Annotated in this window: 56 protein-coding genes, 3 tRNA genes, 3 rRNA genes, 1 other RNA gene and 1 other annotated feature (2 of these 64 only partly in view); of the genes, 56 read left to right on the top strand and 7 right to left on the bottom strand. The window is 42.0% G+C overall.

From position 1 onward, the window contains the following. Positions 1-951, bottom strand: the 5' portion of a protein-coding gene (locus A6755_RS01225; protein ID WP_063589583.1) for a YaaC family protein. 15 nt of this gene lie to the left of the window's left edge; only the first 951 of its 966 coding nucleotides appear in the window; its start codon is at positions 949-951; the stop codon falls past the left edge of the window. Between the two features lie 111 nt (positions 952-1062). Between A6755_RS01225 and guaB the strand changes: the two genes are divergently transcribed. From guaB to A6755_RS01205, 4 genes are all read left to right on the top strand, one after another. Next, positions 1063-2526: an IMP dehydrogenase gene (guaB, locus tag A6755_RS01220; RefSeq protein WP_034316275.1), complete on the top strand. Its 1464-nt coding sequence runs from the start codon at positions 1063-1065 to the stop codon at positions 2524-2526. Between the two features lie 173 nt (positions 2527-2699). Further along, the gene (locus A6755_RS01215; RefSeq protein WP_241638003.1) at positions 2700-4019 is read left to right on the top strand and encodes a D-alanyl-D-alanine carboxypeptidase family protein; all 1320 of its coding nucleotides are present in this window, start codon (positions 2700-2702) and stop codon (positions 4017-4019) included. A gap of 69 nt (positions 4020-4088) precedes the next feature. Continuing rightward, positions 4089-4313 (top strand) — a binding site (T-box leader). A 63-nt stretch (positions 4314-4376) separates the two neighbouring features. After that, positions 4377-5654 carry a serine--tRNA ligase gene (gene serS / locus A6755_RS01210; protein ID WP_034316273.1) on the top strand — a complete coding sequence of 426 codons (1278 nt, stop codon included), beginning with the start codon at positions 4377-4379 and terminating at the stop codon, positions 5652-5654. A 131-nt stretch (positions 5655-5785) separates the two neighbouring features. Then, a tRNA-Ser gene (locus A6755_RS01205) sits at positions 5786-5878 on the top strand. A 121-nt stretch (positions 5879-5999) separates the two neighbouring features. On the opposite strand, the gene A6755_RS01200 is transcribed toward A6755_RS01205, so the two are convergent. The 3 genes from A6755_RS01200 to A6755_RS01190 all read right to left on the bottom strand — a co-directional run bounded on the left by A6755_RS01200 (position 6000) and on the right by A6755_RS01190 (position 8034). Further along, positions 6000-6671, bottom strand: coding sequence for a deoxynucleoside kinase (locus A6755_RS01200; RefSeq protein WP_034316271.1), 672 nt, complete (start codon positions 6669-6671; stop codon positions 6000-6002). Next, on the bottom strand, positions 6649-7308 hold the full coding sequence (locus tag A6755_RS01195) for a deoxynucleoside kinase (protein ID WP_063589582.1): 660 nt from the start codon (positions 7306-7308) through the stop codon (positions 6649-6651). Before A6755_RS01195 ends, A6755_RS01200 begins: the two co-directional genes overlap by 23 nt. Positions 7309-7488: 180 nt before the next feature. Beyond that, positions 7489-8034, bottom strand: coding sequence for a cysteine hydrolase family protein (locus A6755_RS01190; protein WP_063589581.1), 546 nt, complete (start codon positions 8032-8034; stop codon positions 7489-7491). Between the two features lie 139 nt (positions 8035-8173). On the opposite strand from A6755_RS01190, the gene tadA reads away from it, so the two are divergent. From tadA to rsmI, 21 genes are all read left to right on the top strand, one after another. Next, positions 8174-8680: a tRNA adenosine(34) deaminase TadA gene (gene tadA / locus A6755_RS01185; RefSeq protein ID WP_283866896.1), complete on the top strand. Its 507-nt coding sequence runs from the start codon at positions 8174-8176 to the stop codon at positions 8678-8680. A gap of 146 nt (positions 8681-8826) precedes the next feature. After that, an RNA gene (ffs, locus tag A6755_RS01180) (signal recognition particle sRNA large type) lies at positions 8827-9091 on the top strand. Between the two features lie 183 nt (positions 9092-9274). Continuing rightward, positions 9275-10963: a DNA polymerase III subunit gamma/tau gene (gene dnaX / locus A6755_RS01175; RefSeq protein ID WP_063589580.1), complete on the top strand. Its 1689-nt coding sequence runs from the start codon at positions 9275-9277 to the stop codon at positions 10961-10963. Positions 10964-10984: 21 nt separating this feature from the next. Further along, entirely contained in the window at positions 10985-11302 is a 318-nt protein-coding gene (locus tag A6755_RS01170; RefSeq protein ID WP_034316375.1) for a YbaB/EbfC family nucleoid-associated protein, read from the top strand. A gap of 60 nt (positions 11303-11362) precedes the next feature. After that, complete coding sequence (recR, locus tag A6755_RS01165) at positions 11363-11959, top strand: recombination mediator RecR (protein ID WP_034316264.1); 597 nt, start codon at positions 11363-11365, stop codon at positions 11957-11959. Positions 11960-11979: 20 nt separating this feature from the next. After that, positions 11980-12198 carry a YaaL family protein gene (locus tag A6755_RS01160; protein ID WP_034316261.1) on the top strand — a complete coding sequence of 73 codons (219 nt, stop codon included), beginning with the start codon at positions 11980-11982 and terminating at the stop codon, positions 12196-12198. 104 nt (positions 12199-12302) lie between these two features. Beyond that, positions 12303-12572 (top strand): pro-sigmaK processing inhibitor BofA family protein, encoded by a 270-nt coding sequence (locus A6755_RS01155; RefSeq protein WP_370019689.1) that lies wholly within the window; start codon positions 12303-12305, stop codon positions 12570-12572. A gap of 341 nt (positions 12573-12913) precedes the next feature. Continuing rightward, positions 12914-14464: ribosomal RNA gene (locus A6755_RS01150) — 16S ribosomal RNA — on the top strand. A 176-nt stretch (positions 14465-14640) separates the two neighbouring features. Then, positions 14641-17573 (top strand): 23S ribosomal RNA (locus tag A6755_RS01145). A gap of 64 nt (positions 17574-17637) precedes the next feature. After that, positions 17638-17753, top strand: a 5S ribosomal RNA gene (rrf, locus tag A6755_RS01140). The 16S, 23S and 5S rRNA genes sit together here, the layout of an rRNA operon. 210 nt (positions 17754-17963) lie before the next feature. After that, entirely contained in the window at positions 17964-18182 is a 219-nt protein-coding gene (locus A6755_RS01135) for a sigma factor G inhibitor Gin (protein WP_081088802.1), read from the top strand. Between the two features lie 239 nt (positions 18183-18421). After that, positions 18422-19876 (top strand): aminotransferase class I/II-fold pyridoxal phosphate-dependent enzyme, encoded by a 1455-nt coding sequence (locus A6755_RS01130; RefSeq protein WP_063589579.1) that lies wholly within the window; start codon positions 18422-18424, stop codon positions 19874-19876. A 39-nt stretch (positions 19877-19915) separates the two neighbouring features. Next, entirely contained in the window at positions 19916-20557 is a 642-nt protein-coding gene (gene tmk, locus A6755_RS01125; protein WP_034316371.1) for a dTMP kinase, read from the top strand. 85 nt (positions 20558-20642) lie between these two features. Next, positions 20643-20972: a cyclic di-AMP receptor DarA gene (locus tag A6755_RS01120; protein WP_034316369.1), complete on the top strand. Its 330-nt coding sequence runs from the start codon at positions 20643-20645 to the stop codon at positions 20970-20972. A 24-nt stretch (positions 20973-20996) separates the two neighbouring features. Then, positions 20997-21437 carry a YaaR family protein gene (locus tag A6755_RS01115; protein WP_063589578.1) on the top strand — a complete coding sequence of 147 codons (441 nt, stop codon included), beginning with the start codon at positions 20997-20999 and terminating at the stop codon, positions 21435-21437. 8 nt (positions 21438-21445) lie between these two features. Then, entirely contained in the window at positions 21446-22450 is a 1005-nt protein-coding gene (gene holB, locus A6755_RS01110; protein ID WP_152608007.1) for a DNA polymerase III subunit delta', read from the top strand. Between the two features lies 1 nt (position 22451). Next, positions 22452-23282: a PSP1 domain-containing protein gene (locus tag A6755_RS01105; protein ID WP_034316366.1), complete on the top strand. Its 831-nt coding sequence runs from the start codon at positions 22452-22454 to the stop codon at positions 23280-23282. A 14-nt stretch (positions 23283-23296) separates the two neighbouring features. Continuing rightward, a complete protein-coding gene (yabA, locus tag A6755_RS01100; protein WP_034316364.1) occupies positions 23297-23671 on the top strand; it encodes a DNA replication initiation control protein YabA in 375 nt (124 codons plus the stop codon). A gap of 177 nt (positions 23672-23848) precedes the next feature. Beyond that, positions 23849-24592 carry a tRNA1(Val) (adenine(37)-N6)-methyltransferase gene (locus A6755_RS01095; protein WP_063589577.1) on the top strand — a complete coding sequence of 248 codons (744 nt, stop codon included), beginning with the start codon at positions 23849-23851 and terminating at the stop codon, positions 24590-24592. Beyond that, positions 24579-24839: a GIY-YIG nuclease family protein gene (locus A6755_RS01090; protein ID WP_063589576.1), complete on the top strand. Its 261-nt coding sequence runs from the start codon at positions 24579-24581 to the stop codon at positions 24837-24839. Before A6755_RS01095 ends, A6755_RS01090 begins: the two co-directional genes overlap by 14 nt. A 1-nt stretch (position 24840) precedes the next feature. Beyond that, a complete protein-coding gene (gene rsmI, locus A6755_RS01085; protein ID WP_063589575.1) occupies positions 24841-25722 on the top strand; it encodes a 16S rRNA (cytidine(1402)-2'-O)-methyltransferase in 882 nt (293 codons plus the stop codon). Between the two features lie 46 nt (positions 25723-25768). Here rsmI and abrB read toward each other — a convergent pair whose 3' ends face one another. Next, a complete protein-coding gene (gene abrB, locus A6755_RS01080) occupies positions 25769-26053 on the bottom strand; it encodes a transition state genes transcriptional regulator AbrB (protein WP_034316356.1) in 285 nt (94 codons plus the stop codon). A gap of 617 nt (positions 26054-26670) precedes the next feature. On the opposite strand from abrB, the gene metG reads away from it, so the two are divergent. From metG to A6755_RS00925, 30 genes are all read left to right on the top strand, one after another. Beyond that, positions 26671-28632, top strand: coding sequence for a methionine--tRNA ligase (gene metG / locus A6755_RS01075; RefSeq protein ID WP_063589574.1), 1962 nt, complete (start codon positions 26671-26673; stop codon positions 28630-28632). 209 nt (positions 28633-28841) lie between these two features. Next, positions 28842-29609 carry a TatD family hydrolase gene (locus A6755_RS01070; RefSeq protein ID WP_034316352.1) on the top strand — a complete coding sequence of 256 codons (768 nt, stop codon included), beginning with the start codon at positions 28842-28844 and terminating at the stop codon, positions 29607-29609. 278 nt (positions 29610-29887) lie between these two features. After that, positions 29888-31042 (top strand): G5 and 3D domain-containing protein, encoded by a 1155-nt coding sequence (locus A6755_RS01065; protein WP_244889613.1) that lies wholly within the window; start codon positions 29888-29890, stop codon positions 31040-31042. Positions 31043-31286: 244 nt separating this feature from the next. Then, positions 31287-31850 carry a ribonuclease M5 gene (gene rnmV, locus A6755_RS01060; RefSeq protein WP_034316348.1) on the top strand — a complete coding sequence of 188 codons (564 nt, stop codon included), beginning with the start codon at positions 31287-31289 and terminating at the stop codon, positions 31848-31850. Then, positions 31843-32721, top strand: a complete 879-nt coding sequence (gene rsmA, locus A6755_RS01055) for a 16S rRNA (adenine(1518)-N(6)/adenine(1519)-N(6))-dimethyltransferase RsmA (protein WP_034316346.1) — start codon at positions 31843-31845, stop codon at positions 32719-32721. Before rnmV ends, rsmA begins: the two co-directional genes overlap by 8 nt. A 201-nt stretch (positions 32722-32922) precedes the next feature. Then, on the top strand, positions 32923-33801 hold the full coding sequence (gene yabG, locus A6755_RS01050; protein WP_034316344.1) for a sporulation peptidase YabG: 879 nt from the start codon (positions 32923-32925) through the stop codon (positions 33799-33801). A gap of 314 nt (positions 33802-34115) precedes the next feature. Then, positions 34116-34367 (top strand): biofilm formation stimulator Veg, encoded by a 252-nt coding sequence (gene veg, locus A6755_RS01045; RefSeq protein ID WP_034316343.1) that lies wholly within the window; start codon positions 34116-34118, stop codon positions 34365-34367. Between the two features lie 151 nt (positions 34368-34518). Next, positions 34519-34695: a small, acid-soluble spore protein, alpha/beta type gene (locus A6755_RS01040; protein WP_063589572.1), complete on the top strand. Its 177-nt coding sequence runs from the start codon at positions 34519-34521 to the stop codon at positions 34693-34695. A gap of 323 nt (positions 34696-35018) precedes the next feature. After that, a complete protein-coding gene (gene ispE, locus A6755_RS01035) occupies positions 35019-35888 on the top strand; it encodes a 4-(cytidine 5'-diphospho)-2-C-methyl-D-erythritol kinase (protein ID WP_034316338.1) in 870 nt (289 codons plus the stop codon). A gap of 61 nt (positions 35889-35949) precedes the next feature. After that, positions 35950-36774 (top strand): pur operon repressor, encoded by an 825-nt coding sequence (gene purR, locus A6755_RS01030; protein ID WP_048690004.1) that lies wholly within the window; start codon positions 35950-35952, stop codon positions 36772-36774. A gap of 13 nt (positions 36775-36787) precedes the next feature. Beyond that, positions 36788-37162, top strand: a complete 375-nt coding sequence (locus A6755_RS01025) for a RidA family protein (protein ID WP_034316334.1) — start codon at positions 36788-36790, stop codon at positions 37160-37162. Between the two features lie 191 nt (positions 37163-37353). Then, positions 37354-37650, top strand: coding sequence for a septation regulator SpoVG (spoVG, locus tag A6755_RS01020; RefSeq protein WP_034316332.1), 297 nt, complete (start codon positions 37354-37356; stop codon positions 37648-37650). Between the two features lie 579 nt (positions 37651-38229). After that, positions 38230-39603 carry a bifunctional UDP-N-acetylglucosamine diphosphorylase/glucosamine-1-phosphate N-acetyltransferase GlmU gene (gene glmU, locus A6755_RS01015; RefSeq protein ID WP_034316331.1) on the top strand — a complete coding sequence of 458 codons (1374 nt, stop codon included), beginning with the start codon at positions 38230-38232 and terminating at the stop codon, positions 39601-39603. 15 nt (positions 39604-39618) lie between these two features. After that, positions 39619-40572 carry a ribose-phosphate diphosphokinase gene (locus A6755_RS01010; protein ID WP_034316329.1) on the top strand — a complete coding sequence of 318 codons (954 nt, stop codon included), beginning with the start codon at positions 39619-39621 and terminating at the stop codon, positions 40570-40572. A 312-nt stretch (positions 40573-40884) separates the two neighbouring features. Continuing rightward, positions 40885-41865: a sulfonate ABC transporter substrate-binding protein gene (locus tag A6755_RS01005; RefSeq protein WP_063589571.1), complete on the top strand. Its 981-nt coding sequence runs from the start codon at positions 40885-40887 to the stop codon at positions 41863-41865. Between the two features lie 13 nt (positions 41866-41878). Beyond that, on the top strand, positions 41879-43045 hold the full coding sequence (gene ssuD / locus A6755_RS01000; RefSeq protein ID WP_063589570.1) for an FMNH2-dependent alkanesulfonate monooxygenase: 1167 nt from the start codon (positions 41879-41881) through the stop codon (positions 43043-43045). Next, positions 43020-43793, top strand: a complete 774-nt coding sequence (gene ssuC / locus A6755_RS00995; protein ID WP_217349284.1) for an aliphatic sulfonate ABC transporter permease SsuC — start codon at positions 43020-43022, stop codon at positions 43791-43793. Before ssuD ends, ssuC begins: the two co-directional genes overlap by 26 nt. Positions 43794-43806: 13 nt before the next feature. Beyond that, positions 43807-44559 carry an ATP-binding cassette domain-containing protein gene (locus A6755_RS00990; RefSeq protein WP_063589569.1) on the top strand — a complete coding sequence of 251 codons (753 nt, stop codon included), beginning with the start codon at positions 43807-43809 and terminating at the stop codon, positions 44557-44559. 172 nt (positions 44560-44731) lie between these two features. Continuing rightward, a complete protein-coding gene (locus A6755_RS00985) occupies positions 44732-45370 on the top strand; it encodes a 50S ribosomal protein L25/general stress protein Ctc (RefSeq protein ID WP_034316323.1) in 639 nt (212 codons plus the stop codon). 262 nt (positions 45371-45632) lie between these two features. Further along, positions 45633-46193, top strand: coding sequence for an aminoacyl-tRNA hydrolase (pth, locus tag A6755_RS00980; protein WP_034316321.1), 561 nt, complete (start codon positions 45633-45635; stop codon positions 46191-46193). A 105-nt stretch (positions 46194-46298) separates the two neighbouring features. After that, a complete protein-coding gene (fin, locus tag A6755_RS00975) occupies positions 46299-46529 on the top strand; it encodes an anti-sigma-F factor Fin (RefSeq protein WP_034316319.1) in 231 nt (76 codons plus the stop codon). 155 nt (positions 46530-46684) lie between these two features. Beyond that, positions 46685-50221 carry a transcription-repair coupling factor gene (mfd, locus tag A6755_RS00965; RefSeq protein WP_063589567.1) on the top strand — a complete coding sequence of 1179 codons (3537 nt, stop codon included), beginning with the start codon at positions 46685-46687 and terminating at the stop codon, positions 50219-50221. A 187-nt stretch (positions 50222-50408) separates the two neighbouring features. Then, a complete protein-coding gene (spoVT, locus tag A6755_RS00960) occupies positions 50409-50945 on the top strand; it encodes a stage V sporulation protein T (protein WP_034316314.1) in 537 nt (178 codons plus the stop codon). Between the two features lie 178 nt (positions 50946-51123). Continuing rightward, a complete protein-coding gene (locus tag A6755_RS00955) occupies positions 51124-52746 on the top strand; it encodes a putative polysaccharide biosynthesis protein (RefSeq protein WP_063589566.1) in 1623 nt (540 codons plus the stop codon). Continuing rightward, complete coding sequence (gene yabN, locus A6755_RS00950; protein WP_063589565.1) at positions 52739-54211, top strand: bifunctional methyltransferase/pyrophosphohydrolase YabN; 1473 nt, start codon at positions 52739-52741, stop codon at positions 54209-54211. Before A6755_RS00955 ends, yabN begins: the two co-directional genes overlap by 8 nt. Positions 54212-54234: 23 nt before the next feature. Then, on the top strand, positions 54235-54498 hold the full coding sequence (locus A6755_RS00945) for an RNA-binding S4 domain-containing protein (RefSeq protein ID WP_034316386.1): 264 nt from the start codon (positions 54235-54237) through the stop codon (positions 54496-54498). A 76-nt stretch (positions 54499-54574) separates the two neighbouring features. Continuing rightward, positions 54575-54883 (top strand): sporulation protein YabP, encoded by a 309-nt coding sequence (gene yabP, locus A6755_RS00940; RefSeq protein ID WP_034316308.1) that lies wholly within the window; start codon positions 54575-54577, stop codon positions 54881-54883. Then, positions 54880-55512, top strand: coding sequence for a spore cortex biosynthesis protein YabQ (yabQ, locus tag A6755_RS00935; RefSeq protein WP_063589564.1), 633 nt, complete (start codon positions 54880-54882; stop codon positions 55510-55512). The genes yabP and yabQ overlap by 4 nt, the downstream gene beginning before the upstream one ends. Before the next feature lie 13 nt (positions 55513-55525). Then, the gene (locus tag A6755_RS00930; protein WP_034316305.1) at positions 55526-55912 is read left to right on the top strand and encodes an FtsB family cell division protein; all 387 of its coding nucleotides are present in this window, start codon (positions 55526-55528) and stop codon (positions 55910-55912) included. Positions 55913-55993: 81 nt separating this feature from the next. Beyond that, positions 55994-56449 (top strand): S1 domain-containing RNA-binding protein, encoded by a 456-nt coding sequence (locus A6755_RS00925; protein WP_034316303.1) that lies wholly within the window; start codon positions 55994-55996, stop codon positions 56447-56449. Between the two features lie 166 nt (positions 56450-56615). Here the strand turns inward: A6755_RS00925 and A6755_RS00920 are convergent. Then, positions 56616-56687: transfer RNA gene (locus A6755_RS00920), tRNA-Glu, on the bottom strand. Between the two features lie 20 nt (positions 56688-56707). Further along, positions 56708-56781: transfer RNA gene (locus A6755_RS00915), tRNA-Met, on the bottom strand. A gap of 327 nt (positions 56782-57108) precedes the next feature. On the opposite strand from A6755_RS00915, the gene spoIIE reads away from it, so the two are divergent. Then, positions 57109-57671 carry the start of a stage II sporulation protein E gene (spoIIE, locus tag A6755_RS00910; RefSeq protein WP_034316302.1) on the top strand. 1912 nt of this gene lie beyond the right edge of the window, so the window shows 563 of its 2475 coding nt (coding positions 1-563); the start codon lies at positions 57109-57111; the stop codon falls past the right edge of the window.

Here is a 57671-nt window from a genome sequence, read left to right as displayed (position 1 = left end):
TTCCGACTTAATCCATTCAAATATTAAAAATGGCACCTTAGCTTGGCTTATTTTAAGGAATTGCACAATGCAAGGGTAATCGTCATTAGGCATGGTTTTCATCAGCTCTGCCCACCATTCTGTTTCATAACGAGCTATTATGCTAAGGTTATAAGAAATCAAATAGTGAATCAAAAGTTCAGGTAATGAAAATGCGGACGAATCTTTATTTAGAGATAGCATGAATTGTCCTTCTGCTAAATTATACCGTATTGGAGATGTGGCATTATGAATGGGAACACCCTCTGTTTTTAAGTGCAGTGTTCCGGGAGCTTCCAAAATACTGTAAATTTGATTCGTTTTAGCTTTCAAAAATTCTTCCAATCGACTGCTGGACATTTGATAGCTATCCAATATGGTTGAAGGCAATTGAAAACCATTGGGAGAGGGTAGCAGGGCGACGAAATTCTTCTTGGAAATGGACCATGTAAAGTTTTGCATATCCGGGATTTCTTTCATAAGTGTACCCATGGAAAACTTTTCACCTTCCAGATGCTTGATATGAAATAACTTCTCGGCGATGCAGGTGAAAAGTCCATTTTTTTGCGTTTTTACTTCATCCTTCAGAAATTCATATTGTTGCTTTTTCTTTTTCCTCGTAGTTACCCCATGGGCAAGCATCGAAGTCGATTCCGGATAGTTAGGATCAATCGTGAGCAGACAAGCCTTTAATAATTGGGCAAATCCATAAAATGTAAGGATTGGTTGAATGGAAAGTGGTGCAATGGCTGCCTGATTATAGTAAGTTTTAGCATGTTCAAGATGGTAAATAAATGGATAACAATTATCATAACTTTTGATTTCCGCTTCTGCTATTTTTTCTTGTGTGTAACATTTTTGTAAAAAAAGTTGAGAGGAAGATGCGGAAAAAAAAGGTGTATATTTATCGAAATTATCATTGTTTTCAGGCATTGCAGCTGTCCTCCGAATTAATAGAATAATCAAACATTTATTTCTCTTCTTGACAGTAGTATGTCCTATTGATAACCTACAAATAATATTTTTAAGCAGGAGGGGAAAATAATGTGGGAAAATAAATTTGCAAAAGAAGGTTTAACCTTTGATGATGTCCTATTAATTCCAGCGAAATCAGAGGTTTTGCCGAAAGATGTCAACCTTCAAGTCAACTTAGCTGAAAACTTAAAGCTCAACCTTCCTATCATCAGTGCAGGAATGGATACCGTGACGGAAGCAGAGATGGCGATTGCCATGGCTCGTCAAGGCGGATTGGGTATCATTCATAAAAATATGTCCATTGAAGCACAAGCTGAACTGGTGGATAAAGTAAAACGTTCAGAAAGCGGTGTAATTACCGATCCATTTTTCTTGACGCCAGATCACCAGGTATTCGATGCAGAGCATTTAATGGGTAAATATCGCATTTCGGGTGTTCCTGTAGTCAACAATATTGAGGATCAAAAACTTGTGGGTATCATTACAAACCGTGATTTGCGATTTATTTCCGATTTTTCCTTGAAGATTTCCAGTGTCATGACTGTTGAGAATCTCGTCACAGCACCAGTAGGAACTAACTTGGAACAAGCAGAGAAGATTCTTCAAAAGTACAAAATCGAAAAGCTTCCTCTTGTAGACGATAATGGAGTTCTTAAAGGACTTATTACGATCAAGGATATCGAGAAAGTCATTGAGTTCCCGAATTCGGCGAAAGATAAGCAAGGGAGATTGCTTGCAGGTGCTGCAGTCGGAGTCACTAAGGATACAATGAAGCGTGTTGAAATGCTTGTTAAGTCCCATGTCGATGCAATTGTACTTGATACTGCTCATGGTCATTCAGAAGGCGTCCTTGAAATGGTGAAGGAAATCCGCGTGACTTATCCTGAATTGACGATCATTGCCGGTAATGTGGCAACAGCTGAAGGGACGAAAGCATTGATTGAAGCGGGAGCCGATGTAGTGAAAGTGGGAATCGGACCAGGGTCAATCTGTACGACTAGGGTTGTAGCCGGTGTAGGTGTTCCACAAATCACGGCAGTCTTCGATTGTGCAACAGAAGCAAGAAAGCATGGTAAAACGATTATCGCTGATGGCGGAATTAAATATTCAGGTGATATCGTTAAAGCCCTGGCTGCAGGCGGACATGCAGTAATGCTTGGCAGTATGCTTGCAGGTGTAACTGAAAGCCCTGGCGAAACGGAAATTTTCCAAGGTCGCCGTTTTAAAGTATATCGGGGTATGGGATCTGTTGCTGCAATGGAAAAAGGATCTAAAGATCGTTACTTCCAGGAAGATAACAAGAAATTTGTTCCAGAAGGCATCGAAGGGCGCCTTCCGTACAAAGGACCTCTTTCAGATACCATTTTCCAACTGATTGGCGGCATTCGTTCAGGTATGGGATATTGCGGTACAGCCACATTGGAAGAGTTGAGAGAAAACTCTCAATTTGTCAAAATGACCGGTGCCGGATTAAGGGAGAGCCATCCACATGATGTCCAAATCACTAAAGAAGCACCGAACTACTCAATGTAATGAATTTAACATATAATCGTCATTAAAATTTATTGTTAAAATAGACAGAGTCTGCGATTACTCTGTCTATTTTTTTTATTTTTTCTGTGATAAACTAGACAAGGTGTCAAGGGATTTACATAAAGTTTCTTCTTTGTTATAGAGATTAGCTTAAAAGTTGGAGGTATTGGAAATTGAAAAAAATCAGCAAGATGACCCTCATTTTCTCTTTTGTTTTTGTTCTTGTTATGTCGCAATTTGCCTATCAACCGGGGGAAGCTGTTGCTGAATCTGATAATTTAGGTTTAAAAGCAGAGGCAGCCATCATAATCGATGGTGAAACGGGACAAATCGTGTATGAAAAAAATGCCGATAAAGTATTAGGGATTGCATCCATGTCTAAAATGATGACCGAGTACATCATAATGGAGTCAATTGAAAATGGGAAAATCAGTTGGGATCAAAAAGTAAAAATAAATAAATATGTACATGACCTTTCAAAAGCACCCAATTTGTCGAATGTTGGGTTAACGGAAGGTGAAGATTATACAGTTAAGGAACTATATCAAGCTATGGCCGTCTATTCAGGAAATGCGGCAACAGTAGCTTTAGCACAGCTAGTTTCCGGAAGTGAAAAGAGCTTCGTTAAGTTAATGAACGAAAAAGCAAAGGAATTAGGCTTGAAAAATCATAAATTCGTTAACGCCAGCGGTTTGAATAACTCCGATTTATTAGGGCAATATCCTTCAGGTGATGAAGATGATGAAAATATCATGACAGCAAAAGATACTGCACTTCTTGCTTATCGTTTAATAAATGATTATCCGGAAGTTTTAAAAATCGCCAGCATTCCTAAATTGAAGTTCCGTGACGGAAAAGAATATCCGAACTTCAACTGGATGCTGCCTGGCCTGATTTTTGAATATAAAGGCGTAGATGGACTAAAGACGGGATCTACCGACTTTGCCGGTTATGGCCATACAGGGACGGTTATCCAGGACGGTCAGCGCTATATCACGGTGGTCATGAAGTCCACTAATAAAAACGAACGTTTTGCAGATAGCACTAAGCTTATGAACTATGCTTATGCTACATTTAAAAAGGAAAAAGTCCTTCCAGCCAACTACCAGGTGAAAGGCAAAGAAACACTTTCAGTAGTGAAAGGCAAGGAAAAAGACGTTAAGATTCAATCTGAAAAAGCAATCGAGCTACTTGTTGAAAATGGTGGGAAAGACAACTATAAAACAGATTTAGTGATCGATAAAAACAAATTGAATGATGATGGTAAGCTGACTGCACCAATCAAAAAAGGTGAAAAGCTAGGCTACATCACAGTCACTCCTAAAAAAGGAGAAGATTACGGGTACATCAACGGCGATCCAGTTAAGGTTAACGTCGTAGCTGCCGAATCCGTTGAAAAGGCAAACTGGTTCGTATTATCAATGCGGGCGGTTGGCGGATTCTTTGGAGACGTTTGGAGCAGTGTGGCTTCCACTGTTAAAGGCTGGTTTTAAGTTTCGCGTATAAAACGGTTGCTAAATGTATAAAATTATAGTACATTATGGAAAACAATTTGATTATATAAGAAAGCAATGACAGGAAATAGTAACAAGTATTTCTTTCTACAGAGAGCCGATGGCTGGTGGAAATCGGTGTGAGAGTTTTGTGAATCCCTCCTGGAGCAGAGTATGGAAAGCCTTTTGGGTCAGTAAATACTTTCGGTTAAAAGCCGTTATCGTGATAAGTGGTAGGCGTTTTTCATACGCCTTCAACTAGGGTGGCAACGCGGGTTAACTCTCGTCCCTTCTTCAGGGGACGGGAGTTTTTTGCGTTCTTTGATAAATCATCAAAAACATTAAGGAGGAACTGAAATGTTGGATTTGAAATATGTAAGAAATAATTTTGAAGAAGTGAAGCGTGTATTGCAATTCAGAGGGGAAGATTTAACTGATTTAGGAAAATTCGAGGAACTTGATGTAAAGCGCCGGACCCTGATTGCTGAAACGGAAAAGTTAAAAAGCCAAAGAAATGAAGTTTCACAGCAAGTGGCCATATTGAAACGGGAGAAAAAAGATGCAGATCAGTTGATTGCGGAAATGCGTGAAGTCGGTGACCGTATAAAAGGTTTCGATGATGAGCTTCGTGAAGTGGAAGCACAATTAGAAACATTACTTCTTTCCATTCCTAATATACCGCATGAAAGCGTGCCTGTTGGTGAGACGGAAGACGATAATGTCGAAATCCGTAAATGGGGGGAGCTACCTGAATTCAAGTTTGAACCGAAACCACACTGGGATGTAGCTGGAGATCTAGGCATCCTGGATTTTGAACGGGCAGCAAAAGTGACCGGAAGCAGATTTGTATTTTATCGGGGTCTTGGTGCTCGATTAGAGCGTGCACTAATTAGCTTTATGTTAGACCTTCATGTTGAGGAACACGGATATGAAGAAATGCTGCCACCATATATGGTGAACCGTGCAAGCATGACCGGGACAGGTCAATTGCCAAAATTCGAAGAGGATGCTTTCCGTATTGAAAGTGATGATTACTTCTTGATTCCTACAGCTGAAGTGCCGGTGACAAATTTCCATCGTGATGAAATCATGAGCACGGACGATCTGCCGATTAGCTATGCGGCATATAGTGCTTCATTCCGTTCAGAGGCAGGATCTGCGGGTCGTGATACGCGAGGGCTAATACGTCAGCACCAGTTCAATAAAGTTGAACTAGTGAAGTTCGTGAAGCCGGAAGATTCCTATGCAGAGTTGGAAAATCTCACAGGTCATGCCGAAAAGGTCCTCCAATTGCTGGGTCTTCCATACCGAGTGCTAAGCATGTGTACAGGAGATCTTGGTTTCACAGCTGCTAAAAAGTATGATATCGAGGTTTGGATCCCGAGCTATGGAACGTACCGCGAAATTTCTTCTTGCAGTAACTTTGAAGCATTCCAGGCTAGACGGGCCAATATTCGCTTCAGACGTGATGCAAAAGGCAAACCGGAACACGTCCATACCCTAAATGGATCAGGTTTGGCAATCGGCCGTACAGTCGCTGCCCTTTTGGAGAATTACCAGCAGGAAGATGGCAGTGTTATCATTCCTGAAGTATTACGTCCATATATGCGCGGTGCGGAAGTCATTAAACCGTAAGTCAAAGGGAATCAGCTTCTGGTTAAAGAGGCTGATTCCCCTTTTTATCAAAGTTTGAAAATTATTTTAAAAAACTTTATAGAGGGCTTGACTTTGATTTTGATTCCATGTAATATAATAAATGTTGATACGGAGGTATACCCAAGTCCGGCTGAAGGGATCGGTCTTGAAAACCGACAGGGGAGTCAAATCCCGCGGGGGTTCGAATCCCTCTACCTCCTCCATAACTTATTAATAACCACAGCGCATAAATTGGATATCGATGAATTCCGTTACAGTTACGTAACGGAATTTTTGTTTTCTAATATATTAAAAAACCACCGGATAACCGGTGGTTTTTTTGTTTTACACATTTCGCAACAACTTGGTTTGCTCCATATATTCGGCAATCCGTTTTATAAGAGGTTCGATACTTGCTTCATCCTGCATAAGATCATATTCGTTTATATTTAATCGAAGGACAGGGCAGGCGTTGAATTGATCAATCCATTCTTCGTAACGGCCGTGCATTTCCTGCCAATATTCAATTGGGGTATGCTGTTCCATTGGACGGCCGCGCTCTTGGATCCGGTTGAGGATATCATCGAGTGAACCTTCGAGATAGATAAGTAAATCAGGGTGCGGGAAGTATGGCGTCATTACCATGGCATTGAAAAGGCTTGTATACGTTTCGTAGTCCACGTCATTCATCGTGCCTTTTTCATAATGCATTTTTGCAAATATCCCGGTGTCTTCATAAATGGAACGGTCTTGGATAAAACCGCCGCCATATTCAAAGATTTTTTTTTGCTCTTTAAAACGTTCAGCGAGGAAATAGATTTGCAGGTGGAAACTCCAACGATTAAAATCATCGTAAAACTTATCCAGGTAGGGGTTCGTATCAACCTTCTCAAATGATGTCCTGAATTGAAGGGCATCGGCTAACGCATTGGTCATGGTCGATTTTCCTACGCCAACCGTCCCTGCTATCGTAATGACGGCGTTGTTTGGAATATTATATTTCTTTCGTAAGTTCATTTGACTTTACTCCTTTGTGCAGGGCATTCTCTATTTGGCTGATTATCGTTTTCAAATCATCCTTGTTCCCGACAAAATCCAGCTCATCTCCGTTGAATGTAAGAACAGGGATGTCAGGGTGCTGTTTCTCGAATGTTTCCATGAATGTTCGATAATCCGCGGATAACTGCTCTAAATAAATGGAGGATATATTTTCTTCGATTTCACGACCTCTTTTACCGATTCGGGAGAGGAGAGTATCAAGGCTTGCGTTTAAATAAATCACCATATTAGGTTCAGGCATATCACGTGTTAAAATATTGAATATCTCAAGGTATTTATTGTATTGTTCGTTCTTTAACGTTCTTTCAGCAAATATCAAGTTCTTGAATATATGATAATCAGCCACTACGGCTTGGTCATTAGTAAGATACTTTTTTTCGATATCTTCCAATTGTTTATAACGGTTACACAGAAAAAACATTTCTGTTTGAAAGCTCCACTCATCAATATCTTTATAGAATTTCCCGAGAAATGGATTTTCATCGACAATTTCCCTTAATAATGAAATTTGAAAATGATCAGCGATAACTTTTGCGAGTGATGTTTTTCCCACGCCGATTGGACCTTCGACAGTGATAAATGGGGTGGATTTCATCCAATCTGTCCTCCTTCATGAGGTATCAAGCTAAAATTCCCGGTCATAGGATTTTCGCCAAGAGATATTGTATCACAGACTTGGGACTTTAGTGACATTTTTGTCAGGTTGATAAAGAAAGAGAATGAAAGAGTGTTAATTGGGGAGGTATGTAGGTTAATGCCTTGTTCGATTGAATGCTTACATGTCTTCACCTTGTTTTATGGATGCCTTGAGAACATGGTTCATCATTTTTAATGCGTAATGATTATCTTCCTTTGATGCAGAAGCTATGCAATCCTTCGGAATCCATAATTTATATTCCCGCATATAGGCATCATTGGCAGTGAATAGCACGCAGATGTTGCCAGCTATGCCAGTAATGATCAGGGTATCCACGTTTAATCGTTTAAGCAGTGTATTGAGTGCCGTCCCATAAAATGCTGAATGCTTCGGCTTGATGAGAAAAAATTCGTCCTGTTGAGGTTTTATTCTTTCAATTAATGAGGCATTACCTTCATTTTTACATTTATCAATAATTTTATCGAAGTCTGCCTGCCATAAATCATAATGATCATTGATATAAATGATTGGAAAACCTTTTTCTTTCATTTGCTTCTTTAATTTCAAGATCGGATCGACGATAAGTTTCGTATGTGCAAGGAGCATATTCCCGTATTTGAAGTCAAAGTCATTGATCATATCAATGATAAGCAATGCAAAGGAAGGCGATTCAGGTCGATTCATGGTATATCCTCCTGTATTGTGAGAATTTACTTGCAGCACATATGCCGAATGCGTTACTATTCATTAGAACAAGTAGTATGACCTTTATTTTGGCTTATATTTGTCTGTTTACTCCTATTTAATATGAGGGGGTTTTTTTTTGAAGGATGATGTTCATTACATGAATTTAGCCTTAGAGGAAGCAAAAAAGGCGCGGCAATTGAATGAAGTGCCGATTGGCGCTTTAATCGTAATAGATGATCAAGTTATTTCGACGGGGCATAACCTGAGGGAAACGGAACAGAATGCGACAGCACATGCGGAGCTCCTTGCAATCAATGAGGCTTGCCGTGCTACTGGCAGTTGGCGTCTTGAAGATGCGACATTATATGTAACGCTGGAACCTTGCCCGATGTGTGCCGGTGCCATCTTGCAATCAAGGGTGAAAAGGGTTGTTTTTGGAGCGCATGACCCAAAGGCTGGCTGTGCAGGCACATTCATGGATTTACTCCAAGATGAACGCTTCAACCATCAATGTGATGTAACCAGCGGTGTATTGGGGGAAGAGTGCGGCTGGATATTGACTTCTTTTTTTAAAGAGCTAAGGGATAGAAAGAAAACGTTGAAAAGAGAGCAGGCACTCAAGCTTGCCGAAGAAAATAAATAAGTGAAAAACGAACGTTGAAGATAGTATTTGCTTCATTTGGTAAATTTGGAATTGAACTGTCCAAGAACAACACTTGCGTTTTTTTTGTTACCTTAGTATAATGAATTATGCGTCGACATGACGCTATGAAATTGGTATTACTTTTGCCGTGCTAGACGGGGAGGTAGCGGTGCCCTGTACTCGCAATCCGCTCTAGCGAGGTTGAATCCCTTCTCGAGGTTAGCATTCTGTAGGGCCTGCCTTAAGTAAGTGGTGTTGACGCCCGGGTCCTGCGCAATGGGACTCCATGAACCATGTCAGGTCCGGAAGGAAGCAGCATTAAGTGGAAGTTCTCATGTGCCGCAGGGTTGCCTGGGCCGAGCTAACTGCTTAAGTAACGCTTATGGTTGCTAATCGACAGAAGGTGCACGGCAGTTATTTTACATAAACAAAAAACTCATTCATATCGGGTGGGTTTTTTTTTATGCCAAGAAGGTAAAGTGCTTGGTGTTTTTGAAAAAAATGAGGCAATGATGAAATTTCATTTTAGACTTTGATATTAAGGAAATCAGTAATGTATAATAAACAAGATGGAGAAAAGAAGGAGGGATTTCCGTGGGGTATCAAGCATTATACCGGGTATGGCGGCCGCAACAATTCATTGATGTAGTCGGGCAGGAACATGTGACGAAAACGTTGCAGAATGCTTTGGTCGGGCAAAAGGTTTCACATGCCTATTTATTTTCCGGTCCACGTGGAACAGGGAAAACAAGTGCTGCCAAAATTTTAGCAAAAGCAGTGAATTGTGAGCATGCCCCGACAAGTGAGCCCTGTAACGAATGTGCTACCTGCCGCGGAATCACCGATGGCTCCATATCAGATGTTATAGAAATTGATGCAGCATCCAATAATGGTGTCGAGGAAATCCGTGACATTCGTGATAAGGTCAAATATGCACCTAACGCGGTTACATATAAAGTTTACATCATTGATGAAGTACATATGCTTTCACAAGGGGCGTTCAATGCGCTTTTAAAGACATTGGAAGAACCTCCGAAGCATGTGATTTTCATATTGGCGACGACTGAGCCCCATAAGATTCCACTAACGATCATTTCCCGTTGCCAAAGGTTTGATTTTAAACGGATCCAGCCTCAAGATATAGTTGGCCGGATGTCACAAATCATTGCAGAAACAGGTGTTTCTTGTGAGGAACAAGCCCTGCATATCATTGCGAGGGCAGCCGAAGGCGGGATGCGGGATGCACTAAGCCTTCTTGATCAAGCGATATCCTTCAGTTCGGAGACGGTTTCAGTGGAAGATGCATTGACTGTCACCGGATCTGTTTCGCAAGCGTTTTTAAGCCGGCTGGCAAAAGCTATATATGATAAAGAAGTAGCGGTGGCACTTGAAGTCCTTGAAGAATTGCTGGCCATGGGAAAAGACCCGGCTAGGTTCATAGAAGACATGATTTATTACTTCCGTGACATGCTGTTGTTTCAAACGGCACCGGCACTGGCAGAATCCTTCGAGCGTGTTTTGATAGATCCCCAATTCAAGGAATTGGCAGAAGTGATTTCTTCTGAATCGATTTACTCCATAATTGAAAGCTTCAATCAAACACAGCAGGATATGAAATGGACAAATCATCCAAGGATTTTCCTTGAGGTGGCACTTGTGAAGTTATGTAATGAGCAAAGGCCAAATCAAATTGATAACGGGCAGCTTCAACAGCTGCAGCAGAAAATAGAAGATTTAGAGAAGAAATTACTCGAAATGCAGAAAAACGGCATTCCGGCAGCCATGGCAGAAAAACCTGCAGAGCAGGCTAAGGCGCAAAGGGCCGTTAAAAAGTCATATAAAGCACCTGCCGGAAAGATCAATCAAGTTTTGAAACAAGCTACAAAGCCAGGTCTTAATGCTGTGAAAAGTAAGTGGGGGGAAGTGCTTGAACAGTTAGGTCAGCAAAACCAAAAGTCATTGGCAGCTTTATTAACGGAGGCGGAACCTGTTGCTGCCTCAACTGAAGCTTTTGTGGTAAAATTCAAATATGATATTCATTGTCAAATGGCAATGGAAAATAACCGTTTCGTGGAAGTGATAGCCTCGATCATGCAGCAATTGACCGGACACCGAATGGAGATAGCTGGAGTTCCGGAAAGCCAGTGGCAAAGGTTGCGGGAGGACTTCATCTCAACACAGCAGTTCGACGGTCCAGAAGAAACGGAATCAAAAGAAGAAGACCCCTTTATAGCAGAGGCTAGAAAATTAGTCGGCGATGATTTACTTGAAATTAAAGAATAATTGGAGGTAAGGAAAATGGGTATGCGCGGCGGTAATATGCAGAACATGATGAAACAAATGCAAAAGATGCAAAAGAAGATGGCAGAGGCACAAGAAGAATTAGGTGAAAAAAGGGTTGAAGGAACTGCCGGCGGCGGAATGGTAACGGTCATCGTGACTGGACATAAAGAAATAGTCGATGTAGTCATCAAACCGGAAGTTGTCGATCCGGATGATATCGATATGCTTCAGGATTTAGTGTTGGCTGCCACTAACGATGCTTTGAAAAAGGCGGAAGAACTGACAAACCAAACGATGGGACAATTCACTAAGGGAATGAACCTTCCGGGTATGTTTTAAGCAAGTTCAAAAGAAACTTCCTTTCAGGGGGTTTCTTTTGAAATTTTTAGGAGGAATTCGATGCATTATCCAGAACCAATTTCCAAGCTCATTGACAGTTTTATGAAATTGCCGGGGATTGGTCCTAAAACGGCTGCTCGATTAGCCTTTCATGTATTAAGCATGAAGGAAGATACTGTTTTGGATTTTGCAAAAGCACTTGTTAATGCTAAGCGGAATCTCATGTATTGCTCAGTCTGTGGTCATATTACAGATCAAGATCCCTGCTATATTTGCGAAGATCAAAAGAGGGACAGAAGTTTGATCTGTGTGGTTCAGGACCCGAAAGATGTTATAGCTATGGAAAAGATGAGAGAGTTCAATGGTTTATACCATGTACTGCATGGCAGTATTTCCCCGATGGACGGAATCGGTCCGGAAGATATAAATATTCCTGATTTATTAAAGCGCCTGCAAGATGAAACAGTGCTGGAGGTAATTTTGGCTACTAATCCTAACATTGAAGGTGAAGCGACAGCCATGTATATTTCCCGGTTGCTTAGACCATCAGGCATCAAAGTGACCCGAATTGCCCACGGACTTCCTGTTGGCGGAGATTTGGAGTATGCGGATGAAGTGACGCTATCAAAAGCAATAGAAGGAAGAAGAGAAATATAAGATAGCTGGGAGGACTTCACTTGTTCTTTCGTAAAAAAAAGAAACTTCGGAATGAATTCAATGATTCATTAATCGAAGAGCTTGAACAATTGAAATGGAATTGGCATAATCAAAAATCATTACTTGAAAAAAGCGTTGATCCATCTGAGGAAGTAATCGCCCAAACGAGACTGGCGGAAGTGAAATATTTCTACTTATTCAGGGAAGTTAAAAGAAGGAATGTTCGCTTAAAAAGATGATAAGGAAATGGCTGTGAAGGATTGTTTGTTCCTCATGGCCATTTTTTTCGGTTCTTAATCCAGCGTTTCCTTCATATAAGTTTAGTACAAGCTTGCGGGGAGGAATGAGTTTGGAACCAGTTGTCTTTGTTGCCATAGTTGGCGGCTTGATTTTAATGCTCCTCATTATCGGGGCCCCATTAAGACCTGTCCGGTTCATAGGGCAGGGCATTATAAAGGTCATTATCGGTGCAGCATTTTTGTTCTTTTTGAATACACTTGGGAATCAGGCGGGCATTCATGTCCCCATCAACCCTGTTACCTCGGCAGTCGCCGGCCTGCTTGGAATACCGGGAGTTGCCGCATTGGCGGCCATTGGTTATTGGATCATTTAAAGGATAGTGCGTCGAAGTCATCTTATGAAAACCTCATGGATATCTCCTTGGGGTTTTTATCATGCTATAGTTTTTTTAAAAAAACTAATTTAACCATTGACGATTACTAAACAACCTGATAATATATTAGGAGTCGCCAATAACGACATCATACATTGCTTAACCGAAAAACAATATGAAAATAGTTGTTGACATCAGGTTTGGTAAATGATAAGATAATAAAGTCGCTTACGAAGTAACGACGATAAATCGCTCTTTGAAAACTGAACAGAACAAAGCGCCAACGTTAAATTTTAAGTGAGCACACACTATCAAAAAAGCAAATGAGCAAGTCAAACATTTCTTCGGAGAGTTTGATCCTGGCTCAGGACGAACGCTGGCGGCGTGCCTAATACATGCAAGTCGAGCGAATCGATGGGAGCTTGCTCCCTGAGATTAGCGGCGGACGGGTGAGTAACACGTGGGCAACCTGCCTATAAGACTGGGATAACTTCGGGAAACCGGAGCTAATACCGGATACGTTCTTTTCTCGCATGAGAGAAGATGGAAAGACGGTTTACGCTGTCACTTATAGATGGGCCCGCGGCGCATTAGCTAGTTGGTGAGGTAATGGCTCACCAAGGCGACGATGCGTAGCCGACCTGAGAGGGTGATCGGCCACACTGGGACTGAGACACGGCCCAGACTCCTACGGGAGGCAGCAGTAGGGAATCTTCCGCAATGGACGAAAGTCTGACGGAGCAACGCCGCGTGAACGAAGAAGGCCTTCGGGTCGTAAAGTTCTGTTGTTAGGGAAGAACAAGTACCAGAGTAACTGCTGGTACCTTGACGGTACCTAACCAGAAAGCCACGGCTAACTACGTGCCAGCAGCCGCGGTAATACGTAGGTGGCAAGCGTTGTCCGGAATTATTGGGCGTAAAGCGCGCGCAGGTGGTTCCTTAAGTCTGATGTGAAAGCCCACGGCTCAACCGTGGAGGGTCATTGGAAACTGGGGAACTTGAGTGCAGAAGAGGAAAGTGGAATTCCAAGTGTAGCGGTGAAATGCGTAGAGATTTGGAGGAACACCAGTGGCGAAGGCGACTTTCTGGTCTGTAACTGACACTGAGGCGCGAAAGCGTGGGGAGCAAACAGGATTAGATACCCTGGTAGTCCACGCCGTAAACGATGAGTGCTAAGTGTTAGAGGGTTTCCGCCCTTTAGTGCTGCAGCTAACGCATTAAGCACTCCGCCTGGGGAGTACGGCCGCAAGGCTGAAACTCAAAGGAATTGACGGGGGCCCGCACAAGCGGTGGAGCATGTGGTTTAATTCGAAGCAACGCGAAGAACCTTACCAGGTCTTGACATCCTCTGACAACCCTAGAGATAGGGCTTTCCCCTTCGGGGGACAGAGTGACAGGTGGTGCATGGTTGTCGTCAGCTCGTGTCGTGAGATGTTGGGTTAAGTCCCGCAACGAGCGCAACCCTTGATCTTAGTTGCCAGCATTCAGTTGGGCACTCTAAGGTGACTGCCGGTGACAAACCGGAGGAAGGTGGGGATGACGTCAAATCATCATGCCCCTTATGACCTGGGCTACACACGTGCTACAATGGATGGTACAAAGGGCTGCAAACCTGCGAAGGTAAGCGAATCCCATAAAGCCATTCTCAGTTCGGATTGCAGGCTGCAACTCGCCTGCATGAAGCCGGAATCGCTAGTAATCGCGGATCAGCATGCCGCGGTGAATACGTTCCCGGGCCTTGTACACACCGCCCGTCACACCACGAGAGTTTGTAACACCCGAAGTCGGTGAGGTAACCTTCATGGAGCCAGCCGCCTAAGGTGGGACAGATGATTGGGGTGAAGTCGTAACAAGGTAGCCGTATCGGAAGGTGCGGCTGGATCACCTCCTTTCTAAGGATAATTACGAGAGCGCTTTTGTTTTGTTCAGTTTTGAATGAGTAATTCATTCAAATAGGAAAGACGAACATCACGATGTGATGGATTCTTTCTGCTTTGTTCCTTGAAAACTAGATAATAGATAGAAGGCAATTAATTTTTTTCAAAGCATCTGTAAGATCTTTTTTAACGGTTAAGTTAGAAAGGGCGCACGGTGGATGCCTTGGCACTAGGAGCCGATGAAGGACGGGACTAACACCGATATGCTTCGGGGAGCTGTAAGTAAGCTTTGATCCGGAGATTTCCGAATGGGGAAACCCACTGTTCGTAATGGAACAGTATCTTTACCTGAATACATAGGGTACTGAAGGCAGACCCGGGGAACTGAAACATCTAAGTACCCGGAGGAAGAGAAAGCAAACGCGATTTCCTGAGTAGCGGCGAGCGAAACGGAATTAGCCCAAACCAAGAGGCTTGCCTCTTGGGGTTGTAGGACACTCAACATGGAGTTACAAAGGAACGGGGTAAATGAAGCGACCTGGAAAGGTCCGTCGAAGAAGGTAAAAACCCTGTAGTTGAAACTTCGTTCCCTCCTGAGTGGATCCTGAGTACGGCGGGACACGAGAAATCCCGTCGGAAGCAGGGAGGACCATCTCCCAAGGCTAAATACTCCCTAGTGACCGATAGTGAACCAGTACCGTGAGGGAAAGGTGAAAAGCACCCCGGAAGGGGAGTGAAATAGATCCTGAAACCGTGTGCCTACAAGTAGTCAAAGCCCGTTAATGGGTAATGGCGTGCCTTTTGTAGAATGAACCGGCGAGTTACGATTTCATGCGAGGTTAAGTTGATGAGACGGAGCCGCAGCGAAAGCGAGTCTGAATAGGGCGAATGAGTATGAGGTCGTAGACCCGAAACCAGGTGATCTACCCATGTCCAGGGTGAAGTTCAGGTAACACTGAATGGAGGCCCGAACCCACGCACGTTGAAAAGTGCGGGGATGAGGTGTGGGTAGCGGAGAAATTCCAATCGAACCTGGAGATAGCTGGTTCTCTCCGAAATAGCTTTAGGGCTAGCCTCAAGATGAGAGTATTGGAGGTAGAGCACTGATTGGACTAGGGGCCCCCAACGGGTTACCGAATTCAGTCAAACTCCGAATGCCAAATACTTATTCTTGGGAGTCAGACTGCGAGTGATAAGATCCGTAGTCGAAAGGGAAACAGCCCAGACCACCAGCTAAGGTCCCAAAGTATACGTTAAGTGGAAAAGGATGTGGAGTTGCTTAGACAACCAGGATGTTGGCTTAGAAGCAGCCACCATTTAAAGAGTGCGTAATAGCTCACTGGTCGAGTGACTCCGCGCCGAAAATGTACCGGGGCTAAACGTATCACCGAAGCTGTGGATTGACACCGTATGGTGTCGATGGTAGGAGAGCGTTCTAAGGGCGTTGAAGTCAGACCGGAAGGACTGGTGGAGCGCTTAGAAGTGAGAATGCCGGTATGAGTAGCGAAAGAAGGGTGAGAATCCCTTCCACCGAATGCCTAAGGTTTCCTGAGGAAGGCTCGTCCGCTCAGGGTTAGTCGGGACCTAAGCCGAGGCCGAAAGGCGTAGGCGATGGACAACAGGTTGATATTCCTGTACCACCTATACATCGTTTGAACGATGGGGGGACGCAGAAGGATAGGGTAAGCGCGCTGTTGGATATGCGCGTCCAAGCAGTTAGGCCGGAAACGAGGCAAATCCCGTTTCCATTAAGGCGGAGCTGTGATGGCGAGGGAAATATAGTACCGAAGTTCCTGATTCCACGCTGCCAAGAAAAGCCTCTAGTGAGATGTAAGGTGCCCGTACCGCAAACCGACACAGGTAGGCGAGGAGAGAATCCTAAGGTGTGCGAGAGAACTCTCGTTAAGGAACTCGGCAAAATGACCCCGTAACTTCGGGAGAAGGGGTGCTTTTTAGGGTGAATAGCCCAGAAAAGCCGCAGTGAATAGGCCCAGGCGACTGTTTAGCAAAAACACAGGTCTCTGCGAAGCCGCAAGGCGAAGTATAGGGGCTGACACCTGCCCGGTGCTGGAAGGTTAAGGGGAGAGGTTAGCGCAAGCGAAGCTTTGAACCGAAGCCCCAGTAAACGGCGGCCGTAACTATAACGGTCCTAAGGTAGCGAAATTCCTTGTCGGGTAAGTTCCGACCCGCACGAAAGGTGTAACGATCTGGGCACTGTCTCAACGAGAGACTCGGTGAAATTATAGTACCTGTGAAGATGCAGGTTACCCGCGACAGGACGGAAAGACCCCGTGGAGCTTTACTGCAGCCTGATATTGAATTTTGGTACAGCTTGTACAGGATAGGTAGGAGCCTGAGAAGCCGGAGCGCCAGCTTCGGTGGAGGCGTTGGTGGGATACTACCCTGGCTGTATTGAAATTCTAACCCGCGCCCCTTATCGGGGTGGGAGACAGTGTCAGGTGGGCAGTTTGACTGGGGCGGTCGCCTCCTAAAGAGTAACGGAGGCGCCCAAAGGTTCCCTCAGAATGGTTGGAAATCATTCGTAGAGTGTAAAGGCACAAGGGAGCTTGACTGCGAGACCTACAAGTCGAGCAGGGACGAAAGTCGGGCTTAGTGATCCGGTGGTTCCGCATGGAAGGGCCATCGCTCAACGGATAAAAGCTACCCCGGGGATAACAGGCTTATCTCCCCCAAGAGTCCACATCGACGGGGAGGTTTGGCACCTCGATGTCGGCTCATCGCATCCTGGGGCTGTAGTCGGTCCCAAGGGTTGGGCTGTTCGCCCATTAAAGCGGTACGCGAGCTGGGTTCAGAACGTCGTGAGACAGTTCGGTCCCTATCCGTCGCGGGCGCAGGAAATTTGAGAGGAGCTGTCCTTAGTACGAGAGGACCGGGATGGACGCACCGCTGGTGTACCAGTTGTCTTGCCAAAGGCATAGCTGGGTAGCTACGTGCGGACGGGATAAGTGCTGAAAGCATCTAAGCATGAAGCCCCCCTCAAGATGAGATTTCCCATGGCGCAAGCTAGTAAGATCCCTGAAAGATGATCAGGTTGATAGGTCAGAGGTGGAAGCATGGTGACATGTGGAGCTGACTGATACTAATAGATCGAGGACTTAACCAACGCTTTTTAAAAAATGAAATACCTTCTTATTATCTAGTTTTGAAGGAACAACGTTCCTTTTATGTTTGGTGGCGATAGCGAAGAGGTCACACCCGTTCCCATTCCGAACACGGCAGTTAAGCTCTTCAGCGCCGATGGTAGTTGGGGGTTTCCCCCTGTGAGAGTAGGACGCCGCCAAGCCATTTAAAAAGATCAGCCATCCGGCTGGTCTTTTTTTGCTTAATGCAAAGAAAAATCATTGGATATAAAGGGATTATCAATTATGGAAACTTTTATGAAGACATACACGTATTGAAATTCTTCATCATACATTGTTAAAAGCATCCCCGGGTTCTCTTAAACTATTTAAATCAATGTATGCGAACAATGGTTTTTGGGGAGAATGCAGGTATGGAGGTGGAGATGTTGGGGACAACAACAACCAAAACAACGGCAGGGGAAACGTGCGCGGTTTGTGAACAAGTAAAAGGGATGGGTATACATCTATATACGACATTTATTTGTGAGGAATGCGAAAGGGATATGATCGGGACGGATACGAACGATCCCAAGTACCAATATTACTTAAAGAAATTAAGAAAAATCACTAATCCTGAAATATTATCATGAAAAAATAGTTTGTGGAAAGTTAAAGAATCAGAGATAAAAGAAATGTGTGTTTCTTTAGTCTCTGATTCTTTTTTTGGTACTTTAGAAGAATGCTTGGCAACATGCTCCCATGTTTCTGTATGTTCCCTCCAAACAGGCTGTTCAGAGACGCATAATTGCCGTTCTGTCGGCGCAATATGAGATAAAATTGTACTTATTTGATAAAATGAAAAAATACTATGATATGAGGGAAGAGAAAAATGAATCAATCACAGACACCATTGTTCGATGCAATGAGTGCTTTTCATAAAAAAAGTTCCATATCCCTGCATGTCCCAGGGCATAAAAATGGATGGGTGTTTAATAAAAAGGGCCAAGCCTTATACAACCCCCTGCTTGGTATTGATGTCACGGAAATAAGCGGCTTAGATGACCTGCATGCTCCAGAGGGGCCCATTCTAATGTCCGAGCAACTACTCGCTGATCTATATGGGGTAAAGCGGAGTTATTTTCTCGTTAATGGGTCAACAGTAGGCAACATTGCGATGATTCTTGCTGCCTGCCGGGAAGGTGATAAAGTCCTTGTTCAAAGAAACTGCCATAAATCAATTTTACATGGATTGATGTTAGCGAATGTACAACCGATTTTTTTGCAACCGGATTATTATGGGAAATGGGGCATTGCCGGCGGTGTGGGATCAAATTTAATTAAAGAAGCCTTGAGTGTACATCCAGATGTAAAAGCCATCATTGTTACCTATCCTAATTATTATGGAATTGGTGAAGACTTGACGGAAATGGTAAGGCTCGCACATCAAAAGGGGATCCCTGTGCTGGTGGACGAGGCACATGGCGCTCATTTTCAGTTAGGAAGCCCGTTTCCAAAGTCGGCCATTTCGGCAGGGGCAGACGCCGTTGTCCATTCAGCGCATAAAACACTGCCGGCCATGACGATGGGGTCATTTCTTCATGTGAATTCATCCTTAATTGATGTCGATCAAGCATCATACTATTTACAAATGCTTCAGTCCAGCAGTCCATCTTACCCAATTATGGGTTCGCTCGACTTGGCAAGGGCCTACTTAGCCGCTTTTACATCAGAAGATAAAAAATTCCTTATTGAAAAGATATCGGATTTCAGAGGAGAATTAGGTGCCCTGCAAACAGTAAGGGTGCTGGAGTCGCCGCCAGGCACCTTGGCAGACCCGCTAAAAGTAGTCATTCAATCAACAAATGGTTTAAGCGGATTTGAGTTACAGCAGCTATGTGAAGCCGAAGGCATATTTACGGAGTTGGCTGATCCTAATAATTTATTAATGATTTTACCCTTATTAAAAATGGGTACCGATTTTCCTTTTCATGAAATCATACAAACTATAAAAAGTGCCACTCAAGACAGAACTGGAAACAAGGAAGCAGATCTTCGGGTCCTCTGGCCTGATGGAAGGCCAATGGCAGGGCTTGAAATGCCCTACTCTGTCATGAAGCATAGCAAAGCAAGACCTGTCGCATTACGGAAAGCAGTCGGAGAGGTATCCGCCGAGATGGTCATTCCTTATCCGCCGGGCATCCCTTTAATTATGTCCGGGGAAATGATTACTCCTGAACATATATTCAATTTGCGGAGACTGCTGGAAATGGGATCAAGGTTCCATGGTGGTTCCGCCCTTTCAAATGGAGAATTAATCGTTTATGAAAGCGGGCGGACTGGTTAAAATGATATACTACATACAAAGAACCTTGGAGGTACATCGATGAAACGTGGTATTTTTATAACAATGGAAGGGCCAGAGGGTGCCGGGAAAACAACCATTACCCAAATGCTTGGCAAGGCTCTGCAACAAGAAGGCTATCAAGTTCTATTAACCCGTGAGCCAGGGGGAGTTCCCATTTCGGAGCAAATTAGGGAAGTGATCCTTAATAAAGATAATACAGCCATGGACTCGAGGACAGAGGCTTTATTATACGCAGCAGCAAGGCGTCAGCATTTAGTGGAAGTGGTCATGCCTGAGCTGGAACGAGGGGGAATTGTCCTCTGTGACCGATTTATAGATAGTTCGTTAGCCTATCAGGGGCATGCAAGGGGTTTGGATATAGAAGAAGTTTACAATATCAATAAATTTGCAATTGGAGATATGATGCCAGATGCCACGCTCTTTTTTGATATCGACCCAGAAGAGGGATTGAGACGCATCCAGTCCAATGGGGAACGGGAAGTGAACCGGCTGGATCTTGAAGCCCTCGACTTTCATAAAAAAGTTTGTGAAGGGTATCAGTTCATTATAAATAGATGGAAAGAACGTTTCATTATCGTGGATGCAGGCCGGTCAATAGATGAAGTCTTTGAGGAAACGAAAGCCGGCCTATTGGATTTTTTAGCGAAAGCGGGAAACTGATTATATAGGTTTCCATATTATTCAACCAATACTATTTGATATAATGTAGTTAGTAAAAATTCAGAGTAACCGGAGGATGATGAGAATGAAAATGATCATTGCTGTCGTTCAAGACAAGGATAGTCATCGCCTGCTGAATCAATTAGTGGAAAATAATTTCGGAACGACCAAGCTTGCCAGCACTGGCGGGTTTTTAAAATCAGGTAATACTACTTTTATGATTGGAACAGAGGATGAACGTGTTGACCAAGCCATCCAGATCATCAAACAGAATTGTCAGTCACGATCCCAATTAGTTTCACCGGTTTCACCGATGGGCGGGAATGCCGAGTCATATGTACCATACCCAGTGGAGATTCAAGTGGGCGGTGCGACCATTTTTGTTCTGCCGGTTGAAAACTTTTTACAATTTTAACGGTTAGTTTCAGGGAGGTTCATTATGAAAATCAACCATGAAATCCCTATTAAGCCGGATAAATCGCGTCAGGATGCCAAACAATTTCAAACCGGAAATGGAAGGTTTCAACAAATGGTCCAGACACAGGATCAAAAGATGCAAATCCAAACATTAAACCGTTTGATAGGCGATATTGAAGGGGCGGGTCAGCGTTTAGTAAGGTCACGTACTTTTAGTGAATTGGCAAAATATAAAGCATTGGTGAAACGATTTGTTAAAGAAGCGGTTGAATATGGACTGGAACTGAAGCAATCAACGAGCTGGAATGAATATGGACAGAGCCGGCCATTGAAAACCGTGGAAACGATAGATGCAAAATTAGTTGAGTTAAGCGAGGAAATTCTTAATAAAGAGAAAAGTTCCCTTGAAATATTGGAAATGATTGGCGAGATTAAAGGTCTTCTGATTAATTTATATACTTAAGTGAGTTGATGGTTTTGGATAAAACATGGCAGGACATGAGTGAAATTCAGCCGCAGGTAATGACGATGCTGCAAAATAGCATAACGAAGAAAAGGGTGGCTCATGCATATTTATTTGAAGGGGAAAAAGGGACAGGCAAGCAAGAGATAAGCTATGCCTTTGCCAAAAGCTTACTATGTGAAGCCCCGACAGCAGGTTATGAGCCATGCGAACTTTGTCGGAATTGCAAACGGATTTCAAGTGGGAATCATCCAGATGTCCATTTGATAGAAAAAGACGGTCTCTCAATAAAGAAAGAGCAAATCAAGGGACTTCAGGAAGAATTTTCGAAAAAGAGCGTAGAGGCAGATCGGAAGGTTTATATGATTGCCGATGCTGACAAAATGTCGGTGGGGGCAGCCAACAGTCTATTGAAATTTTTAGAAGAACCTTCGGCTGATACTGTAGCAATATTGATGACCGAACAGCTTCAGAGGATTCTACCGACTATATTATCAAGGTGCCAAGTGATTTCGTTCAAGCCATTATCTCCGGAGAATGTGAAACGGAAGCTGATAGAACAGGAGTTAGAACCACAGCTGGCCTCAGTTATTGCCCACATCACACAGAATGTGGAAGCTGGAATCGAGCTTAGCCATGATGAATGGTTTGTACAAGCTCAAAAAATAGTGGTAAAATTATATGAAGTGTTAAAACTTAATTCCTTGAAGGCAATGCTGTACCTTCAGACGGATTGGTTCACACACTTTAAAGAAAGAGAACAGGTTGACAGAGGTCTTGATTTGTTACTTCTTATATATAAGGATTTATTATACATTCAGTTGGACAAAAAGGACTTCGTTGTGTTCCAAAATAAACTGAAGGAATTTGAAACTCACGCTCTTCATCTTTCCCCAAGACGCCTTGCTGAACATATGGGTTGCATTTTGGAAGCAAAAAGGAAGCTGATGTCCAACACGAATCCACAGCTGTTGATGGAACAGCTTGTGCTGAATTTGCAGGAGGGATCATGATTTGTATGATGTTGTAGGTGTCCGTTTTAAAAAGGCGGGCAAAATATACTACTTCGATCCGGGTGAATTCGCAATTCCTAAGGACGATTTTGTAATAGTGGAGACTGTCCGCGGTGTTGAATTCGGTAAAGTCGTTACAGCCCGTAAACAAGTAGATGAAAACGATGTTGTCCTGCCATTGAAAAAAGTACTTCGGGTCGCTGATGCAAAAGATAAGCTGATTGTAGACGAGAATAAGGCGGCTGCAGAAGAGGCTTACACTATATGTTGTCAAAAGGTTGTGGAACATAAGCTGGATATGAAGCTGGTTGATGTGTCATATACTTTCGACAGAAATAAAGTCGTGTTTTATTTTACAGCGGATGGTCGCGTGGATTTCCGTGATTTAGTCAAAGATTTAGCTGCCATATTCAGAACTCGCATAGAACTGCGCCAAATCGGGGTAAGGGATGAGGCAAAGATGCTTGGTGGCATTGGACCTTGTGGCAGAATGCTTTGTTGCTCCACATTTCTTGGAGATTTTGAACCGGTTTCCATCAAAATGGCGAAGGATCAGAATTTATCATTAAACCCTACAAAAATCTCAGGTTTATGCGGTCGATTGATGTGCTGTCTGAAATATGAAAATGATGAGTATGAAAGTGCGAAGGAAATGCTTCCTGATTTAGGTGAAATGATTAATACGCCTGGTGGCAAAGGCAAGGTAGTGGGGCTTAATATTCTAGAACGCGTACTTCAGATTGAACTAATCGAGCAAGAAAGAGTATTAGAGTATACTCTAGATGAGATTCTAAAAGAGGGAGCCGTTTCTATTCAAGCCACAGATTATTAAGGTGGTGGGAGAGCGTGGATAAGAAAAATATTTTTGATTCGGTGACCAATATGGAAACCCAGATAGGCCAATTATATAAGCAGCTTGGAGAATTGAAGCAGAACTTAGCTGAAATCCTTGAGGAAAATCAGTCGGTCAAGCTGGAAAATGAGCATTTGCGCCATCGGTTGGGCCTTGTGGAAGTCGAAAGTGCGCCTGCTGCAGTTAAGGTCAAACAAAAAGTGAAAAACCGTACTCCAAGTGCGGAAAAGGTTATGGATATCGGGGAAGGCTATGATAACTTAGCCCGTATCTATCAAGAAGGCTTTCATATTTGCAATCTGCATTTTGGCAGTTTACGAAAAGAAGGGGATTGCCTGTTCTGTTTATCTTTTTTAAACAAGAAGTGATAATGGATAATATAAAAGATGTTCCATCTCTTTTACGTGATAGATAGACCGTTTACAATATATAGTGATTCGGGGTCTGACGCATACTATGAGTCAGGCCCCTTTTTGTACGACAGTAACTTAGAAGCATGGTCCCTAAACATGCTTTTTCCATACATGATTAGGAGGGTAACAGCAATGGTAGAACTTAATGGAGATGAGCGCCTGGATTATCTTTTGGCTGAGAATTTAAGGATCATCCAGAGCCCATCGGTGTTCTCTTTTTCATTAGATGCCGTTTTATTATCAAGGTTTGTGAATGTACCGATCCAAAAAGGGAAAATCGTCGATCTTTGCTCAGGCAATGGGGTCATACCTTTGCTGCTGAGTACAAGAACAAAAGGGACAATTACCGGTGTAGAAATTCAAGAGCGGTTATATGACATGGCCCAGAGGAGCATGGACTATAATGGCGTGACCTCCCAAATCGAGATGATTCATGGAGATATAAAAGAAATTCCAAAGCAGATAGGGTATAGCAAATATGATGTCGTTACTTGCAATCCACCCTATTTCCCGACGCCATCCATCGAGGAAATTAACAAAAATGAGCACTTTGCAATTGCCCGACATGAAATCATGTGTAATCTTGAGGATGTCATGCGTGTTTCAAGCCAATTGCTGCGTCAAGGTGGGAAAGCCGCATTCGTTCATAGACCGGGCCGTCTGATGGATATCCTGCATTTCATGAGGATGTACAGAATTGAACCGAAGCGACTGCAATTCGTTTATCCTAAGAGTTCAAAAGAAGCGAATACGATTCTTATAGAAGGGATAAAGGACGGCAACCCTGATTTGAAGATTCTTCCCCCGCTTGTTGTATATAATGATCAAAATGAGTATAATCCCGAAATCAGAAAGATTCTATATGGAGAGGAATAAGCATTATTTTTATGTTTTAAAGTGCAGGGACGGCAGTTATTATGCTGGGTATACCAATGATTTGCACCGCAGGATTGATGTTCATAATCAAGGCAGGGGCGCTAAGTATACACGTGGCCGGATACCGGTTGAACTGATTTATCATGAAATATTCGAAACACGGACATTGGCCATGCAGGCTGAATATAAATTTAAGCAATTAACAAGAAAACAAAAGGAAAAGTGGATGGCAAAGGAGGATACATGATATGTGGCAGCAAAAGAGTTTTGAAAAAGAAGGATTGGAGCCGGCTCTATATCTGGTTCCTACACCGATAGGAAACCTTGAGGATATGAGTTTCCGGGCTTTAAGGATCTTAAAGGAAGCGGATGTCATTGCTGCTGAGGACACGCGAAATACGAAGAAATTATGCAACTACTTTGAAATTTCGACACCTATCGTCAGCTACCATGAACATAATAAGGAATATAGCGGGAAGCAAATGCTTGAGAGGCTTCGATCTGGAGAGGTCATCGCATTGGTAAGTGATGCTGGCTTGCCGACGATATCCGACCCGGGATATGAACTGGTCAAAGATGCCATTGCCGAACAGTTTAAAGTCATTCCGTTGCCGGGGGCAAATGCTGCATTAACTGCATTGATCGCTTCTGGACTGGTTCCCCAGCCTTTTTACTTCTATGGTTTTTTACAAAGGGGAGCAAAAGAAAAAAAGCAGGAACTGGAAAAATTAAAAAAAATGGAATCAACTTGGATCATTTATGAATCGCCACATCGATTGAAAGAAACATTGAAACATATGCATGAAATTTTAGGTGACCGTCGTATAGTATTATGCCGGGAATTAACCAAGAAATTTGAAGAGTTCATTCGAGGGACTGTGAGTGAGGCCTTGACATGGGCGGTGGAATCCGAAATTCGCGGCGAGTTCTGTCTAATAATAGAAGGCGGGCAATGGTCGGAGGATGAATCGGAAGAAGCTTGGTGGATGGCCCTAGATATCGTCGGTCATGTTAATCATTATATAGAATCCAAGCAGTTCACTTCAAAGGACGCAATCAAGCAGGTCGCAAAAGATCGCAATATGCAAAAACGCGATGTATATCAAGCGTTTCACATTGATATACAATAATAATAAGCATAAAAAAACTTCCGAAGAACGGAAGTTTTTTTATCATTTATTTAGAAGCAGTGAAGCTTTGTTGAATTTCTTGAATAAGTAATTCTGCACCTTCACGACTAAGAATCAATTTACCATTGGCAAGTGTAAGGTTGTTGTCGGAAACTTCACCTGTAACTTGGCAAGTCATGTTTGGTTTGTATTTTTTCAAGATGATGCGCTCATCATCCACATAGATTTCAAGAGCGTCTTTCTCAGCGATACCCAATGTACGACGAAGTTCGATTGGAATAACCACCCGGCCTAACTCATCAACTTTACGAACAATACCTGTAGATTTCATTTAAAAAATTCTCCTCTCAGTTACAATCTAGTACCCTATTTCTATTTTTTTCGTCATTATTCGACAAATTTTTTTATAAATTTATAATACCAGCCATTCCCAAATTCGTCAATGATTTATTTTCATTTTTTTGTAAGAAATAGCAGGCGCCATTTCGTGTGACAAAATGGCTTTTAAAGAGAAAAAATCGGTTATGCCTTTAAAGTAAAGAAATGCAGGATACAAAGAACTGCTCACTTCACCACATTTCGACAAAGTATGCATATGAAAACATACTTCCCTATTATATGATTAAATATATTTTAGTTTCAAAACAAAAGTTCTGAATTAAGGATAATTTTCTGAAAAAGTTTGCGAATATGTGAGTTGTTGCACAAAAAAAGAAATTTAGGTATATTTTGTTGAGGTAAGAGGTAATGCTGACAGAAGGGAAGTACCCTTATTTTTAAGTTGAGTCTATTTATTATTTTTTTATTCTATTAACATGATGATTAGATTAGTGATTATTGTCGCACAGAATTGTATATAGCGTTAAAATAGAGATAATAGCTTAAATATATTCTTATGGCTTGGGCCAGTCCCATAGCCGGTTTTTCAAATGATGAGGAGGGAACGAAGTGCAAGATAAATTAAAAACATTCTATATCACGACACCCATATATTATCCGAGTGGCAATTTACATATAGGGCACGCGTATACGACAGTGGCTGGGGATGCCATGGCTCGTTATAAAAGGATGCGTGGCTTCGATGTCATGTATTTAACAGGAACTGATGAACATGGTCAAAAAATCCAGCGTAAAGCGGCTGAGGAAGGAATCACTCCACAGCAATATGTAGATAATATCGTATCAGGGATCAAAGAACTCTGGGAAAAGCTTGATATTTCATATGATGATTTCATCAGGACGACGGAAGATCGCCATAAAGAGGTCGTAGCCAAGATTTTCAAAAGGTTATTGGACCAGGGTGATATATATTTAGACCAATATGAAGGATTATATTGTACACCTTGCGAATCTTTCTTCACGGAACGTCAAGTCGAAGAGAGCAATGGAAACTGTCCTGATTGCGGCAGGCCTGTTGAAAAGGTGAAAGAGGAATCTTATTTCTTTAAGATGAGTAAATATGCGGATCGGTTACTTAAGTTTTATGAGGAAAACCCGGATTTCATTCAGCCGGAATCCCGCAAAAACGAAATGATCAATAACTTCATCAAGCCTGGATTGGAAGATCTGGCCGTTTCACGTACTACTTTCGATTGGGGCATCAAGGTGCCGGGAGATCCAAAGCATGTCATTTATGTATGGATTGATGCTTTGACCAATTATATAACGGCATTAGGGTATGGAACGGACAATGATTCTAAATACTTGAATTATTGGCCGGCCGATGTACACCTGGTCGGAAAGGAAATCGTTCGTTTCCATACAATTTATTGGCCGATCATGTTAATGGCTCTTGACGTGCCGCTTCCAAAGAAAGTCTTCGCACACGGATGGCTTCTCATGAAAGATGGTAAAATGTCCAAATCAAAAGGAAATGTAGTGGATCCCGTTACATTGATCGATCGTTACGGTTTGGATTCTTTACGCTACTATTTATTGCGTGAAGTACCATTTGGTTCCGATGGGGTATTTACACCGGAAGGGTTTGTGGAACGGATCAATTTTGATCTGGCCAATGATTTAGGGAATTTATTAAATCGAACAGTTGCAATGGTCAATAAATATTTTGATGGTGTGATTCCAAATTACGAAGGATCCAATGGCGAATTCGAAAAAGCTTTGCTTGAAATGAACCAAGAAACGGTTGGCAAGTATGAGGAAGCAATGGAAAATATGGAATTTTCAGTTGCACTGACATCCATTTGGCAACTCGTGAGCAGAACTAATAAATTCATTGATGAGACCCAGCCATGGACTCTTGCTAAAGATGAATCAAAGAAACAAGACCTTGCCAGTGTCATGGTTCATTTGGCGGAATCATTACGCAGGACGGCAATCCTTTTGAAACCGTTCTTGACGCAAACACCGGAAAAGATCTTTGCTCAGCTTAGCATCAAAGATGATGTGTTGAAATCCTGGGACAGTTTAGCGGAGTTCGGTCAAATTCCTGCTGAAACAAAAGTCTTGAAGGGAGACCCGATCTTCCCTCGTTTGGATATGGAAGAGGAAGTTTTATATATTAAAGAACAAATGCAGGGGGATGTCCCTAAGGCCGAGGAAAAAGTGGAAGAGACGATTCCCGAGGTTGATGAAATCACTATTGATGACTTTACAAAAGTGGAGCTGCGTGTTGCTGAGGTAATGGCAGTTGAGCCTGTAAAGAAGGCGGATAAGCTTCTTAAACTTCAGCTTGATTTGGGTTATGAGAAACGGCAAGTCGTATCAGGCATTGCACAGCACTATAAACCAGAAGATTTAGTAGGCAAAAAAGTGATATGTGTCACGAATTTGAAACCAGTTAAACTTCGTGGCGAGCTCTCTCAAGGAATGATTTTGGCGGGAAGCCAGGATGATGTGCTCTCAGTCGCTACAATAGATTCATCGATTCCAAATGGTTCAAAGGTGAAATAAACGGATGAAAACATAAAGGTGTTTCATATGAAACATTTTTATGTTTTTTTCTTTATGCTTTTGGAAAAAGTAACGTAATATAGGTTTAGTTTTTGGTTCTACATTTATTAATTGGGCATACAGCCTCATTTGTAATCTGTTTGTTACCTAAATGTGAAACATAAAACTTTCATTTTTTTATAAAATAGTGCTAGAAAGGAAGAAAAATAATGCTATTTGACACACATGTACATGTTAATGCGGAACAATTCAACGAGGATCTCGAAGACGTAATAGAAAGAGCTAAGGAAGCAGGGGTCGATAATATGGTAGTCGTTGGTTTTGACCGGCCTACCATTATAAGGGCAATGGAATTAATAGAAACTTATGATTTCATGTATGCCGCAGTCGGATGGCATCCTGTGGATGCTATAGATATGACAGAAGACGACTTACAATGGATCGAGGAATTATCCAATCATCCAAAGGTTGTGGCCATTGGGGAGATGGGCCTGGATTATCATTGGGATAAATCTCCGAAAGATGTTCAAATGGAGGTGTTCAGGAAGCAGATTCGATTGGCCAAAAAGGTGGGGCTGCCCATTATCATCCATAATCGGGAAGCGACTGCGGATATCGTGAACATACTGAAGGAAGAAGAGGCATCAAGGGTTGGGGGCATCATGCATTGCTTTAGCGGAAGTGCGGAAACGGCTTTGGAGTGCATCAATATGAATTTTTATATTTCATTGGGAGGCCCTGTGACCTTCAAGAATGCAAAAAAACCTAAGGAAGTGGCAGCAGCCGTACCTTTAGACCGTTTACTGATTGAGACCGATTGTCCATATTTGGCTCCACATCCATATAGAGGGAAGCGTAATGAACCTTCATATGTGAAACTTGTCGCTGAACAAATTGCAGAAATCAAACAACTTACAATAGAGGAAGTTTCCCAGGCAACAACGGAAAATGCCAAGAAATTATTCGGCATTAACTGACATTTTTTTTTACAATATCTCCCGGGGTTTGCTAGCTAAAATCGATTTTTTTGAGGTTTCTACAAATTTCACTCCAACTATAGGCTTATTATGTCGAGAATTCGACCTTTCCTTTTTAATATGGAATATGCATAATAGGTAGTAATTTCCTGAATGAGAAGTGAATGGGTTGACAGCTTGATAACTAAGTCTATATAATCACCGGGAGGAAGGAGGAGTTTTTCATTCTATTAAAAACTATGAAAAACCTTATTCCCAAACCTTTTGGGAAGAAGAGAATGGCAATGGCCATTTGCAGTGCTATTCTTGTTTCTACAGCATTGGGAATACTTATATATCAAGGAACAAAGGATACAGTAACAATCATGCTAGATGGAAAAAAAGAGGTAGTGCGTACACACGCGGCTACTGTAAATGATATGTTGGAAGATTTAGAGATTAAGGTTCAAGCCGCAGATTATGTCCACCCATCAAGAGCCACAAAGGTTGATGATGATTTGGAGGTGGTTTGGAAGCCTGCACAAAAAATCGTCATGGTACAGGATGGTAAGAAGAAGGAAGTCTGGTCCACCGCAGATACGGTAGATGAACTTTTAAAAGACCAAAATCTAAGGGTGAAGGAACAGGATAAGATCACCCCTTCAAAAAGTACGAAGCTGAAAGCGAATATGGAAGTTGCCATAGACAAAGCCTTTTCACTGAAATTAGTGGTGGGTGGAGACGAAAAGCAGGTATGGTCAACTTCGACTACTGTCGCTGACTTTTTAAAGCAACAAGGAGTAAAACTCAATGATTTGGATCGAGTTGAGCCAGAATTAACGGAAAAAGTTAAAGCTGAGAATACGGTAAACGTAGTTCGAATTGAAAAAGTCACCGATGTAGTGGAAGAACCAGTTGACTTTGCTGTCATAACTAAAAAAGATGACTCCTTATCAAAAGGGAAAGAGAAAATTGTCAAAGAAGGAAAAGATGGACTCGTTTCCAAGAAATATGAAGTTGTTAAAGAAAATGGCAAAGAGGTCAAAAGAGAATTACTTTCAGAAAAAGTAGTTAATAAAAAGCAGGATAAAGTTGTAACGGTCGGAACTCGAACGACGGTTGCGCAGGCATCACGGGGAGTAACTAACGTTAGTTCCTCAAGTGGAAAGGAAATATACGTATCTTCAACAGCTTATACTGCCAGTTGTAAGGGCTGTTCCGGAGTCACGTCCACAGGAGTAGATCTAAAGAGTAATCCGGGTGCGAAAATCATTGCTGTCGATCCAAGCGTAATTCCCATGGGGTCGAAAGTATATGTAGAGGGATATGGCTATGCTGTAGCAGCTGATAAAGGCGGAGCAATAAAGGGAAATAGGATTGACGTCTTCTTTTCTTCAAAAAATGATGCCTATCGCTGGGGTGTAAAGAGAGTAAAGATTCGCGTATTGGACTAATAAGGTTTCTCTCGCAGGAGATGAATTCGTCTCCTGTTTTTTGCGTTTTATTTTCCATTTGTTGAAAAACCCCATGTAAAACTGTTTTAATAAGATAGACGTCTCACCATTTCATAAGATTTGAATTATGCGTGTAAACTTTCATAAATGATCTTCTCTACCTAAAAAAGTTTTTTACGGGGGACCGGTTACGTTTATCCAAGAGCTAATCAAAGCGCTTGCGCTTTTCTGTATGGAGGAAACCATGAAAAAGATTAAAGAAATTATTATTGTAGAAGGAAAAGACGATACGGTGGCGATAAAAAGGGCTGTTAATGCTGATACAATAGAAACCAACGGATCAGCGGTGAATGAGTCCTGTATTGAACAGGTGAGGCTTGCACAAAAGACACGTGGAGCCATCATTTTCACTGACCCTGATTTTCCTGGTCAAAAAATCAGGAATATCATTTCAGAACAAGTAAAAGGGTGTAAACACGCCTTTTTAACGAAGAAGGAAGCCCTTCCTAAGTCAGGTAGAGGAATTGGTGTGGAACATGCTTCTCCTGAGGCAATTCGTAATGCTTTAAAGGATGCCCAAATAATGGATGAAGAGGCTTCAGAAGAGATTTCACAGCAGGATTTAATAGATGCAGGTTTAATCGGGGGATCCGGTGCCAAGGAACGAAGGGAAAAACTTGGATCTATATTAAAAATCGGGTTTACTAATGGTAAACAGTTATATAAGAGACTAAAAATGTTCCAAATATCAACTGAGGCTTTTGAAAAAGCGATGGTACAGATAATTCAGGAGGAAAAAAATGAATAAGGATATTGCAACCCCTGTCAGAACGAAAGAAATATTAAAGAAGTACGGATTCTCCTTTAAAAAAAGCTTAGGCCAAAACTTTTTAATCGATACGAATATCTTGAAACGTATTGTCGAACATGCCAATTTGACAGAGGAAAGCGGCGCCATCGAAATTGGGCCGGGAATCGGGGCATTGACGGAACAACTGGCGAAAAGCAGCAAAAAGGTTGCGGCCTTTGAGATTGATCAGCGTCTACTGCCCATTTTATCGGATACACTGTCTCCCTATAACAATGTAAACATCATTCACGGGGATGTTCTTAAGGCTGATGTCAAGAAGGTCATCGAGGATGAATTTGCCGGATTCTCGGACTTGATGGTTGTTGCAAACCTGCCATACTATGTCACGACACCGATCATTTTAAAGCTATTGTCCGAGGACTTGCCCATTAGAGGCATCGTGTGCATGCTGCAAAAAGAAGTGGCTGACCGAATTGCCGCAAAACCTGGGACAAAGGAATATGGTTCTTTATCCATTGCCATTCAATATTATACAGAAGCCGAAACAGTGATGATCGTACCAAAAACGGTATTCATGCCTCAGCCTAATGTTGATTCAGCTGTAATCCGCCTTACTAGGCGTGTGAAGCCAATCGTCGAGGTCCTGGATGAGGATTTCTTATTCACTGTGACCCGGGCATGCTTTGCACAGCGTCGGAAAACGATTTTAAATAACTTAACCAGTCAGATGCCAGATGGTAAATCAAAAAAGGAACACATACTTGCCGCTCTCGAAGCCGCGGAAGTGGATCCTTCCAGACGCGGCGAAACATTGAGCATCAAAGAATTTGGCCGCTTAAGTGATGCGTTATTGCCGAACTTCAAATAAAGAAAATGTGAAAGATTCAAGTCGGAATGGGGTTACGCCCAGCTTCCGGCTTTTTTTGTTTTGAAATTGGTCCATCATGATGGAACATACCCGAAAATGTAACCAATCTCCACCTTTCACCATTCAAGATTGATTCGCATAACTTAAGAATGAAAATAAACTAGGGCGGGCTGAAAATAAGTCTTCTCATGGGGTGGGGCCATGAATATTCAAATAAACGATATTGTTGGTCGGGTATCTTATAAATGCGACGTGTTGTTCCGGGTAATTGATATCCGTGATATTGACGGAAGGCGTGAAGCTATTCTTTATGGGGAAGATATCCGACTGATTGCAGATGCACCTTTTCAAGATTTAATGCTTATTAATGATAATGAAAGAAATGATCGACAAAGGTCGAATGAGGTACTACAAGAACAATCTGACCGCTTATTAACGCAAGATCTGGAGCTGCAACAACAAAAAAACGGCTATCAATCCAGTAATGGCTATCGGTATAGCGGTGAATATTTCCAAATACCAGGGAGGGTGCTCCATGTTGATGGGGATGCATCTTACTTAAGGAAATGCATGGATCTATATCAGAAATTCGGTATTCCGGTCAATGGCATCTATTGCAATGAAAAGGAAATGCCCCAAAGGATCGGGGGGTTGCTGGATCATTATCGGCCGGACATTCTTGTTGTCACCGGTCATGATGCCTATTCAAAATCAAAAGGACCGATGTCCGATATTAATGCCTACCGTCACTCAAAGGATTTTGTACAGACAGTTAGAGAAGCGAGAAGGAGGGTTTCTCATTTAGACCAACTGATTATATTTGCCGGGGCTTGTCAGTCGCATTTTGAATCGCTGATCCAAGCGGGTGCAAATTTCGCAAGTTCTCCTTCCCGTGTTAATATACATGCTCTTGATCCGGTATATATCGTCGGAAAGATAAGCTTTACGCCTTTTTCCGATCATATTCATGTATGGGATGTCCTTCGGAATACATTAACGGGAGAGAAGGGGCTTGGGGGAATTGAGACAAAAGGGGTGTTACGGACCGGGTTGCCTTTCAAGCCATTTCAGGAAGAATGAACGAGCTGCATTTTGAAAGAATGCAGCTTGCTTTTAGTAGGGGGAGAATTCGGATATCCTCACAAAAAAATGGGTTATTTGTGGAGCAATGTTCGTTGGCAATGATTTAATTACGAAAATTCGGCTTAATAAATAATGGAATAGTTCGTTTACATAATTTTTCATTTCCCAGGATATAATAAAATTGTTCGCGATTTTGCCGAATTTCAGATAAAAATATATTGACTACATTTTTAAGTGCTGATATAATTTATTATTTTGTTTGCGTATATTTCTAAATTGTGATATACTTAACTTAGTGAGGTGGACCGAAAATGCCAAAAACTCTAGCTGATATTAAAACTGCACTTGATTCAAACCTGGGTAAAAGATTGCTCTTAAAAGCAAACGGTGGAAGAAGAAAGACTGTAGAACGATTTGGAACTTTGGCGGAAACTTATCCGGCTGTTTTTGTAATTGAGCTCGACCAAGATGAAAATGCGTTTGAAAGAGTATCTTACAGCTATGCGGATGTTTTAACGGAAACCGTGGAACTAACATTTTTAAACAAACAACAAGAGATGTAACTTAAACGAGGCAGCTAACAATTTTGTTTGCTGCTTTTTGTTTTGCATAAAATATCCTGTGAGTCCCAATAAAGGCTTAAAAAGGATGTAATGAAATAGCGTATGTTGCAAACACTAGGCATGTGACGGCATGTGAAAGGGGTTGCTTCGCTTGAGCAGGAAAAAAGGGATTATGTCAAATGATCTTAAAGAGGAATTGGCTAAGGAACTTGGATTTTACGATGTTATCCAGAAAGAAGGCTGGGGAGGAATCCGGGCCAGGGATGCAGGGAACATGGTAAAACTTGCTATCGAAAAAGCACAACGTCAATTGGTGAACAAAGAGTAAGATAAAACACTTAATTGTATCATGCCGTCATGTTGATGGAAGCCGGACTCTTTATACAATGTATAGCTCTATTCATTTTTGCTTACATTGTAGTTAAGGAGTCTGGTTTTTTTATGTATCGGTGAATGCTATATGGATATGTAGCAAGTCTTTTGGGATGCAGGAAGTGGTTGCTCCCCAATGTGCCTACATGTGTCTATTCTCCTCTAAGGGCCAATCTTAGTTTCATTACATTGAAATTACGATGAAAAAACCTTTAGAATATAAACAAATATGATAGAATAGGACAAGAACTTTTAAGAACGTTAAAGTAGGTGGACATATTGAAGCTTATGGAAAAAGCCCCGGCTAAAATTAATTTGGCTTTGGATGTGCTTTTCAAACGGCCTGATGGGTATCATGAGGTGGAAATGATCATGACGACAGTCGACCTTGCCGATAGAATTGAACTAAAGGAAATAACGGGAAATCATATTCAAATTCTATCCCATAATCGATTTGTTCCGGATGATCATCGGAATTTGGCTTATCAAGCTGCATTTATTCTAAAGGAACGTTTTGGAATCAATAAAGGTGTTTCCATAACTATAGAGAAAAATATACCTGTAGCCGCAGGACTTGCTGGTGGCAGCAGTGATGCCGCAGCAACCTTAAGAGGCTTAAATAGACTGTGGAAGCTTGGTCTTTCCATGGATGAACTTGCGGAAATCGGAGCTGAAATTGGCTCTGATGTTTCATTTTGTGTATATGGAGGTACGGCATTGGCCAGAGGGCGCGGGGAAAAAATCACGCATCTTCCTGCACCGCCAAAGTGCTGGGTCATCTTGGCCAAACCGACGATCGGCGTTTCGACTGCCGATATATACAAAAGGCTCCAAACTTCAAAAATGGAGCATCCGGATGTACCTGGAATGATTTCGGCTATTATGGAAAACAATTATCACGATGTATGTGAAGGGTTGGGGAATGTTCTTGAACAAGTGACATTGCAGTTATACCCGGAGGTCGCGAACATTAAAGATCAAATGAAGACATTTGGAGCAGATTCGGTCTTGATGAGCGGAAGCGGTCCGACCGTTTTTGGTTTGGTGGAACATGATTCGCGCATGCAGAGGATTTACAATGGTCTTCGCGGATTTTGTGATCAAGTCTATGCGGTCCGTTTACTGGGTGATCGAAACAATCTTGAATAGAAACGTACATTAGTGGTATAGTTGCTATATAATATTCGGAATTCACAAAGGGGGTGTCTCAATGAAATTTCGTCGCAGCGAGAGGCTAGTCGATATGACCAATTATTTATTAGAACATCCAGGGGAACTTGTTTCGCTGACTTATTTTGCTGAAAGATATAGTTCGGCAAAGTCCTCGATCAGTGAAGATTTGACAATCATCAAAGATACCTTTGAACAACGCGGGATAGGTTCTTTGACAACCGTTCCAGGTGCGGCCGGTGGAGTGAAATATATTGTTTCCATCAAGGAAGAAGAAGTCAATGCCTTCATTGACGGCTTATGCGATACGATCGCTAGTCCCGAAAGGCTACTTCCTGGGGGTTATCTATATATGACAGACATCTTAGGGCATCCGCAAACCGTGAATAAGGTTGGAAGGATAATCGCCTCAATGTATGCCAAGAAAAATGTCTCTGTCATCATGACGATGGCAACCAAAGGGATATCATTAGCATACGCCGTGGCAAATTATTTGAATGTTCCAGTTGTCATTGTAAGTAGGAATAATAAAGTAACGGAAGGTTCTACAGTGAGCATCAATTATGTTTCAGGCTCTTCAAAGAGGATCCAGACTATGGTACTCTCTAAGAGAAGCTTGGTTGAGGGTTCGAATGTATTGATTGTAGACGATTTCATGAAGGCTGGAGGTACCATTAACGGTATGGTCAGTCTATTGGATGAATTCAAGGCAACAGTTGCCGGAATTGCGGTGCTGGTCGAATCTGAACATACGGAGGAGTGCCTTGTCGAGGACTATGTTTCTTTGATCAAGTTGACACAGGTGGTCGAAAGAGACAAGAAAATCAAGGTCAGCCGTGGGAATTATTTTACGAAAAAGGAATAGGGGGAATCATTTCATGAAAACGATACATACGGATGAAGCACCGGCAGCGATCGGGCCATATTCACAAGGCGTGATCGTGGATACGTTATTTTTCAGTTCAGGACAGATCCCGCTTACTGCTTCTGGTGAGATGGTGACAGGGGATGTCAAGGAACAAACACACCAGGTCTTTAAGAATCTCCAAGCTGTATTGAAAGAAGCTGGGGCTTCATTGGAAACTGTCATTAAGGCTACAGTTTTCATTAAAAGTATGGACGATTTCGGTTCGATTAATGAAATATACGGAGAATACTTTTCTGCTCACAAACCTGCCCGCTCTTGTGTAGAGGTTGCTCGCCTTCCTAAAGATGCACTAGTGGAAATAGAAGTGGTAGCGCTCGTTAAATAAACGGGCGTTTTTTTTATTTTTCAGGGCATTCGTAATGGGTAATTTTCCTGTAATATATGGGTGATTTTTAATATTTTTAAAAACTAGGCTGAATTTTCTAAAAAAATTACAGATAATAGAAGGAGTTCACGTTTTTTTGTTGAATATGTACTTTAAGTTTTAACAACAACAAAAAGGGATGGTGAGCTTAAATGGAAGTAACTGACGTAAGATTACGCCGTGTGAATACGGATGGTCGTATGAGAGCTATCGCATCAATTACACTGGATAATGAATTTGTGGTTCATGATATTCGTGTGATCGACGGAAACAATGGTTTATTTGTAGCAATGCCAAGTAAACGAACTCCAGATGGAGAATTCCGGGATATCGCTCATCCAATCAATTCCTCGACACGCGGGAAAATTCAAGAAGCTGTCTTGACAGAATATCATCGATTGGGAGAACTTGAAACTGAATTAGAGGAAGCTGGAGCAGGTGCTTCTTAAAATAACCTTACTTTTAAACTTTAAATTAATAATTCGTGCATCTAGAGCCTACTTCATAAGTAGTGCTCTTTTTTATTTATTCAAAAACAGATAAGTTTAGAACTTATCCGCTCATCATACAGACATTTGCTTAAATGAATTGTAAAACTTACGGTATTATCTAAAGTTTAAGTACCCATCCTTTTTATTTTTAAAACCTTTTTGTTCAACCGGAAATTGAAATTCCTGTAAGGGGATCTCTCTAATGACATGAATCGGTAACCTGATCTCGGAATGAGAGTTAACAACGGGTGCAGTGCTGCCAGGTGGCTTGTACATAGGGCATGACGCGGTCGTGGCGGTGTTTTGGGATAAAGGGGAGGAAACATGTTACTGTGCATTGACCGGGCATATATCATTCATTTCATGATGCCAAATAATGCTACAGGGTCCAATGCTGACATTTGTAAGCTCTCGGATAACGGAAATTTTTCACCCGATTGGTTGACAATTATATGTACTTTTAATTGTTACCTTGAAAAGAATCACTATTTGAGATAATATTTTTAGTGGATAAAAAGGTGAAAATGGAGGCCTGTTATGAGTAATCGCTATGCAATAATATTGGCCGCTGGGCAAGGTACTAGGATGAAATCTAAGCTTTATAAGGTTTTGCACCCTGTTTGCGGGAAACCAATGGTACAACATGTTATCGATCAAGTCAATCAACTTCAAATAGAAGATATTGTAACAGTCATCGGCCATGGTGCTGAAAAGGTTCAAGAGCAACTTGGTGATTCATGCAAGTATGCATTACAAGAACAGCAATTAGGTACGGCACATGCTGTAATGCAAGCGGAAAGCGTTTTATCCGCAAAAAGTGGCACGACCCTTGTTATTTGCGGTGACACGCCTCTGATTAAAGCGGAAACAATGAAAGAGCTTATAGCTTTGCATGAGCAAAGTCAGGCGAAAGCAACAATCTTAACAGCTTATGCAGATAACCCTGCTGGCTATGGAAGGGTCCTTCGCGGTGAAGGCGGACTTGTAGAAAAAATCGTCGAGCATAAGGATGCTTCGGAAGAAGAAAGATATGTTAAGGAAATAAATACCGGTACATATTGCTTCGACAACCAAGCATTATTCAGCGCGCTGAAAAAGGTTTCAAATGAAAATGTCCAGGGAGAATATTACTTACCGGATGTTATTGAAATCTTAAAAGAAGAAGGCGAAGTGGTGACGGCTTTCCAATCCAGTGAATTCGAGGAGACATTGGGTGTGAATGACCGCGTGGCTTTATCGCAGGCTGAGCAAATTTTACGGAAACGCATCAATGAAAAGCATATGAGGAACGGTGTAACGATCATCGACCCGCTTACAACTTTCATTGAAGCGGATGTGCAAATCGGACAGGATACAGTCATTAACCCTGGGTCATTCATTAAAGGAAAAAGTATCATCGGGCAGGACTGCTTGATTGGCCCGAATACGGAAATCAGTAATTGTGAAATTGGTGATGGAACGGAAGTCCTCCAATCGGTTGTGCACGAAAGCAGTATTGGAAGTTTTGTTAAAATCGGTCCATTCGCACATGTTAGACCTCAATCAGATATTAAGGATTCCGTTAAGATCGGTAATTTTGTCGAAATCAAAAAAACCGTTTTTGGCAAAGGAAGCAAGGCCTCACATTTGAGTTATATTGGTGATGCAGAGGTTGGGGAGAATGTTAATATAGGCTGTGGATCTATTACCGTGAATTACGACGGGAAAAATAAATATTTGACGAAGATTGAAGACAATGTCTTCATAGGCTGCAATTCTAATCTGGTTGCACCTGTGACAGTAGGAGAAGGGGCATATGTAGCTGCTGGTTCAACCATCACGCAAGATGTACCGCAGCAAGCCCTATCCGTTGCCCGGGCTCGTCAAGTTAACAAAGAAGATTATGTCAAGAATTTGAAATTTAATAAATAACCGACGGAGGTCATCATGTCAAATCAGTATTTAGATCCTAATTTAAAAGTATTCTCTTTAAATTCAAACTTCGATTTAGCTCAGGAAATTGCTGCAGCAATCGGTGTTGAACTTGGAAAATGTAGCGTAACAAGTTTCAGTGACGGTGAAGTTCAAATTAATATTGAAGAAAGTATCCGTGGCTGTGATGTATTCGTAATCCAATCAACAAGCCAACCAGTCAATGAAAATTTAATGGAACTTTTAATTATGATCGATGCTCTTAAACGTGCTTCAGCTAAAACGATCAATATTGTAATGCCATATTACGGTTATGCCCGCCAAGATCGCAAAGCGCGTGCGCGTGAACCAATTACAGCTAAACTTGTCGCAAATCTTTTGGAAACGGCTGGTGCCCACCGTGTAATCACATTAGATCTTCACGCACCTCAAATTCAAGGTTTCTTCGATATTCTTATCGATCACCTTGTTGCCGTTCCGATTTTAGCTGATTTCTTCAAGGAAAAAGATTTAAGTGATATCGTCATCGTTTCCCCAGATCATGGTGGTGTAACACGTGCCCGTAAAATGGCCGATCGCCTAAAAGCACCGATCGCCATTATCGATAAGCGCCGCCCAAGACCGAACGTGGCTGAAGTCATGAACATCATTGGTAATATTGAAGGGAAGACAGCAATACTGATTGATGACATCATCGATACTGCAGGAACTATTACATTAGCGGCCAATGCCCTTGTGGAGAATGGTGCTAAAGCAGTGTACGCTTGTTGTACACACCCAGTCCTTTCAGGTCCTGCCATCGAAAGGATTCAAAATTCAACGATCAAGGAATTGGTCGTGACTAACTCGATTGCCCTATCTGAAGATAAGAAAATCGATAAAATTGTTGGTCTTTCTGTAGCACCTTTGATTGCAGAGGCAATCATTCGTGTGCATGAGGAACAATCAGTCAGTACATTATTTGATTGATAACAAAATAAAACGTAACACGGCGGGCCTTTCGGGCTCGCCGTGTTTTCGTTTAAAAGTTTCAGAAAATATTTAATTCTTAGTTGACAGATGAGAATAGTAATAATAAAATAACCATACAAAATACAATTCATATTCATGGAATGAAAAACTGTACTATGCAAGTGCATACTGGTTAATGCCGATCGGACTACCGAAGGCTCCTTTTCACTTACCATTGAACATTAGGCATCATTTTGCCCTATTGTCCAATTGGTGAAGGAAAGGAGCCTTTTATTTTTATATAAAAAGTTTAAGAAGGGTGTGCAGAATATGAAGAAAAAACGAAAGATATGGCTGCTGTCCATCTTCAGCATCATCATGCTGATAGTAAGTGCATGCGGGCAGGAAAAGAACAGTTCCACAAGTGCTGACGCAAAAGAATCAGATAAAACCATCCGTATCGGTTATCAAAAATTCGGGACATTAAATATTTTGAAATCAAAAGGGGAGCTGGAAACACATTTAAAGGAAGTGGGATATACAGTCGATTGGACTGAATTCCCTGCAGGACCACAGCTGCTTGAAGCCTTGAATGTCGGCAGTATTGATTTTGGGCACACAGGGGAGGCACCGCCGATATTTGCACAGGCAGCCAATGCTCCGCTTGTCTATATTGCCAATCAGCCGGCAAACCCATCAGGAGAGGCTATAGTTGTACAAAAGGATTCGCCCATTAAAAATGTGAAAGATTTAAAGGGCAAGAAGATTGGCTTGAATAAAGGTTCCAATGTTCATTACTTATTGGTCAAAGCGTTAGAGGAAGCAGGTCTTACTCTTGATGACATTCAGCCCGTCTACTTGCCACCGGCTGATGCGAGGGCCGCTTTTGAAGGAAACCAAATCGATGCCTGGGTAATATGGGATCCATTTTTATCAGCGGCGGAATTGGAACTTGAAACGAAAACGATTCAGGATGGAGAAGGACTGGTGGCGAATCGGGAATTCTTTTTGGCAACTGATTCATTTGCCGGGAATGAAGAGGCTTTGAAGATTATCAAAGAAGAACTGATAAAAGTTGATAAATGGATTGAAGAAAACCCAAGCGACGTCGCTGAGTTTCTATCTCCGGAAATTGGAATGAGTGTGGAGGCATTGGAAAAAACATTAAATAGAAAAGAATATGGACTTGAGGAGATTTCCAATACCGTTTTGGATGATCAACAAAAAATTGCCGATACTTTTTACCATCTTAAATTAATCCCAAGCAAGATTAATATTCTGGATGCTTCAGCAGATCTTAAAAAAAATTAAGGGGGAAATGAAAATGAAAGTATTTTGGTTTTTACCATCGCATGGGGAAAGTCGCTATTTAGGATCGACAAAGGGAGGGAGGGCAATCACGCTTCCTTATTTAAAACAAATAGCACAGGCGGTTGATCATTTAGGTTTTGAAGGGGCTTTGCTTCCGACAGGACGGTCTTGTGAGGATGCATGGGTAGTGGGCTCTTCATTGATTTCTGCAACGGAAAGAATGAAATTTTTAGTTGCTATCCGTCCAGGTTTAATGTCGCCAACCTTGGCTGCGCGTATGGCTTCAAGCTTCGACAGGTTGTCGAATGGCCGTCTTTTGATCAATGTTGTAACTGGGGGGGACCCAGTCGAATTGGCAGGAGATGGCGTGTTTCTAAATCATAAGGAACGCTATGAGCAAACAAATGAATTTCTCGATATCTGGAGAAAGGAAATGTCTGGTGAGAGTGTGGACTATGAAGGGGAGCATCTAAATGTTGAAGGTGGAAATATTCTGTTGTCACCTGTACAAAAACCGTACCCACCGCTCTATTTCGGAGGTTCATCCGACCCGGCCATCGATATATCGGGAAAGCATATTGATGTGTACTTGACTTGGGGTGAGCCCGTGGTGCAAGTGGCTGAGAAAATTGAAAAGGTGCGTAAAAAGGCAGCAGAATATGGACGTGAGGTCAGATTTGGCATACGGATGCATGTCATTGTAAGAGAAACGGAAGAAGAAGCTTGGCAGGCAGCGGACGAACTCATTAAATATGTGGATGATGAAATGATTGAAAATTCACAAAAGATTTTTGAACGATTTGATTCAGTGGGTCAGAAGAGGATGTCGCAACTTCATAAAGGAAGCAGGGATTCACTCGAAATCAGTCCAAACTTATGGGCGGGTGTTGGTCTAGTGCGCGGGGGCGCCGGTACGGCACTAGTAGGGAGTGCAGAAAATGTTGCTGCCAGAATGAAGGAATATGAAGAAATCGGAATAGAATCCTTTGTTTTATCTGGATATCCTCATCTTGAAGAAGCGTATAGAGTTGCGGAATTATTATTCCCTTTACTCCCTGTTGAAAGGCTGCAAGGACCCGTTTCAAAAGCTACGAGCCCATTCGGGGAAATATTGGCTAATGACCACTACCCTACAAAAGGAAGTGAAATTGAAGATGAAGTTAAACAAAAAGTTCAATAAGTTCCACCTTATATCATGGCTTGTGCCCATTCTCCTTTTGGTAACTTGGCAGCTGCTGTCCTTGTGGGGGATTCTGTCGGAACGGATATTGCCTGCCCCGACTGAAGTGTTTCAAGCAGGTGTTGCATTACTGGGGACGGGTGAACTTATTGATTATATCGGTATCAGTGCTCAGCGTGCCTTCATCGGCTTTTTAATAGGCGGAATCATTGGTTTTGTACTTGGTTTATTAAATGGATTATCATCCATTGCTGAAACCTTATTCGATACCTCGCTTCAGATGTTGCGTAATATTCCGCATTTAGCTTTAATACCGCTGGTGATTCTATGGTTTGGTATAGATGAAGAAGCGAAAATCTTCCTTGTCGCTTTAGGGGTTCTATTTCCTATCTATTTAAATACATTTCATGGTGTTAAATCGGTGGATAAGGGATTAATCGAAGCGGCGAGGGTTTATGGGTTGAGTGGTTTTTCTTTATTCTGGAATGTGCTTCTCCCTGCAGCCTTTCCATCCATTTTGGTGGGAATCCGCTTCTCCCTTGGAATCATGTGGGTCACATTAATTGTCGCAGAAACAATATCCGCTAATTCCGGAATTGGATATATGGCTATGAATGCCCGTGAATTCATGAGGATGGATATTGTTGTTCTTAGTATTCTCTTATATGCCTTATTAGGGAAAATATCGGACGTTGCAGCCAAAATAATTGAAAAAAGATGCTTAAAGTGGCATCCGTCATACCAATGAGGAGGTCATTAACATGAAAAATGGAAATTCGTTGGAGTTGCAGGGTGTAAGAAAGGATTTTGGGGAGTTTGAAGTATTAAAGGGGATGGACCTGACATTTAAAAAGGGAGAATTCGTAGCCATTGTCGGTAAGAGCGGATGTGGAAAGAGCACCTTGCTTCGTCTTGTGGCAGGACTGGAAAAGCCGACGGGCGGGCAGATACTGGTGAATGGAAAACCATTGAATGGATTAAATAAATCATCACGGACGATGTTTCAGGATGGCAGGCTTTTTCCTTGGAAAAAAATCCTTCAAAATATTGGCGTAGGCTTGAAAGGGGATTGGAAGTCAAACGCTATGGAATTACTGGAGCAAGTGGGCCTTGCAGATCGAGCAAATGATTGGCCGTCCGTTTTATCTGGGGGGCAAAAACAAAGGGTTGCATTAGCGAGGGCATTGGTGAACCAACCTGACATTCTCCTCTTGGATGAGCCGCTAGGGGCATTGGATGCTTTAACGAGGATTGGAATGCAAAGGCTGATTGAAGAACTATGGAGGAAAAGGGACTTTACTGCCTTACTCGTTACACATGACGTTGAAGAAGCCGTAATGCTTGCCGACCGTGTCATATTAATCGAAGAAGGCAAAGTCGTCATGAATAAGGAAATCAATCTGCCGAGACCACGGAAAAAGGATAGTATTCAATACTCATCACTAGCAGCCCAAATCCTTGACCGAGTGATGCAAGTTGAGGGAAAAATGGAAAAAAAAGCGATTCACGCGTGAATTAGAAAAAAAGAATGAAAAAAAGATTTTGCAGGGAATTCCTATGTTTACCATATGTTTACCGCCTTCTTGCTCCCAGCGGATTTTACCTTTCATGTTTAATGATTCACCATTTAGGGAAATGTTAAATATAGAGAAACTTGTAATTCATATTTAGGAAGGCGGAGGATGTATGAGTAATATATTAGCTGCAAAAGAACGTACGGATTCAAAACACTCTAATTTAAGGAATTTGAGGGAAAGCGGCGAAATCCCTGCGATAGTATATGGCAATAAAAATGACAGTACGGCCATTTCCGTCAATAATATCGAGCTTCAAAAGACAATCAAGGAAATAGGCCGTAATGGGATCATTTCTTTGGACTTGGAAGGTAAGAGTTATAAAGTCATGCTCTCTGATTATCAAAAGGATCCACTAAAAAACTCCATTTATCATGCAGACTTTTTAATTGTGGATATGTCCGCTCAATTACAGGCACAAGTTCGCATCAACCTTGTCGGTGTTTGTAAAGGCGTGAAAGACGGAGGGGTCCTTCAGCAGTCTCTTCATGAAGTGACGGTCACGGCTAAACCTAATGACATTCCTGACTCCATCGATGTTGACGTTACCGAACTTCAGGTAGGGGATACAATCTACATATCCGATATCCAAACGAATAAGCAAGTTACAATCGGCCACGATGGTGAAGAAGTTGTTGCATCTGTTTTGGCTCCTCGCCAGGAAGAGGAAATAAGTACAGGTGAACAGCAGGATGGCGGTATCCCTGAAAATGAAGAAGGCAGGGAAACCAAGGCATCACCAGAGTCATGATGCCGGGATTAAACAAGTGAATCGTGATATAATAGGCGTAGCTCTTAACGAGTTACGTCTTTTCAATCTCTGGATGCATCCATTTAAATCCGACAGATTTTTTTCGTAATGGAATCCTTTAATTGGATTTTACCTAATTAGTTCTCCGGTCGCTTGCAGTCCAGCTTGAAATTAGGGTACTATTTTTCTAAGGTCAATGGATCTTGGAAAAACTTCGTCCCATTGTAACTCCCTAAATAACCGTAATGACGGAGTGTGAATCATGAAAATTATTGTAGGGTTAGGGAACCCCGGTAAACAATATGAAAAAACCCGGCATAACGTCGGATTTGAAGTAATAGATGAGTTATCCAGGAGATGGTCGATCCCTCTTGATCAAGCAAAACATAAGGGGATATATGGTTCAGGAATGGTAAAGGGAGAAAAAGTTTTATTGCTTAAACCTTTAACCTATATGAATTTGTCAGGAGAATCCATTTCGGCTGTCATGCATTTCTTTAAGGTGGATATCGCGGATGTGGTCATAATATATGATGACCTTGATTTGCCTCCAGGAAAGCTTCGCCTTCGTCAAAAAGGAAGTGCAGGCGGTCATAACGGGATAAAATCTTCAATTGCCCATTTGGGTACACAGGAATTCAATCGAATCAGAATAGGCATTGGCCGCCCGATTGGCCGCATTCCGGTATCTGACTATGTATTAGGGCGTTTTTCGCCTGAAGAATGGGATCATGTCGGAGCAACGATCGAAAAAAGCGCAGCTTCATGTGAAGCCTGGTTGGAAAAACCATTTATACAGGTCATGAACGAATATAACCAATAAGCAGAGAGTAGATATAAGTAAAGAATAATATCTTCCTGTTTCGCTGAATAAAAACCCTCTACTTTTGTACATACTAACACTATTACAAAAATAGGGGGTTACCAAATGGCTCTCCATTATCGATGCCGACATTGCGGAACTAAGCTGGGCTCAATCGAGGCACACTCACTGAGTACGGAGCAGTTAGGTTTTAATCAACTTACCGATGAAGAGCGACAAGAGATGATCGTTTATGATTCTGAAGGGGATATGCATGTAAGGGCGATATGTGAAGATTGCCATGAATCGCTGCAAAGAAACCCTGATTTATATGAAAACGATTATATTATTCATTAGCGGGAGAGGGCTTTGGACAAAATCCAAAGCATTTTTCCGTTTGTCTGGAATACCAGGGCACATAAAAGTTGCCGTTAATAAAGAGGATCTTGGTGATGGCCAAGTTCAAATACAGCAAATGGTTTTTCGCACGTTAAAGAGAGGGGGGAAAGATAATGAATGGATTGCAGAACTTGTTCTCCAAACAAGATGATGTTCATTCGTTAATAGCCGGCATCGATGAAGGGCTTAAGGAGCAAATCGTCTCAGGTCTCACAGGTTCCTCGAGATCGCTATTGCTGGCTTCCGTATATGAAAAGACGAATAGGCCTATTTTATTGGTTACCCATAATTTATTGCAAGCACAAAAATTCCATGAGGACTTATCAAGTTTCATTCCTGAGGAAGAGTTATATATATATCCAGCCAATGAATTGATTGCGGCTGATTTGAGTGTTGCAAGCCCGGAATTAAGGGCCCAACGTGTTGAGGCATTGAATTTTTGGGCAGAGGGAAAGAAAGGGATTGTCATTGCCCCGATTCCTGGGGTGCGTCGTGTGCTTCCTCCAAAGGATATTTGGAAGAGGCATCAGCTAGCGTTTAATCTAGGGGAAGACATCGAGCTTGAACCTACGCTTAATAAATTCATTGCCATGGGTTATAACCGGTCTGAAATGGTTGCTTCTCCAGGTGAATTCAGTATCAGGGGCGGTATCATCGATATTTACCCGATCACCGAACCTAATCCAATACGAATTGAATTATTCGATACCGAAATAGATTCAATAAGGACTTTTTCAAGTGAAGATCAGCGATCCATCGAAAAACTCAAGAAAGTGACGATCGGTCCCGTCAGTGAGGCTTTGCTAGAGACGGAGCATATCGAAAGAATCATAACTAGGCTCGAGAGCGGATTAAGTAAAAGCTTGAAGAAACTTAAGGACGAGAAAACCAAGGAACAGCTGGTCCAAACGATCAGTTATGAACTTGAACAGCTGAAAATGGGGAATATACCCGACAAAATTTTTAAATACTTAAGTTTAGCGTATGAAGATCCAGCTAGTTTAATAGATTATTTACCGGTAAATGGTTTGGTTTTCTTAGATGAAATCAGTAGAATCCAGGAAATCAATGATTCTTTGGAAAAGGAAGAGGCTGGTTGGTACACGGACCTTTTAAGTCAGGGACAAATTATCCATGACATTAAATTGGCTCATCCCATGCAGGAATTAATAATGAAATCCAGCAGGCCGTTTGTATACCTTTCATTGTTTTTACGGCATGTACCGCATACGAATCCTCAGAATATCCTGAATTTTGCCAGTAAACAAATGCAAAATTTCCATGGACAGATGAATGTGTTCAAAGCTGAACTGGAACGTTGGAAAAAAGGGAAATATACAGTCGTCATACTTGGACAGGATGAAGAACGGGTAAAAAAGCTGCATTCGGTTTTAGCCGACTATGATATAGAGGCAGCAGAACTGTTTAATGCTGACAGCATCCTTCCAGGTAAAGTACAGATTTTACGCGGCAGTCTGAATAGCGGCTTTGAATTGCCTATGCAAAAATTCAGTATCATCACGGAAACGGAATTGTTTAATAAGAAGTCAAAGAAATCGGTACGGAGACAGAAACTATCGAATGCAGAACGAATCAAGAGTTATTCCGAACTGAAGATCGGTGACTATGTCGTTCATGTTAACCACGGTATCGGTAAATACTTGGGTATTGAAACCCTTACAATAAATGGGGTCCATAAAGATTACCTGAATATTCGTTATCAAGCGGATGACAAATTGTATGTTCCTGTCGACCAAATTGATCTTGTCCAAAAATATGTCGGTTCTGAAGGAAAAGAGCCGAAGCTTTATAAGCTAGGCGGTACGGAATGGAAACGTGTCAAAAGCAAGGTTCAATCATCCGTTGAGAACATTGCCGATGATTTAATCAAGTTATACGCAGAAAGAGAAGCGGCAAAGGGCTATGCCTTTTCACCTGATGGTGATATGCAGAGGGAATTCGAAACATCATTCGCTTATAACGAAACGGAAGATCAATTACGTTCCATAGTCGAAATCAAAAAGGATATGGAACGGGAACGGCCGATGGATCGTTTATTATGCGGCGATGTTGGTTATGGGAAGACAGAGGTGGCGATCCGGGCCGCTTTTAAAGCCATAATGGATGGGAAGCAGGTTGCGTTTCTAGTTCCGACCACAATCCTTGCCCAGCAGCATTATGAAACATTAAGGGAGCGTTTTCAGGATTATCCGATTTCGATTGGCCATATGAGCCGCTTCCGGACTAAAAAGCAGCAAACGGAGACGATAAAAGGATTGAAGGCCGGCACGGTGGATATTGTGGTTGGCACGCATAGGATTTTATCCAAAGATATCGTGTACCGCGATTTGGGATTGCTTATCATTGATGAAGAACAGCGCTTTGGCGTTACACATAAGGAAAAGATCAAACGGTTAAAAACTAATGTGGATGTACTGACTTTGACTGCGACACCGATTCCGAGGACCCTTCATATGTCGATGTTGGGCGTGAGGGATCTGTCCGTCATCGAAACTCCGCCTGAGAACCGGTTTCCGATCCAAACTTATGTCATGGAGTATAATGGCTCATTGGTAACGGAAGCGATAGAACGGGAATTGGCCAGGGGCGGTCAGGTTTATTTCCTTTACAATCGGGTAGAGGATATAGCAAGAAAAGCAGAAGAAATTTCCATGCTTGTTCCCGATGCCCGCGTCACCTATGCTCATGGGCAAATGACAGAGCAAGAACTGGAAGCCGTCATGTTCGGCTTTTTGGAAGGCGAATATGATGTTTTGGTAAGTACAACCATTATAGAGACGGGTGTTGATATCCCGAATGTCAATACGCTTATCGTGAATGAAGCGGATAGAATGGGACTTTCACAGCTCTATCAGCTGCGTGGCCGTGTAGGTCGATCCAATCGGGTGGCATATGCATTCTTCACTTATAGGAAAGATAAAGTGTTGACGGAAGTGGCAGAAAAGCGTCTTCAATCCATTAAGGAATTTACAGAATTGGGTTCAGGATTCAAAATCGCGATGCGTGATTTATCCATCAGGGGAGCTGGAAACATTCTAGGGGCTCAACAACATGGCTTCATCGATTCTGTTGGTTTTGATCTGTATTCACAAATGCTGAAAGAAGCGGTGGATGCGAAACGCAATGACCAACAAGTCGAAGAGAAGAACACACTGGAAATTGACGTTGAAGTGGATGCTTATATCCCTGATGCCTACATAATGGATGGACATCAGAAAATAGAAATGTATAAAAGGTTCAGAGGTATCGCTTCACTTGAAGAAGTGGAAGAATTACAGGATGAAATGATCGATCGTTTCGGAGAGTATCCAGAAGAGGTTTCCTATTTATTCATGATTGCCGAAATGAAGGTATATGCTGAAAAGGCCGGAATTGAAAGCATTAAACAATTAAAGCAGGAAATCAGCATTCTCCTTAGGGAAAAGGTCAGCAGCGATGTGGATGGACAAAAAGTGTTCGAGCTGGGATCGAAGTATGGCCGTATGGTGGGCTTCGGCATGGACGGCAATCGAATGAAGCTGGTCCTGCACATAAAAGGCGTGGAACAAAGCAAATGGCTCAATATCTTATTTGAGATGGCCAAGGGTTTACAGTATGTAAAAAAAGAGACGCAAGCCACTAAAAACTAGAATTGATGATTGTCCTCTTGAAGAAATTTTTTTAGGTACCATGGTAAAAAAATGCAACAAAAAGAAAAATTTTTTCAAAGTGCATAGAACTTACCATTAGAAAAATACTAAGTACAATAGCTGGTGATGATTTTGCTACAAAATGAGGATTTATCAAATCAATTAGATGAAAGTGAGGCAACATTAGATGAAAGCAACTGGTATCGTTCGCCGAATTGATGATTTAGGAAGAGTCGTCATCCCGAAGGAAATTCGCAGGACACTCCGTATTCGTGAAGGAGATCCACTGGAAATATTTGTGGATAGAGATGGTGAAGTCATCCTAAAGAAATACTCTCCAATTAGTGAATTAGGCGATTTTGCAAGGGAATATGCAGAAGCACTATATGATAGCCTTGGAAACCCAGTTATGATTTGTGACAGGGATACTTACATTGCGGTGGCAGGCGGCTCCAAAAAAGAATACTTAAACAAAAGTGTTAGTGACCTAGTGGAAAAGATCATGGAAGAAAGAAATCCTGTTTTGGAGTCTCCGAACGGACAAGTCTCATTCGTTGATTCCAATGATGAAGAGGTCCAATCTTATACTGCAGCTCCGATCATTGCGAGTGGCGACCCGATTGGTGCCGTCTTGATTTTCTCTAAAGACAGCACCATTGGTGAAGTGGAACAGAAATCGGTTGAAACAGCAGCAAGCTTCCTAGCTAGACAAATGGAACAGTAACCTTGGACATGCATTTATATCTTAAAAGATGGAAAGGGCAGCATTCGCGCTGTCCTTTTTGCACTTTCTAAAAAAGAAACGGATATGGAAAATGATTTACAGTATTGCTGGGATTGAAAAATAACCATTAGAATTATGCTATAATAACTACCACATATGAGTGAAAAGGGGAAAGAGAATGGCTGAAAAGCCTAATAAAACATCAAATGAACTTTTTCGAGGTGCGCTGATTTTGAGCGCTGCAGCGATTATCGTAAAAGTTTTGAGCGCGGCCTATCGTATACCTTATCAGAACATTGCGGGTGACATCGGGTTTTATATCTATCAACAGGTTTATCCCTTCTACGGGGTTGCTTTTACATTATCGACAATCGGCTTTCCGGTAGTCATATCCAAACTTATTGCAGAACGGGAGTCTTCCAAAAATAACTTTGCGGTCAAGGACATATTAGTGACATCATTCGTCGTCTTAAGTTCGATAAGTGTCATGATGTTTGCTGCACTATTCCTTGGCGCCGATTGGATTGCAGGATGGATGAAGGATCCGCATTTAGCCGGTCTGCTGAGGATCGTTGCCTATTCCTATTTATTAATGCCGATTTCTTCTGTATTAAGAGGCTATTTTCAAGGAATAAACGACATGTTACCGACGGCAAGTTCGCAGGTCGCTGAACAGTGCATCCGGGTATTGACGATTCTGGTCCTTTCCACAATATTCGTGCATCAGGGCTACTCTGAATATGTTGTTGGCAAGGGGGCGGTCCTCGGTTCGATAACAGGCGGCATTACTGGCCTGGTACTGCTTATTGCTTTCGTTATTTTAAGAGAAGAATGGAAGCTTTTTTTACGAATGAGAATCAAACCGGTGAATTTCATCAAAATTTCCAAAGCCCTGGTTTTCCAAGGGTTGGCCTTTTGCATTACTGGTTTGATCCTTATCTTGTTTCAGTTTGTCGATTCACTGCACCTGTATTCCCTGCTAAGGGAAACGGGGATGGGGGAAAGGGAAGCCAAAGAATGGAAAGGGGTATATGATCGAGGACAGCCTTTGCTTCAGCTAGGTACAGTCGTGGCTAATTCTTTTGCATTGGCGCTAGTACCTGTCATATCCGGATTCGTTCAGAGTAAAAGTCAACTTGAATTATTGAATAAGATCAAATTGGCGCTTCGTGTAAGTGCGACGATCGGAGTCGCTGCTGCGATCGGGCTGGTGGTGACGATGAAGCCTGTCAATCATATGCTGTTCACTGATGTTAAAGGGACGATTACTTTAGCAATATTCTCTTTATCGATTTTATTCACATCCCTCATAATGGCGGAAGCGGCAGTGATTCAAAGTTTAGGTCATTCGTTCGTGCCGGTGATCATCACGATTGTGGGGGTGGGCAGCAAGTGGGCTTTGAACCTTGTTCTGGTGCCCCATTACAAAATCGCGGGAGCAGCCTCGGCAACAGTACTTGCGTATATGATCATGACGGTATTATTTTATGTGGTATTGAAAGTACATATCAAAAAGACATTAATTGAAAAGCGGCATGTGCTAATAATCCTGAAGAGTACGGTTTACATGGGTGCGGCGGTTGTTTTATTCAATTGTTTATTCGAATGGATGTCCTCAGGCGATAGCCGGTTGTTAGCTACGGTCCAAGCTTTGATCGGTGTAGGGATCGGTGCAGCCGTGTTTGTGATGACCGCCCTTCGTGCAGGCTTATTTGGTGAAGAAGAACTTTCACTTATACCTGCAGGTTCAAAGCTTAAACGATTTATAATAACGAATAGGAGTATACGAAATCATGAATGAGATTACGATAATAGGCCTTGGTGCCGGGGATTTAGAGCAGCTTCCACTAGGGATTTATAAAAAATTGGTTCAAACGGAACAATGCTACGTCAGAACGGCTGATCATCCGGTAATCGGGGATTTGAAAAGAGAAGGAATAAATTTCACGGCGTTTGACGGGATATATGAAAAGCATGACCAATTTGAAGACGTATATGAAGAAATTGCCGAAACATTATTACACGAGGCCTCGAACCGTTCCGTTTTATACGCAGTTCCGGGGCATCCCATGGTTGCGGAAAAAACGGTACAGCTTTTGCTTGAAAAGGGTCCGGCTCTTGGAATAGCCATTAAGCTCGAAGGCGGGCAAAGTTTCCTTGACCCATTGTTTCAGGCTGTTAGGATCGATCCAATTGAAGGGTTTCAGCTATTGGATGGAACGGATCTTTCACCGGATGATTTACACATTACCCAGCATATGATAATCGGACAGGTGTATGACGCATTCAGTGCATCCGATGTGAAGCTGACTTTGATGGAAAAGCTACCGGATGACTACGAGGTATATATCGTAACTGCGGCAGGCAGCAGTCAGGAAAAAGTGACAAAATGCGCCCTCTTCGAACTCGACCGCCAGATGGAGTTAAGTAACTTGACGAGTGTTTATGTACCGCCCGTTAAAGATGAAGCTTTACGATATAGGGAGTTTTCTAAGCTGCGGCGGGTCATCGCAGAACTTAGAGGTCCTGACGGATGTCCGTGGGATAAGAAACAAACTCATGAAAGCTTGAAGAAGTATCTAATAGAAGAAGCATATGAGCTGATTGATTCCATCGATGAAGGTGACGATGAGGGTATGGTTGGTGAACTTGGGGATGTCCTGCTTCAGGTGATGCTTCATTCACAAATCGGTGAAGATGAGGGCATGTTCACGATAGATGATGTGATTGAAGGCATTACGGCAAAAATGATTCGGCGCCACCCACACGTATTCGGAGATGTTGAAGTGAACGGTGAGGAAGATGTATTGGTGAACTGGCAGAAAATCAAAGAAGATGAAAAGGGGGGCGAAACAAAAGCTCTGAAATCCATACTGGATGGTATTGAGAAATCGCTGCCCAACTTACTTCGGGCCGAAGAGTATCAAAAAAGGGCTGCGAAGGTTGGATTTGATTGGGATGAGGTTTCCGAAGCCTGGAAGAAGGTCCGGGAAGAAGTGCAGGAATTGGAAGAGGAAATATTAAGTCCGAACAGGGATGTCCAAAGAATAAAATCAGAGCTGGGCGACCTCTTTTTTGCGCTTGTCAACATTTCACGTTATTATGACATACAAGCGGAAGAAGCCGTCTACAAAGCAAACCAGAAATTCCACCAGCGTTTTACATATATAGAAGAGTGCATTCAAAGGGCAGATAAAAAATTTGAGGATTATACATTGGAAGAATTGGATTCATATTGGGATGAAGCAAAAGCTAAAGGACTTTAATTAAGGGAGAGATTTGAATGTCGATGAGATTGGATAAATTCCTAAAGGTTTCAAGGTTGATCAAGCGCCGCACACTTGCGAAAGAAGTTGCGGATAAAGGGAGAATCACGATTAACGGACAACAGGCCAAAGCAAGTTCGAATGTAAAAGATGGCGATGAGCTGACAGTAAGATTCGGTCAAAAGCTTGTTACGGTACGTGTCGATAAAATTCAAGAAACGACGAAAAAAGAAGCGGCTGCAGATATGTATACCATCGTAAAGGAAGAAAAGCTAGCGGAGGAGTAAGGACAGGCTTGGTTCTAATTCCACTCTTACGGACATACACTTGTACAAAATCAGTGGTACTGTGAGGGATGATAAAATGAGCCAATATATTGATCCGAATGCTGGTTACACAAAGGGAACGACCCAAGAGCATGATGTAACGATGAAAGGCCGCCGTTTACTTGATATTACCGGTGTCAAACAAGTCGAAAGCTTTGATAATGAAGAGTTTCTGCTCGAAACGTCAATGGGATTCTTATCTATCCGGGGCCAAAACTTGCAAATGAAGAATTTGGATGTTGATAAAGGCATCGTTTCCATTAAGGGAAAGATTTTCGACCTTGTTTATTTAGATGAGCAATCAGGGGAGAAAGCTAAAGGATTCTTTGGCAAGTTGTTCAAATGACCTTAACGATCCAATTTTATACGTTGCTTGCGATGATAGGCATGGGCAGTGGCTTTGGAGCTGCCCTGGATACGTATAGCCGGTTCCTGAATCGTTCAGAAAGGAAAAGGTGGATTGTATTCATCCATGACCTCCTTTTCTGGATCATTCAGGGTCTCCTTATTTTTTATGTTTTGTTTTTAGTGAATGAGGGAGAGTTTCGCCTCTATTTATTTTTGGCCTTATTATGCGGTTTTTCAGCTTATCAAGCACTTTTCAAAGGATTCTATCAACGTTTTTTGGAGTTTTTGATAATACTTGTGATAAAGTTGGCGAGATTTATAGCGAATTCGGTTCACATGCTGATATTTCTACCGATAAAATGGGTAATAGTATCCATATTAGCCATCATCATCGGGATAGGTAAGTTCATTTTGGCCTTATTAAAATGGGCGGGGAAAATACTTCTCTTTATTTTGAATGTATTCTGGAGACCATTAAAATGGATTCTGACTTATATATGGAATTTATTGCCGGTTTTTGTTACGAAAAACGTCGGGAAGTTTTATAATAAAGGAAAAGGGATTTTATTGAAAATAAAGAATTCTATATTTAGAACGCTAAATGGATGGAGAAATAAAAAGAAATGAGGAGCGATAAAAAATGAGTAGCCTGCGTAAACGGAAAGTGGCAAAAATAGAAAATCCCTACGTCGCTCAACAAGAGAAAAAAGTACAAACCGTAGAAAAAAAGAAGCGTGGTCTAATGCGTAGATTAACCCTTTACTCAGTTTTCGCCGCTGTCTTTTTGATTTTTGCCGTTTCCACCCTCATAACGCAAAATGTTGCACTGGATGAGAAAGTTCAGCAAAAGCAAGAATTGAAGGGAAAGTTAGCTGAATTGAAAAAAGACGAGACCCTTCTTAAAGAAGAAATCGTAAAGCTTAATGATGACGACTATATAGCAAAAATAGCAAGGCGGGATTATTTCTTGTCTGAAAAAGGTGAAATCATTTTTACCCTTCCAAAAGGGAAGGAAGATAGTGACTAATATTGACACTGTTTTTTTACTTTCGTTATAATATAGGGTGAAGAGATTTTTTTAACATTTCTAAGGAGGAACATTTTTTTTATGTCAATCGAAGTAGGCAGCAAGTTACAAGGTAAAGTAACAGGCATAACTAATTTTGGTGCATTTGTAGAGCTACCTCAAGGTTCAACCGGTCTTGTCCATATCAGTGAAGTGGCTGATAACTATGTCAAGGATATCAATGATCATTTAAAAGTGGGCGATACAGTTGAGGTGAAAGTCATCAACGTTAAAGATGGCAAGATTGGCTTGTCCATAAAAAAAGCGATAGACCGTCCTGAAGTTGAGCAAAAACCTGCATACACACCACGTCCGCGCCAAGGTAGAGGGAATGACAGCCGTTCCAAAGACTTCCGCTCGAAAGGAAATGGTTTCCAACCGAAAGAAAACTTTGAGCAAAAAATGGCTAAATTCTTAAAAGATAGCGAAGACCGCTTAACGACCCTAAAACGTAGCACCGAAACGAAACGGGGAGGTCGAGGAGGAAGACGCGGATAAAACTGCTGCTGAAAAATAATAGTTTAGCAACTTTTCCTGTGAAATTATTCATAGTGTAGATAAAGGCAAGCTTGCCGGCTTGTCTTCTTTTATTATAGTACGACATGAAAAAAGCGCCTCTGTACACTTACTGATATAAGTGTGCAGAGGCGCTTTTGGTATTTGATGACCCGTACGGGATTCGAACCCGTGTTACCGCCGTGAAAGGGCGGTGTCTTAACCGCTTGACCAACGGGCCAAAAGTTTCATGATAAAAGATAGCGGCAGAGGGGATCGAACCCCCGACCTCACGGGTATGAACCGTACGCTCTAGCCAGCTGAGCTACGCCGCCATAATGATAAGTGCTACTGAAGCACAAGTTATATCTTACATTCGTGAAGAAAAAATGTCAACAAAAATATTAAAGTTTGTCGGTTTCCATTTCTTGATTATTTATTCGGGTTATTTTCCGCAAAAATAACCTAAAAACTTTGCTTTTCTTCAAAAAAAAAAGAACACCCGTTTCTGTATTGGAAAAAATGGCACAAAAACCTGTATACAAATGATTATTCAAGAAGAATTTCGTCGAACGTTTTTCTTATCCGCTTATAAAATTCTGACAAAAAAATAGACAAGCCCTCTTTATAATAAAAATCACTAATACGAATGGGGTGTTGAAATGGAAAAAGTGGAAAGACCTATGATGGAACCTCTTGGAGATGTTCAGTTAAAAGAAGCGAAGGCAGGGGCCATCAATTGGATCCAACAACTGCAAATGAAGAGTGAAGACATATTCATAAAAAAAGGTATCTCTTTAGCAATCATCGGTTTTTTATTAGGAAGGGCTTTAATTCTTTCGCAGCTGGCACCATTTGGACTTCCGTTTTTCGCAGCCGTTTTTCTCATGAGACGTGATAGGGCTCCACTGGCTTTATTCGGATTGATTGCAGGTGGGCTGACCGTTCACTATTCGAATAGTTTAGTCATCTTTGCATCGGCGTTCCTGCTCCTGTTATTTCATAAGATCAAGAAGCCCGCCGTGGAAGGACAATTCAAGACGATGTCGATGTACGTCTTCGCTTCACTATTCCTGGTCAACCTGGCCGAGCAATATCTGGTATTTCGAACGATTCAGCTGTACGACTTGATGATGATAGGAGTAGAGGCGGGACTCGCGATGATTTTAACTTTAATCTTCATACAGTCCATCCCGATGCTGACCGTTAGGACAAAGTCCCAGTC

The organism is Peribacillus frigoritolerans, assembly GCF_001636405.1.
GTDB classification, from domain to species: domain Bacteria; phylum Bacillota; class Bacilli; order Bacillales; family DSM-1321; genus Peribacillus; species Peribacillus frigoritolerans.
This window is presented reverse-complemented; position numbering and strand designations above follow the sequence as displayed.

Coding starts and splice junctions, on each gene's coding strand:
- guaB (WP_034316275.1), top strand. CDS start 1,063: ATGTGGGAAAATAAATTTGCAAAAGAAGGTTTAACCTTTGATGATGTC.
- serS (WP_034316273.1), top strand. CDS start 4,377: ATGTTGGATTTGAAATATGTAAGAAATAATTTTGAAGAAGTGAAGCGT.
- A6755_RS01200 (WP_034316271.1), bottom strand. CDS start 6,671: ATGAACTTACGAAAGAAATATAATATTCCAAACAACGCCGTCATTACG.
- A6755_RS01195 (WP_063589582.1), bottom strand. CDS start 7,308: ATGAAATCCACCCCATTTATCACTGTCGAAGGTCCAATCGGCGTGGGA.
- A6755_RS01190 (WP_063589581.1), bottom strand. CDS start 8,034: ATGAATCGACCTGAATCGCCTTCCTTTGCATTGCTTATCATTGATATG.
- A6755_RS01170 (WP_034316375.1), top strand. CDS start 10,985: ATGCGCGGCGGTAATATGCAGAACATGATGAAACAAATGCAAAAGATG.
- recR (WP_034316264.1), top strand. CDS start 11,363: ATGCATTATCCAGAACCAATTTCCAAGCTCATTGACAGTTTTATGAAA.
- A6755_RS01155 (WP_370019689.1), top strand. CDS start 12,303: ATGAGTTTGGAACCAGTTGTCTTTGTTGCCATAGTTGGCGGCTTGATT.
- A6755_RS01135 (WP_081088802.1), top strand. CDS start 17,964: ATGGAGGTGGAGATGTTGGGGACAACAACAACCAAAACAACGGCAGGG.
- A6755_RS01130 (WP_063589579.1), top strand. CDS start 18,422: ATGAATCAATCACAGACACCATTGTTCGATGCAATGAGTGCTTTTCAT.
- tmk (WP_034316371.1), top strand. CDS start 19,916: ATGAAACGTGGTATTTTTATAACAATGGAAGGGCCAGAGGGTGCCGGG.
- A6755_RS01120 (WP_034316369.1), top strand. CDS start 20,643: ATGAAAATGATCATTGCTGTCGTTCAAGACAAGGATAGTCATCGCCTG.
- A6755_RS01115 (WP_063589578.1), top strand. CDS start 20,997: ATGAAAATCAACCATGAAATCCCTATTAAGCCGGATAAATCGCGTCAG.
- holB (WP_152608007.1), top strand. CDS start 21,446: ATGGTTTTGGATAAAACATGGCAGGACATGAGTGAAATTCAGCCGCAG.
- A6755_RS01095 (WP_063589577.1), top strand. CDS start 23,849: ATGGTAGAACTTAATGGAGATGAGCGCCTGGATTATCTTTTGGCTGAG.
- A6755_RS01090 (WP_063589576.1), top strand. CDS start 24,579: ATGGAGAGGAATAAGCATTATTTTTATGTTTTAAAGTGCAGGGACGGC.
- rsmI (WP_063589575.1), top strand. CDS start 24,841: ATGTGGCAGCAAAAGAGTTTTGAAAAAGAAGGATTGGAGCCGGCTCTA.
- abrB (WP_034316356.1), bottom strand. CDS start 26,053: ATGAAATCTACAGGTATTGTTCGTAAAGTTGATGAGTTAGGCCGGGTG.
- A6755_RS01070 (WP_034316352.1), top strand. CDS start 28,842: ATGCTATTTGACACACATGTACATGTTAATGCGGAACAATTCAACGAG.
- A6755_RS01065 (WP_244889613.1), top strand. CDS start 29,888: ATGGCAATGGCCATTTGCAGTGCTATTCTTGTTTCTACAGCATTGGGA.
- rnmV (WP_034316348.1), top strand. CDS start 31,287: ATGAAAAAGATTAAAGAAATTATTATTGTAGAAGGAAAAGACGATACG.
- rsmA (WP_034316346.1), top strand. CDS start 31,843: ATGAATAAGGATATTGCAACCCCTGTCAGAACGAAAGAAATATTAAAG.
- yabG (WP_034316344.1), top strand. CDS start 32,923: ATGAATATTCAAATAAACGATATTGTTGGTCGGGTATCTTATAAATGC.
- veg (WP_034316343.1), top strand. CDS start 34,116: ATGCCAAAAACTCTAGCTGATATTAAAACTGCACTTGATTCAAACCTG.
- purR (WP_048690004.1), top strand. CDS start 35,950: ATGAAATTTCGTCGCAGCGAGAGGCTAGTCGATATGACCAATTATTTA.
- A6755_RS01025 (WP_034316334.1), top strand. CDS start 36,788: ATGAAAACGATACATACGGATGAAGCACCGGCAGCGATCGGGCCATAT.
- spoVG (WP_034316332.1), top strand. CDS start 37,354: ATGGAAGTAACTGACGTAAGATTACGCCGTGTGAATACGGATGGTCGT.
- glmU (WP_034316331.1), top strand. CDS start 38,230: ATGAGTAATCGCTATGCAATAATATTGGCCGCTGGGCAAGGTACTAGG.
- A6755_RS01010 (WP_034316329.1), top strand. CDS start 39,619: ATGTCAAATCAGTATTTAGATCCTAATTTAAAAGTATTCTCTTTAAAT.
- A6755_RS01005 (WP_063589571.1), top strand. CDS start 40,885: ATGAAGAAAAAACGAAAGATATGGCTGCTGTCCATCTTCAGCATCATC.
- ssuD (WP_063589570.1), top strand. CDS start 41,879: ATGAAAGTATTTTGGTTTTTACCATCGCATGGGGAAAGTCGCTATTTA.
- ssuC (WP_217349284.1), top strand. CDS start 43,020: ATGAAGTTAAACAAAAAGTTCAATAAGTTCCACCTTATATCATGGCTT.
- A6755_RS00990 (WP_063589569.1), top strand. CDS start 43,807: ATGAAAAATGGAAATTCGTTGGAGTTGCAGGGTGTAAGAAAGGATTTT.
- A6755_RS00985 (WP_034316323.1), top strand. CDS start 44,732: ATGAGTAATATATTAGCTGCAAAAGAACGTACGGATTCAAAACACTCT.
- pth (WP_034316321.1), top strand. CDS start 45,633: ATGAAAATTATTGTAGGGTTAGGGAACCCCGGTAAACAATATGAAAAA.
- fin (WP_034316319.1), top strand. CDS start 46,299: ATGGCTCTCCATTATCGATGCCGACATTGCGGAACTAAGCTGGGCTCA.
- mfd (WP_063589567.1), top strand. CDS start 46,685: ATGAATGGATTGCAGAACTTGTTCTCCAAACAAGATGATGTTCATTCG.
- spoVT (WP_034316314.1), top strand. CDS start 50,409: ATGAAAGCAACTGGTATCGTTCGCCGAATTGATGATTTAGGAAGAGTC.
- A6755_RS00955 (WP_063589566.1), top strand. CDS start 51,124: ATGGCTGAAAAGCCTAATAAAACATCAAATGAACTTTTTCGAGGTGCG.
- yabN (WP_063589565.1), top strand. CDS start 52,739: ATGAATGAGATTACGATAATAGGCCTTGGTGCCGGGGATTTAGAGCAG.
- A6755_RS00945 (WP_034316386.1), top strand. CDS start 54,235: ATGAGATTGGATAAATTCCTAAAGGTTTCAAGGTTGATCAAGCGCCGC.
- yabP (WP_034316308.1), top strand. CDS start 54,575: ATGAGCCAATATATTGATCCGAATGCTGGTTACACAAAGGGAACGACC.
- yabQ (WP_063589564.1), top strand. CDS start 54,880: ATGACCTTAACGATCCAATTTTATACGTTGCTTGCGATGATAGGCATG.
- A6755_RS00930 (WP_034316305.1), top strand. CDS start 55,526: ATGAGTAGCCTGCGTAAACGGAAAGTGGCAAAAATAGAAAATCCCTAC.
- A6755_RS00925 (WP_034316303.1), top strand. CDS start 55,994: ATGTCAATCGAAGTAGGCAGCAAGTTACAAGGTAAAGTAACAGGCATA.